The organism is Nocardioides sp. Leaf307 (genome assembly GCF_001423135.1).
In the GTDB taxonomy this organism is placed as follows: domain Bacteria; phylum Actinomycetota; class Actinomycetes; order Propionibacteriales; family Nocardioidaceae; genus Nocardioides; species Nocardioides kribbensis.
Genome location: NZ_LMNY01000003.1, coordinates 512,367 through 568,018, shown reverse-complemented (window position 1 = coordinate 568,018; position 55,652 = coordinate 512,367). Strand labels below are relative to the sequence as shown.

Annotated in this window: 59 protein-coding genes (2 of these 59 cut by a window edge); 20 read left to right on the top strand and 39 right to left on the bottom strand. The window is 74.8% G+C overall.

Features of this window, described 5'->3' with window-relative positions; genetic code table 11:
• The 5 genes from ASF50_RS17485 to ASF50_RS17465 form a co-directional block, all read right to left on the bottom strand.
• Positions 1 to 296, bottom strand: the beginning of a protein-coding gene (locus ASF50_RS17485; RefSeq protein ID WP_056905328.1) for an NADH-quinone oxidoreductase subunit D. The gene continues 1,045 nt to the left of window position 1, outside the view; the window shows 296 of its 1,341 coding nt (coding positions 1–296); the start codon lies at positions 294 to 296; its stop codon lies off the left edge, out of view.
• A gap of 67 nt (positions 297 to 363) precedes the next feature.
• Positions 364 to 1,137, bottom strand: a complete 774-nt coding sequence (locus tag ASF50_RS17480) for an NADH-quinone oxidoreductase subunit C (RefSeq protein ID WP_056905327.1) — start codon at positions 1,135 to 1,137, stop codon at positions 364 to 366.
• On the bottom strand, positions 1,134 to 1,688 hold the full coding sequence (locus tag ASF50_RS17475) for a NuoB/complex I 20 kDa subunit family protein (protein WP_056864825.1): 555 nt from the start codon (positions 1,686 to 1,688) through the stop codon (positions 1,134 to 1,136). Before ASF50_RS17475 ends, ASF50_RS17480 begins: the two co-directional genes overlap by 4 nt.
• 28 nt (positions 1,689 to 1,716) lie before the next feature.
• Positions 1,717 to 2,076 (bottom strand): NADH-quinone oxidoreductase subunit A, encoded by a 360-nt coding sequence (locus tag ASF50_RS17470; RefSeq protein ID WP_056864826.1) that lies wholly within the window; start codon positions 2,074 to 2,076, stop codon positions 1,717 to 1,719.
• A gap of 302 nt (positions 2,077 to 2,378) precedes the next feature.
• The gene (locus ASF50_RS17465; protein ID WP_056905326.1) at positions 2,379 to 3,068 is read right to left on the bottom strand and encodes a demethylmenaquinone methyltransferase; all 690 of its coding nucleotides are present in this window, start codon (positions 3,066 to 3,068) and stop codon (positions 2,379 to 2,381) included.
• A gap of 210 nt (positions 3,069 to 3,278) precedes the next feature.
• Between ASF50_RS17465 and ASF50_RS17460 the strand changes: the two genes are divergently transcribed.
• From ASF50_RS17460 to ASF50_RS17450, 4 genes are all read left to right on the top strand, one after another.
• Positions 3,279 to 4,208, top strand: coding sequence for a L,D-transpeptidase family protein (locus ASF50_RS17460; protein ID WP_056905325.1), 930 nt, complete (start codon positions 3,279 to 3,281; stop codon positions 4,206 to 4,208).
• Between the two features lie 191 nt (positions 4,209 to 4,399).
• The gene (locus ASF50_RS19180; RefSeq protein WP_156697935.1) at positions 4,400 to 4,543 is read left to right on the top strand and encodes a hypothetical protein; all 144 of its coding nucleotides are present in this window, start codon (positions 4,400 to 4,402) and stop codon (positions 4,541 to 4,543) included.
• 114 nt (positions 4,544 to 4,657) lie between these two features.
• Positions 4,658 to 6,445 carry an ABC transporter ATP-binding protein gene (locus ASF50_RS17455; RefSeq protein ID WP_056905324.1) on the top strand — a complete coding sequence of 596 codons (1,788 nt, stop codon included), beginning with the start codon at positions 4,658 to 4,660 and terminating at the stop codon, positions 6,443 to 6,445.
• Positions 6,442 to 7,296 carry a serine/threonine-protein kinase gene (locus tag ASF50_RS17450; RefSeq protein WP_082503333.1) on the top strand — a complete coding sequence of 285 codons (855 nt, stop codon included), beginning with the start codon at positions 6,442 to 6,444 and terminating at the stop codon, positions 7,294 to 7,296. Before ASF50_RS17455 ends, ASF50_RS17450 begins: the two co-directional genes overlap by 4 nt.
• 19 nt (positions 7,297 to 7,315) lie before the next feature.
• On the opposite strand, the gene ASF50_RS17445 is transcribed toward ASF50_RS17450, so the two are convergent.
• Entirely contained in the window at positions 7,316 to 7,963 is a 648-nt protein-coding gene (locus ASF50_RS17445; protein WP_056905322.1) for a hypothetical protein, read from the bottom strand.
• 59 nt (positions 7,964 to 8,022) lie between these two features.
• Here ASF50_RS17445 and ASF50_RS17440 point away from each other — a divergent pair, with 59 nt between their 5' ends.
• Complete coding sequence (locus tag ASF50_RS17440) at positions 8,023 to 9,333, top strand: isochorismate synthase MenF (protein WP_235557729.1); 1,311 nt, start codon at positions 8,023 to 8,025, stop codon at positions 9,331 to 9,333.
• On the opposite strand, the gene ASF50_RS17435 is transcribed toward ASF50_RS17440, so the two are convergent.
• Both ASF50_RS17435 and ASF50_RS17430 read right to left on the bottom strand, forming a co-directional pair.
• Complete coding sequence (locus ASF50_RS17435; protein ID WP_056905321.1) at positions 9,296 to 9,802, bottom strand: GNAT family N-acetyltransferase; 507 nt, start codon at positions 9,800 to 9,802, stop codon at positions 9,296 to 9,298. The two genes, ASF50_RS17440 and ASF50_RS17435, sit on opposite strands and share 38 nt — an antisense overlap.
• Positions 9,803 to 9,813: 11 nt before the next feature.
• Entirely contained in the window at positions 9,814 to 10,455 is a 642-nt protein-coding gene (locus tag ASF50_RS17430) for an MBL fold metallo-hydrolase (protein WP_056905320.1), read from the bottom strand.
• A 50-nt stretch (positions 10,456 to 10,505) separates the two neighbouring features.
• On the opposite strand from ASF50_RS17430, the gene ASF50_RS17425 reads away from it, so the two are divergent.
• The 3 genes from ASF50_RS17425 to ASF50_RS17415 are packed head-to-tail and all read left to right on the top strand — an operon-like array spanning position 10,506 to position 13,167.
• Complete coding sequence (locus ASF50_RS17425; protein ID WP_082503332.1) at positions 10,506 to 11,036, top strand: GNAT family N-acetyltransferase; 531 nt, start codon at positions 10,506 to 10,508, stop codon at positions 11,034 to 11,036.
• Positions 11,033 to 12,310 carry a cytochrome P450 gene (locus ASF50_RS17420; RefSeq protein ID WP_056905318.1) on the top strand — a complete coding sequence of 426 codons (1,278 nt, stop codon included), beginning with the start codon at positions 11,033 to 11,035 and terminating at the stop codon, positions 12,308 to 12,310. The genes ASF50_RS17425 and ASF50_RS17420 overlap by 4 nt, the downstream gene beginning before the upstream one ends.
• Positions 12,307 to 13,167, top strand: coding sequence for an NmrA family NAD(P)-binding protein (locus ASF50_RS17415; RefSeq protein ID WP_056864835.1), 861 nt, complete (start codon positions 12,307 to 12,309; stop codon positions 13,165 to 13,167). Before ASF50_RS17420 ends, ASF50_RS17415 begins: the two co-directional genes overlap by 4 nt.
• Before the next feature lie 72 nt (positions 13,168 to 13,239).
• Here ASF50_RS17415 and ASF50_RS17410 read toward each other — a convergent pair whose 3' ends face one another.
• The 4 genes from ASF50_RS17410 to ASF50_RS17395 are packed head-to-tail and all read right to left on the bottom strand — an operon-like array spanning position 13,240 to position 18,871.
• Positions 13,240 to 15,105: a Na+/H+ antiporter gene (locus ASF50_RS17410; RefSeq protein WP_056864836.1), complete on the bottom strand. Its 1,866-nt coding sequence runs from the start codon at positions 15,103 to 15,105 to the stop codon at positions 13,240 to 13,242.
• A gap of 33 nt (positions 15,106 to 15,138) precedes the next feature.
• The gene (gene menD, locus ASF50_RS17405; RefSeq protein WP_056905317.1) at positions 15,139 to 16,812 is read right to left on the bottom strand and encodes a 2-succinyl-5-enolpyruvyl-6-hydroxy-3-cyclohexene-1-carboxylic-acid synthase; all 1,674 of its coding nucleotides are present in this window, start codon (positions 16,810 to 16,812) and stop codon (positions 15,139 to 15,141) included.
• Positions 16,809 to 17,801, bottom strand: a complete 993-nt coding sequence (locus ASF50_RS17400; protein WP_268778362.1) for an o-succinylbenzoate synthase — start codon at positions 17,799 to 17,801, stop codon at positions 16,809 to 16,811. Before ASF50_RS17400 ends, menD begins: the two co-directional genes overlap by 4 nt.
• Positions 17,798 to 18,871, bottom strand: coding sequence for an AMP-binding protein (locus ASF50_RS17395; RefSeq protein WP_056905316.1), 1,074 nt, complete (start codon positions 18,869 to 18,871; stop codon positions 17,798 to 17,800). The genes ASF50_RS17400 and ASF50_RS17395 overlap by 4 nt, the downstream gene beginning before the upstream one ends.
• Before the next feature lie 37 nt (positions 18,872 to 18,908).
• Between ASF50_RS17395 and ASF50_RS17390 the strand changes: the two genes are divergently transcribed.
• From ASF50_RS17390 to ASF50_RS19970, 3 genes are read left to right on the top strand one after another with little or no spacing between them, the layout of a single operon-like run.
• A complete protein-coding gene (locus tag ASF50_RS17390; protein WP_235557728.1) occupies positions 18,909 to 20,246 on the top strand; it encodes an MFS transporter in 1,338 nt (445 codons plus the stop codon).
• A 35-nt stretch (positions 20,247 to 20,281) separates the two neighbouring features.
• Positions 20,282 to 21,169 carry a 1,4-dihydroxy-2-naphthoate polyprenyltransferase gene (locus ASF50_RS17385; RefSeq protein WP_056905315.1) on the top strand — a complete coding sequence of 296 codons (888 nt, stop codon included), beginning with the start codon at positions 20,282 to 20,284 and terminating at the stop codon, positions 21,167 to 21,169.
• A gap of 44 nt (positions 21,170 to 21,213) precedes the next feature.
• Positions 21,214 to 21,348: a hypothetical protein gene (locus ASF50_RS19970; protein WP_264674774.1), complete on the top strand. Its 135-nt coding sequence runs from the start codon at positions 21,214 to 21,216 to the stop codon at positions 21,346 to 21,348.
• A 61-nt stretch (positions 21,349 to 21,409) separates the two neighbouring features.
• Here ASF50_RS19970 and ASF50_RS17380 read toward each other — a convergent pair whose 3' ends face one another.
• A complete protein-coding gene (locus ASF50_RS17380; RefSeq protein WP_056864840.1) occupies positions 21,410 to 21,721 on the bottom strand; it encodes a DUF4229 domain-containing protein in 312 nt (103 codons plus the stop codon).
• A gap of 90 nt (positions 21,722 to 21,811) precedes the next feature.
• Between ASF50_RS17380 and ASF50_RS17375 the strand changes: the two genes are divergently transcribed.
• Entirely contained in the window at positions 21,812 to 22,063 is a 252-nt protein-coding gene (locus ASF50_RS17375) for a hypothetical protein (RefSeq protein ID WP_056905314.1), read from the top strand.
• 69 nt (positions 22,064 to 22,132) lie between these two features.
• Here the strand turns inward: ASF50_RS17375 and ccsB are convergent, their stop codons facing one another.
• The 6 genes from ccsB to hemL are packed head-to-tail and all read right to left on the bottom strand — an operon-like array spanning position 22,133 to position 28,170.
• Positions 22,133 to 23,176: a c-type cytochrome biogenesis protein CcsB gene (gene ccsB / locus ASF50_RS17370; protein ID WP_056864842.1), complete on the bottom strand. Its 1,044-nt coding sequence runs from the start codon at positions 23,174 to 23,176 to the stop codon at positions 22,133 to 22,135.
• The gene (locus ASF50_RS17365; protein WP_228942714.1) at positions 23,173 to 24,816 is read right to left on the bottom strand and encodes a cytochrome c biogenesis protein ResB; all 1,644 of its coding nucleotides are present in this window, start codon (positions 24,814 to 24,816) and stop codon (positions 23,173 to 23,175) included. Before ASF50_RS17365 ends, ccsB begins: the two co-directional genes overlap by 4 nt.
• A complete protein-coding gene (locus tag ASF50_RS17360; RefSeq protein WP_056864843.1) occupies positions 24,813 to 25,568 on the bottom strand; it encodes a cytochrome c biogenesis CcdA family protein in 756 nt (251 codons plus the stop codon). Before ASF50_RS17360 ends, ASF50_RS17365 begins: the two co-directional genes overlap by 4 nt.
• Positions 25,569 to 25,571: 3 nt before the next feature.
• Positions 25,572 to 26,153: a TlpA disulfide reductase family protein gene (locus ASF50_RS17355; RefSeq protein WP_056905313.1), complete on the bottom strand. Its 582-nt coding sequence runs from the start codon at positions 26,151 to 26,153 to the stop codon at positions 25,572 to 25,574.
• Positions 26,150 to 26,830 (bottom strand): histidine phosphatase family protein, encoded by a 681-nt coding sequence (locus ASF50_RS17350; RefSeq protein WP_056864845.1) that lies wholly within the window; start codon positions 26,828 to 26,830, stop codon positions 26,150 to 26,152. Before ASF50_RS17350 ends, ASF50_RS17355 begins: the two co-directional genes overlap by 4 nt.
• The gene (gene hemL, locus ASF50_RS17345; RefSeq protein ID WP_056905312.1) at positions 26,827 to 28,170 is read right to left on the bottom strand and encodes a glutamate-1-semialdehyde 2,1-aminomutase; all 1,344 of its coding nucleotides are present in this window, start codon (positions 28,168 to 28,170) and stop codon (positions 26,827 to 26,829) included. Before hemL ends, ASF50_RS17350 begins: the two co-directional genes overlap by 4 nt.
• Positions 28,171 to 28,463: 293 nt before the next feature.
• Here hemL and ASF50_RS17340 point away from each other — a divergent pair, with 293 nt between their 5' ends.
• Positions 28,464 to 29,684 (top strand): lytic murein transglycosylase, encoded by a 1,221-nt coding sequence (locus ASF50_RS17340; RefSeq protein ID WP_056905311.1) that lies wholly within the window; start codon positions 28,464 to 28,466, stop codon positions 29,682 to 29,684.
• A gap of 70 nt (positions 29,685 to 29,754) precedes the next feature.
• On the opposite strand, the gene hemB is transcribed toward ASF50_RS17340, so the two are convergent.
• From hemB to ASF50_RS17305, 7 genes are all read right to left on the bottom strand, one after another.
• Positions 29,755 to 30,732, bottom strand: a complete 978-nt coding sequence (gene hemB, locus ASF50_RS17335; RefSeq protein WP_082503371.1) for a porphobilinogen synthase — start codon at positions 30,730 to 30,732, stop codon at positions 29,755 to 29,757.
• A 47-nt stretch (positions 30,733 to 30,779) separates the two neighbouring features.
• Positions 30,780 to 32,459 (bottom strand): uroporphyrinogen-III synthase, encoded by a 1,680-nt coding sequence (locus ASF50_RS17330; protein ID WP_056864848.1) that lies wholly within the window; start codon positions 32,457 to 32,459, stop codon positions 30,780 to 30,782.
• Positions 32,460 to 32,461: 2 nt separating this feature from the next.
• A complete protein-coding gene (hemC, locus tag ASF50_RS17325; RefSeq protein ID WP_056905310.1) occupies positions 32,462 to 33,424 on the bottom strand; it encodes a hydroxymethylbilane synthase in 963 nt (320 codons plus the stop codon).
• Entirely contained in the window at positions 33,421 to 34,734 is a 1,314-nt protein-coding gene (locus ASF50_RS17320) for a glutamyl-tRNA reductase (RefSeq protein ID WP_056905309.1), read from the bottom strand. The genes hemC and ASF50_RS17320 overlap by 4 nt, the downstream gene beginning before the upstream one ends.
• The gene (locus ASF50_RS17315) at positions 34,731 to 35,456 is read right to left on the bottom strand and encodes a redox-sensing transcriptional repressor Rex (RefSeq protein WP_056864851.1); all 726 of its coding nucleotides are present in this window, start codon (positions 35,454 to 35,456) and stop codon (positions 34,731 to 34,733) included. The genes ASF50_RS17320 and ASF50_RS17315 overlap by 4 nt, the downstream gene beginning before the upstream one ends.
• Before the next feature lie 252 nt (positions 35,457 to 35,708).
• Positions 35,709 to 35,969 (bottom strand): glutaredoxin family protein, encoded by a 261-nt coding sequence (locus tag ASF50_RS17310; RefSeq protein ID WP_056905308.1) that lies wholly within the window; start codon positions 35,967 to 35,969, stop codon positions 35,709 to 35,711.
• Complete coding sequence (locus tag ASF50_RS17305; RefSeq protein ID WP_056905307.1) at positions 35,966 to 37,705, bottom strand: AMP-binding protein; 1,740 nt, start codon at positions 37,703 to 37,705, stop codon at positions 35,966 to 35,968. The genes ASF50_RS17310 and ASF50_RS17305 overlap by 4 nt, the downstream gene beginning before the upstream one ends.
• Positions 37,706 to 37,769: 64 nt before the next feature.
• Here ASF50_RS17305 and ASF50_RS17300 point away from each other — a divergent pair, with 64 nt between their 5' ends.
• The 3 genes from ASF50_RS17300 (at position 37,770) to ASF50_RS17290 (ending at position 41,037) form a co-directional block, all read left to right on the top strand.
• On the top strand, positions 37,770 to 38,654 hold the full coding sequence (locus ASF50_RS17300; protein ID WP_200919146.1) for an HAD family hydrolase: 885 nt from the start codon (positions 37,770 to 37,772) through the stop codon (positions 38,652 to 38,654).
• 180 nt (positions 38,655 to 38,834) lie between these two features.
• Positions 38,835 to 39,611: a sigma-70 family RNA polymerase sigma factor gene (locus ASF50_RS17295; protein ID WP_056905306.1), complete on the top strand. Its 777-nt coding sequence runs from the start codon at positions 38,835 to 38,837 to the stop codon at positions 39,609 to 39,611.
• A 205-nt stretch (positions 39,612 to 39,816) separates the two neighbouring features.
• Positions 39,817 to 41,037, top strand: coding sequence for a DUF5667 domain-containing protein (locus tag ASF50_RS17290; RefSeq protein WP_056905305.1), 1,221 nt, complete (start codon positions 39,817 to 39,819; stop codon positions 41,035 to 41,037).
• 61 nt (positions 41,038 to 41,098) lie between these two features.
• Here ASF50_RS17290 and ASF50_RS17285 read toward each other — a convergent pair whose 3' ends face one another.
• The 12 genes from ASF50_RS17285 to ASF50_RS17235 form a co-directional block, all read right to left on the bottom strand.
• Positions 41,099 to 42,337: a lysophospholipid acyltransferase family protein gene (locus tag ASF50_RS17285; RefSeq protein WP_056905304.1), complete on the bottom strand. Its 1,239-nt coding sequence runs from the start codon at positions 42,335 to 42,337 to the stop codon at positions 41,099 to 41,101.
• Entirely contained in the window at positions 42,330 to 43,391 is a 1,062-nt protein-coding gene (locus ASF50_RS17280; protein ID WP_056905303.1) for an NAD-dependent epimerase/dehydratase family protein, read from the bottom strand. The genes ASF50_RS17285 and ASF50_RS17280 overlap by 8 nt, the downstream gene beginning before the upstream one ends.
• A gap of 24 nt (positions 43,392 to 43,415) precedes the next feature.
• Positions 43,416 to 43,517 carry a 30S ribosomal protein bS22 gene (locus tag ASF50_RS18640; RefSeq protein WP_008356322.1) on the bottom strand — a complete coding sequence of 34 codons (102 nt, stop codon included), beginning with the start codon at positions 43,515 to 43,517 and terminating at the stop codon, positions 43,416 to 43,418.
• Positions 43,518 to 43,639: 122 nt separating this feature from the next.
• Positions 43,640 to 43,846 carry a helix-turn-helix domain-containing protein gene (locus ASF50_RS17275; RefSeq protein ID WP_056864857.1) on the bottom strand — a complete coding sequence of 69 codons (207 nt, stop codon included), beginning with the start codon at positions 43,844 to 43,846 and terminating at the stop codon, positions 43,640 to 43,642.
• A gap of 184 nt (positions 43,847 to 44,030) precedes the next feature.
• A complete protein-coding gene (locus ASF50_RS17270) occupies positions 44,031 to 45,218 on the bottom strand; it encodes an acetoin utilization protein AcuC (protein ID WP_056905302.1) in 1,188 nt (395 codons plus the stop codon).
• 49 nt (positions 45,219 to 45,267) lie between these two features.
• Positions 45,268 to 46,185: a haloalkane dehalogenase gene (locus ASF50_RS17265; protein WP_056905301.1), complete on the bottom strand. Its 918-nt coding sequence runs from the start codon at positions 46,183 to 46,185 to the stop codon at positions 45,268 to 45,270.
• Complete coding sequence (locus tag ASF50_RS17260; RefSeq protein ID WP_056905300.1) at positions 46,182 to 46,910, bottom strand: hypothetical protein; 729 nt, start codon at positions 46,908 to 46,910, stop codon at positions 46,182 to 46,184. The genes ASF50_RS17265 and ASF50_RS17260 overlap by 4 nt, the downstream gene beginning before the upstream one ends.
• Before the next feature lie 51 nt (positions 46,911 to 46,961).
• On the bottom strand, positions 46,962 to 47,519 hold the full coding sequence (locus ASF50_RS17255) for a hypothetical protein (protein ID WP_056905299.1): 558 nt from the start codon (positions 47,517 to 47,519) through the stop codon (positions 46,962 to 46,964).
• Between the two features lie 38 nt (positions 47,520 to 47,557).
• Positions 47,558 to 48,379: a pyrroline-5-carboxylate reductase gene (proC, locus tag ASF50_RS17250; protein WP_056864862.1), complete on the bottom strand. Its 822-nt coding sequence runs from the start codon at positions 48,377 to 48,379 to the stop codon at positions 47,558 to 47,560.
• A gap of 20 nt (positions 48,380 to 48,399) precedes the next feature.
• The gene (locus ASF50_RS17245; protein WP_056905457.1) at positions 48,400 to 49,344 is read right to left on the bottom strand and encodes a proline dehydrogenase family protein; all 945 of its coding nucleotides are present in this window, start codon (positions 49,342 to 49,344) and stop codon (positions 48,400 to 48,402) included.
• 87 nt (positions 49,345 to 49,431) lie between these two features.
• Complete coding sequence (locus ASF50_RS17240; protein WP_056905298.1) at positions 49,432 to 50,244, bottom strand: sugar phosphate isomerase/epimerase family protein; 813 nt, start codon at positions 50,242 to 50,244, stop codon at positions 49,432 to 49,434.
• A 5-nt stretch (positions 50,245 to 50,249) separates the two neighbouring features.
• Complete coding sequence (locus ASF50_RS17235; protein WP_056864864.1) at positions 50,250 to 51,185, bottom strand: Ppx/GppA phosphatase family protein; 936 nt, start codon at positions 51,183 to 51,185, stop codon at positions 50,250 to 50,252.
• A 31-nt stretch (positions 51,186 to 51,216) separates the two neighbouring features.
• Between ASF50_RS17235 and ASF50_RS17230 the strand changes: the two genes are divergently transcribed.
• The 3 genes from ASF50_RS17230 to ASF50_RS17220 all read left to right on the top strand — a co-directional run bounded on the left by ASF50_RS17230 (position 51,217) and on the right by ASF50_RS17220 (position 53,505).
• Positions 51,217 to 51,999, top strand: coding sequence for a hypothetical protein (locus tag ASF50_RS17230; RefSeq protein WP_056905297.1), 783 nt, complete (start codon positions 51,217 to 51,219; stop codon positions 51,997 to 51,999).
• A gap of 146 nt (positions 52,000 to 52,145) precedes the next feature.
• Entirely contained in the window at positions 52,146 to 52,784 is a 639-nt protein-coding gene (locus ASF50_RS17225; RefSeq protein ID WP_056864866.1) for a VOC family protein, read from the top strand.
• Positions 52,785 to 52,803: 19 nt separating this feature from the next.
• A complete protein-coding gene (locus ASF50_RS17220) occupies positions 52,804 to 53,505 on the top strand; it encodes a class I SAM-dependent methyltransferase (RefSeq protein ID WP_056905296.1) in 702 nt (233 codons plus the stop codon).
• A 9-nt stretch (positions 53,506 to 53,514) separates the two neighbouring features.
• On the opposite strand, the gene ASF50_RS17215 is transcribed toward ASF50_RS17220, so the two are convergent.
• The gene (locus ASF50_RS17215) at positions 53,515 to 54,495 is read right to left on the bottom strand and encodes a LacI family DNA-binding transcriptional regulator (protein WP_228942702.1); all 981 of its coding nucleotides are present in this window, start codon (positions 54,493 to 54,495) and stop codon (positions 53,515 to 53,517) included.
• Between the two features lie 271 nt (positions 54,496 to 54,766).
• Between ASF50_RS17215 and radA the strand changes: the two genes are divergently transcribed.
• Positions 54,767 to 55,652, top strand: partial view of a DNA repair protein RadA gene (radA, locus tag ASF50_RS17210; protein ID WP_056864868.1) — the 5' portion only. 542 nt of this gene lie beyond the right edge of the window; only the first 886 of its 1,428 coding nucleotides appear in the window; its start codon is at positions 54,767 to 54,769; its stop codon lies beyond the right edge, outside the window.

Genomic DNA, 55,652 nt, shown 5'->3' with positions numbered 1-55,652 from the left:
GTGCAGAAGGTCACGCCCTGCACCCAGGAGCGGTACTCCATGTTCTTCTCGATGCCGGTGTGGAGGTAGCCGATGCCGCAGCGGGCCTCGGTGACCGTCTCGCCCTCGAGCTCGAGGATCAGCCGCAGCACGCCGTGGGTCGAGGGGTGCTGGGGGCCCATGTTGACGACGACGCGCTCCTCGGCGTCCTCGGCCAGGCCCTCGGCGATCTGGTCCCAGTCCTGCCCGGTGACCGTGAAGACACGGCCCTCGGTGGTCTCGCTGGTGCCGGCGTACAGGTCTTCCTGGGTCGTCATGCTGACCTCCGGGGACGGTGGGCGAGGGAGTGGCTGAGGGCGCGGGCGTGCCGGTGCGGGGAGCGCATCAGCTGTAGGAGCGGCGCTGGTCGGGCGGGGGGACGGTGCCGCCCTTGTACTCGACCGGGATGCCGCCGAGGGGGTAGTCCTTGCGCTGCGGGTGGCCGGGCCAGTCGTCGGGCATGAGGATCCGGGTCAGCGAGGGGTGGCCCTCGAAGAGCACGCCGAACATGTCCCACGTCTCCCGCTCGTGCCAGTCGGCCGTGGGGTAGACCGGCACCAGCGACGGCAGCCGCGGGTCGGTGTCGGGCACCGCGACCTCGAGGCGGATGCGGCGGTTGTGGGTCATCGACAGCAGGTGGTGCACGACGTGGAGCTCGTGGCCGGTGTCGGCGGGGTAGTGCACGCCGCTCACGCTCGAGAGCAGCTCGAAGCGCAGCCGGGGCTCGTCGCGCAGCAGCCGCGCCAGCACCAGGAGGTCGTCGGGACGCACGTGGAAGGTGATCTCGCCCCGGTGCACCACGACGCTCTCGACGGCCCGCTCGACGCCGGCGTCGCGCGCCGCGACCTCGAGGGCGTCGGCGACCTCGTCGAACCAGCCGCCGAAGGGGCGCGCGGTGGCGGCGGGGTGGCGGACGGCCGCGCGCAGGCCGCCGTAGCCGCTGGTGTCGCCGGAGCCCTTGACACCGAACATGCCGCGCCGCTCGCCGACCTGGCGCACCGTCTGCGAGCCCGGCTGGCCCTCGGGCGGTGCCGGGAGATTCTCCGGGGACTGGTCGGTGGCGGCCTGGTCGACCGTGCCGCGGGCGCCGCCCTGCGTGGGCTCGTCGGCGGGGCTCATCGCAGCAGGCCCGTGCGGTCGGAGGTCGGCAGCGCGGTGAGCGCCTCGGCCTCGAGCTCGGCGATCTGCGCGGCGCGGTTGGCGCCGAGCTTGGTGGCCTGGACCTGGTCGTGGAGCTTGAGGATGGCGTCGATGAGCATCTCGGGGCGCGGCGGGCAGCCCGGGAGGTACATGTCCACGGGCACGACGTGGTCGACGCCCTGCACGATCGCGTAGTTGTTGAACATGCCGCCGGAGCTGGCGCACACGCCCATGGCGAGCACCCACTTGGGCTCGGCCATCTGGTCGTAGATCTGGCGCAGGACGGGCGCCATCTTCTGGCTGACCCGGCCGGCCACGATCATGAGGTCGGCCTGGCGGGGGCTGGCCCGGAAGACCTCCATGCCGAAGCGGGCCAGGTCGTACTTCGGACCGCCGCTGGTCATCATCTCGATGGCGCAGCAGGCCAGGCCGAAGGTGGCGGGCCAGAAGGAGGCCTTGCGCATGTAGCCCGCGACGCCCTCGACGGTCGTCAGCAGGACGCCGCTGGGGAGCTTCTCCTCGATACCCATCAGTGCTGTCCTCTCGGTCCCACGCGGATCAGTCCCACTCGAGGCCGCCGCGACGCCAGACGTAGGCGTAGGCGACGAACACGGTGGCGATGAAGATGACCATCTCGACTAGACCGAAGAGGGCCATCGCGTCGAAGTGCACGGCCCACGGGTAGAGGAAGATGATCTCGATGTCGAAGACGATGAAGAGCATCGCGGTGATGTAGTACTTCACCGGGAAGCGGCCACCGCCGACGGGCTGCGGAGTGGGCTCGATGCCGCACTCGTAGGAGTCGAGCTTGGCGCGGTTGTAGCGCTTGGGCCCGGTCAGCGTGCTGACGGCCACCGAGAAGACGGCGAAGCCGGCGGCCAGGGCCGCCAGCACCAGCACCGGTGTGTAGAGCTCCATCGTCCGACCTCCCGTGGCACACGTCCGTGTCGACGCGCCCCGAGCGATGCCCGACGAAAGCCCCTTGTGGCCTTGTGAAGAGAATCACTAAGTGGCGCGGGACACATACTGCCACTCGCTCGCGGGCGTGGCGACCCGGGGGTGGTCTCGGTCACATTCCGTGTCGGCGGGGAGTCGTGCGCGGCGCTGACCTGCGGATTTAACGCACTCCGGGCTTGCGTTAATGGCCGACGACGCGACCCGGCCGGCCCGGCCGGTCGCCGCCGGTCCCGGGTCGGTCCCGGGGTCGGGCCCGGGTGGGCTCAGGCGGTGGCGCGGTGGAGGGCGACGACGCCCCCGGTGAGGTTGCGCCACTCGACGCCGGTCCAGCCCGCCTCGGCGACGAGGTCGGAGAGGCCCTGCTGGTCGGGCCAGGCCCGGATCGACTCGGCGAGGTAGACGTAGGCGTCGGGGGCCGAGGAGACGGCCCGGGCGATCGGCGGCAGGGCCTTCATCAGGTACTCGAGGTAGACGGTGCGGAAGGGCGCCCAGGTCGGGTGGCTGAACTCGCAGACCACCAGCCGGCCACCGGGCCGGGTCACGCGGCGCATCTCGCGCAGGCCTGCCAGCGGGTCGACGATGTTGCGCAGGCCGAAGGAGATGGTCACGGCGTCGAAGGTGGCGTCGGCGAAGGGCAGCCGCGTGCCGTCACCCGCGGTGAAGGGCAGGTGGGGCCGGGCCCGCTTGCCCACCCGGAGCATCCCGAGGGAGAAGTCGCACGGCACGACGGTGGCACCGCGGTCGTGGAAGGGCTCGCTCGAGGTGCCGGTGCCGGCGGCGAGGTCGAGGGCGCGCTCGCCCGCGACCGGCGCGACGGCCTCGATGACGTCGTGGCGCCAGCGGCGGTCCTGGCCCAGCGAGAGCACGTCGTTGGTGACGTCGTAGCGACGCGCCACGGTGTCGAACATGCGACGGACGTCGATGGGTTGCTTGTCGAGCTGCGCACGGGCCACGCCCCCGAGGTTAGCCCGCGTCCACGCACCGCACCCCACCGCACGCCGCCATCCGCACCGCACCACCGCACCGCACCGCGCCACCGGGCGAGCGCCGGGAGGGCGCCGGGCGACCGCCGCCGGGACCCGGGCAACCGGAGGTCCTCCTCGTGCGTCTCCCTGGTGACCGGCTCGACCCTGTCGGCCACCCCCACACCACGAGGACCTCCCATGCCCCTGCTGCGCCGCCTCTCCCTCGCCCTCGGCCTGGCCGTGGCCCTCGTCCTGGTCGCCGTGCTCGGCGCGACCGCCCTCGGCGGGTCCGGTGGGCACGAGCGCTCCGACCGCGCAGGGGTCGCCGACCCGCGACCCGGCGCTGCGGCCGAGCGCCGGCCCGCCCCGCCCGCGACCGCGCCCACCCCCCGGTCGACGCCGACGACCACGACCGCGCCCACGCCGCCGCCGCCGCCGCCGACAGCCACAGCCACAGCCACAGCCACGCCGTCCCCCACACCCGAGCCGGTGCCCGGTCCGGCACTCCTCTCGCCCGGCGACGACGGCGCGGAGGTGCGCGAGCTCCAGGCCCGGCTGGCCCAGATCGACTGGTTCGACGCCGGGCTCACCGACCACTACGGCGAGATCACGGAGGCGGCGGTGCGCGGCTTCCAGGCCAAGCGCGCGATCCCGGTCACCGGCGAGGTCGACCAGCGCACCATGGACCGGCTGCTGGCCATGACCACCGAGCCCACCGACGCCGAGCTCGAGGGCCGCACGCAGCAGGCCGGTGCCCTCGACCCGCGCTGCCTCCAGGGCCGGGTGATCTGCGTCGACAAGAGCACCAGCACGCTGCGCTGGGTCGTCGACGGCGAGGTGCTGCGTACCCTCGACGCCCGCTTCGGCGCCGCCGGGACCCCCACCCGCGAGGGGGTCTTCGAGGTCTACCGGATGAGCCGCGACCACGTCTCGAGCCTCTACGACACCGCGATGCCCTACGCCATGTTCTTCTCCGGCGGACAGGCCGTGCACTACTCCCCCGACTTCGCCGCCACCGGCTACGCCGGCGCCTCGCACGGCTGCGTCAACACCCGGGACCTCGCCGGGGTAGCCGCACTCTTCGACGAGGTCCGGCTGGGCGACGACGTGGTCGTGTACTGGTCCTGAGTCCGCGCCGGCCGGCGGTCGTGGCCGGCGCGTGACCGGCACGTGAGGCGTCGATGAGACGGGTGAGAGCCCTCTCATCGGCGCCTCACGCGTGCCTCACCGGGCCGCCGCAGAGTTCTTCTCGTCGCCCCACCGGGGTGGCCGCCCCGGCCTCAGGGCCGGGCGGACCGCACGAGAGAGAAGAGACCGTCATGGCACGCTCCAGCATCTTCACCGCCGTCAAGCCGGCCACCATGGCCCGCCGCGCCGACACCGACAGCCGCGACGGCGGCCGTCGCCGGCGCCGCCGCCGCAACCGTCGCAACCGCAGCCGCTCGCGCTCGCGCACCAACTGAGGCCTCGGCTCACCGGTCCGCCGACACCCGTCGGCGGGCCCGGACGACGGGGGTGGCTCCCACGCAGCGAGCCACCCCCGTCGCGGCCGTTCCCACCACCGGAGGAGACCCCCGATGCGCCGAGCCTGGCGGAGGCTGATCGCCTCGCTGCGCCCCGCGGCCGACGCCGCGCCCGTCGTCGACGCGGCCCGGCAGCTGACCGTGCTCGCCGTCGTACGCCGCTTCTGGCCACGACTGCGTCCGCTGCGCGGCTGGCTGGCCCTTGGGCTGGTGCTGCTGGCGGCCGCCCCGGCCATCGAGGTCGTCGAGATCGTGCTCTTCCAGCGCCTCGTCGACGACGTGCTGGTGCCGGCCGACTTCTCCCCGCTCCTCACCCTCGCCGCGGCCTACCTCGCGCTCAACCTCGCCAGCGGCCTGGTCTCGAGCGCCGACGACTACCTGTCCACCTGGGTCTCCCAGCGCTTCCTCGTCGACCTGCGGCGCGACGCCTTCGAGCACGTCCTGCACCAGCCCGCCACCGTGCAGGACCGGCGCCGCCTCGGCGACACCATGGCCCGCCTGACCTCCGACGTGAGCGCGGTGGAGAGCTTCATGGTCGGCCAGCTCGCCACCGGTCTGGGCGCCCTGCTGCGGCTGGTGCTCTTCGTGGGCGCGCTGCTGTGGCTGCAGTGGGAGCTCGCGCTCGCCTCGCTCGTGGTCGTGCCCGTCTTCTGGTGGGTCTCCAGCCACTTCGCCCGATTCACCCGCGACGTCTCGCGCGAGCGCCGCCGCCGCGGCGGCTCCCTGTCGAGCATCACCGAGGAGAGCCTGGCCAACGCCACGCTCGTGCAGACCTACGGCCGCGAGCGCGAGGCCGTCGCCGACTACGACCGGCAGAACCGCGCGATCGCCGCGGCCGAGCTGGCCGGCAGCCGTGTGCGGGGCCTCTTCCTGCCGCTCGTCGACCTGGCCGAGCTGGTCGGGGTGCTGCTCGTGGTGACCCTCGGGGTCTGGGCGCTCTCCACCGACCGCCTCACCCTCGGCGGGCTGCTGGCCTTCCTCACCCTGCTCATGCAGTGCTACCGCCCGGTGCGCGACCTCAGCGACCTGGTGCCGTCGCTCTTCTCGGCCACCGCCGGCGTCGAGCGCCTCGTGGAGCTGCTCGACGAGCCCCGCGCGGGAGACCGGGCGGGGGCCACCGCGCTGCCCGGCGGCCGGGGCGCCGTGGACCTGAGCGCCGTGACCGTGCGCTACCCCGGCGCAGCACGCGACGCCGTCAGCGGGCTCGACCTGCACGTCGCGCCGGGCGAGCGGGTCGCGGTCGTGGGCGCCAGCGGCTCGGGCAAGTCGACCCTCGCGCGGCTGCTGACCCGTCAGGTCACCGCCGACGCCGGCGTGGTCGCCGTCGACGGCCACGACGTCGCCGACCACACCGCGACCTCCGTGCGCGCCGCGGTCACCCTGCTGCTGCAGGAGCAGCTTCTGCTCGACGCCAGCGTCCACGACAACATCGCCTACGCCCGGCCCGGTGCCACCCGCGCCGAGGTGCGCGCCGCCGCCCGGGCCGCCGACGCCCATGCCTTCGTGGAGCGGCTCCCCCAGGGCTACGACACCCGGATCGGGCAGCGCGGACGCACGCTCTCGGGTGGCCAGCGCCAGCGCCTCTCGCTGGCCCGTGCGCTGCTGCGCGAGAGCCGGGTGCTGGTGCTCGACGAGCCCACCACCGGGCTCGACCCCGACGCCACCCGACGGCTGCTGGAGGCCGTCACCGATCCTGCGCTGGGGCGCACGGTGCTGCTGCTCACCCACGACCCGCTCGTCCTGGAGTACGTCGACCGCGTCGTGCGGCTCGAGGACCTCGCCGACCACCCACCGGCCGACCCGGCCGACACGGTGCCCGTCGCCGCGGCGGTGTCCCGGTGAGCGGGCCGCGCCCGGGGAGGCTCCTCGCGGGCGGTCGCGACGCCGTGCCGGGACCCGCGCCGGAGGTCGCCCCCGGCGAGCCGCTGCTGCCCGGCTACCGCGCGGTGCACCGCCTGGCCCACGGACGCCGCCTCGACACCTGGGACGCCTACGACGAGGAGCGCGGCTGCCGCTGCGTGGTCAAGGTCGTGCGCGCCGACCGTCGCCACGAGCGCGAGGTCGTCGACGGGGTCCTGCGCGAGGGCCGCATCGTGACGACGCTGACCCACCCGCACCTGGTGCGCGGCTACGCCGTGCTCACCGACCCGCGTGCGGCGGTCGTGCTCGAGACCCTGCGCGGCGCCACCCTGGCCGCGGTCGTCGAGGAGGGCGCCCTGGGCGTCGAGGACACCGCCCTGCTCGGCCTGCAGCTGGTCTCGGTGCTGGGCTACCTGCACCGCCACGACTGGCTGCACCTCGACCTCAAGCCGGGCAACGTCGTGGTCGAGCACGGCAAGGCGGTGCTGCTCGACCTGAGCCTGGCCGCGCGACCCGGTGCGGGCCGCCCGGGCGCCGGCACCCCCGGCTACCTCGCCCCGGAGCAGGTCACCGGCGAGGGCCTCGCGCCCGCGACCGACGTGTGGGGGCTCGGCGTGCTGCTGCGCGAGGCGCTCAGCGGCGAGGAGCCGACACCCCCCGCGCGCTGGCGGGCGCGGCGTACGGCCCCGGTGCGGGTGGCGTCCCACGCACCGGCGGAGCTGGCGAGGCTGCTGGCGGCGTGCGGCGACCCCGACCCCGCGGGCCGCCCGCGGCTCGTCGACGTGCGCGCCGTGCTGGCGGCGTACGCCGACGACGGCACGCGCCTGCCCTGAGCGGGCCGGTCGGGCCGGGTCAGTCCTCGGAGCCGGCGAGGTCGTCGAGCACGGCCACGGCCTCCTCGGCGGTGATCCCGCCGCCCTGGATCCAGTACGTCGTGCCCTCGGCCCCCAGCTGGCAGGTCACGCCGGCGGGGTCGTCCTCGGGCACGGGCTGGCCGGCCGGCACGTTCTGCCCGTAGGTGAGCTGGCACACCGCGTCGCCGACCCGCTCGAGCTCGGTGGAGCTGCGGGCGAGGTCGAGCAGCGCCGGGTCGACCGGCAGGGCGCCGGGGATGAACAGCCCGGCGGGCACGCCGACCACGGCCACGGCCGCCTGGCGCTGCAGCGCCTCGTCGGCGTAGATGCGGACCTCGGCGGGGGCGTCGAAGACCTCACTCAGCCGCTCGCCGGCCGACTCCTGGAGCTCGGTCTGGCGCTGCGTCAGCTCCTCGGCCTGGGCCGGGTCCTGGCCCTCGGGGGCCTCGACGCCGAGGTCGAGGGCCCGCAGGCCGCCCGGCAGCTCGTCGGGCAGGGCCGCGACGCCGTCGGCGCCGGAGAGCTCCTCGGCGCCGCTGTCGATCCTCGGCAGGACGACGGCGAAGACGACCATGAGGGCCAGCAGGACGGCGCCGAGGACGACGCCGGCGACGCGGGTACGAGCGATGGTGGGAGTGGTGGTCACGGCGGTGACGTTACCCACGCCTCGGTCGGGATCGCCCATCGGCTGAGTACCCTCGAGACGTGAGCACCAGCGAGACCTCCGGCGCGACCGCGGACCGTCTGGCTGCCGGTCCCCTGGTCGCTCGCACCGTCGTGGTCGAGCCGGGCCACGTCGACTCGCTGCTGTCCCTGCTGCCCGCGGACCGTCCGGTGACGTGGCTGCGTCGCGGCGAGGGTCTCGTCGGCTGGGGTGTCGCCGCCGAGCTGCGCACCGACGGGCCGACCCGCTTCGCCGACGCCGCGAAGTGGTGGTCCGAGCTGGTCGCGCGCTCGGTGGAGCACGACGAGGTCGACGAGCCGGGCACGGGCCTGGTCTGCTTCGGGTCCTTCGCCTTCGCCCACGAGCCGGGCGACTCCGTGCTGGTCGTGCCGTCGGTGGTCGTGGGTCGCCGCGGCGACCTGACCTGGGTGACGACCATCGGCCCGGCCGAGCAGGAGGGCGGGTCGCCCGACCTGGCCCCCGCCGACGACCCGGCGGTGCCGGTCGGGATCAGCTTCGTCGACGGCGCCCTCGACGGCGAGCGGTGGATGAGCGTGGTGGCCGACGCGGTGGCCCGCATCGAGGCCGGCGACCTGGAGAAGGTCGTGCTGGCCCGCGACCTGCTCGCCACCGCCCACGCGCCGGTCGACGTGCGCTGGCCGCTGCGCCGCCTGGCCGAGAGCTACCCCATGTGCTGGACCTTCCACGTCGACGGCATGTTCGGCGCGACCCCCGAGATGCTGGTGCGCCGCGAGCGTGGGCTGGTGACCTCGCGGGTGCTGGCCGGCACCATCCGCCGCAGCGGCGACGACCAGCGCGACCTGGCGCTGGCCGCCGCGCTGGCCCGCTCCTCCAAGGACCTCGAGGAGCACGAGTACGCCGTGCGCTCGGTCGCCGACGCCCTTGAGCCGCACTGCTCGTCGATGAACGTGCCCGAGGCGCCCTTCGTGCTGCACCTGCCCAACGTCATGCACCTGGCCAGCGACGTCGCCGGCGTGGTGCACGACGCGGCGACGGTCTCGTCGCTGCAGCTGGCCGAGGCGCTGCACCCCTCGGCGGCGGTCGGCGGCACGCCCACGGCGGCGGCCACCGCGCTGATCCACGAGATCGAGGGCATGGACCGCGGTCGCTACGCCGCGCCCGTCGGCTGGATGGACGCCTCCGGCGACGGCGAGTGGGGCATCGCGCTGCGCTCGGCGTCGGTGGACGGCTCGACCGTGCGCCTCTTCGCCGGCTGCGGGATCGTCGGCGACTCCGACCCCGAGTCGGAGCTGGCCGAGGCCCAGGCGAAGTTCGTGCCCGTGCGCGACGCCATCACGGCGACGGAGCCGTCGCCCCCAGCCGCAGGTTGAGCCCGATCGCCGCGGCGTTGTCGGGGTGGTGGAAGGTGCGCAGCCGGGTGTGGCCGCGCGAGCGCGCCCAGCGCACCGCCTCCAGCTTCATCGCCACCGCGAGCCCGCGGCCCCGACGCTCGGGCACCACGCCGGTCATCTCGCCGAAGGCGTAGCCCTCGAGCGGGCGCAGCGAGGTGACGCTGAGCCCCACCCAGTGCTCGCCCTCGACCGCGACGACCGCGCCGTGCGGGTCGTAGGAGGCCGCCGCGCACCGCTCGGGCACCCCCGCGGACAGGTCGGTGCCGGGGTCGTCGGCGGCGCAGCGCGCCCAGAGCGCCTCCAGGCGCCGACGCTGCGGGGCGTCGTCGCCGAGCCGGGCCATCGTGGTGAGGGCGACGCCGGCGGCGGTCGCGGCGTCGAGGCAGGGCAGGAACGGCGTCTCGTCGAAGGCCGCGAGGTCGAGCTCGAGTCGCACCCAGGCGGTCACGGCCGCCCCGCTCAGAGGTCGGCGCCGTCGGGCAGCCGGGTGTAGGCGCTCCCGGCCGGCTCGAGGAAGCGGCGCAGGTGGCCGTCGACGATGTCGAGGCCGGCCTCGGAGTAGACGCGGTCGTGGATCGCCAGCACCCGGGGGGCGCCGACCTCGCGGGCGAAGTCGATGGCCTCGGCGGCCTTGAGCCACGGCGCGCTGACCGGGCAGAGCAGCACGTCGACGGGCTCGCCGGGCGGCGTGAGGGCGTCCCCGGGGTGGTAGACGCGCCGGTCGCCGCAGGTCACGACGTAGCCGCTGTTGTCGATGCGGGGCAGCTCCGGGTGGATCACCGCGTGGCGCTCGCCGACGGCGCGCACCGGGAGGCCCGCGGCGGTGAAGCGCTCGCCCGGGGCCACCACGACGAGCCGCTCGGCGACGTCGGGGGCCTCCGCGCGGATGCGGGCCGCCACCGCCTCGATCGTGACGACGGGCGCGTCGCTGAGGCGCAGGTGCTCGGCGAGGTAGTGGTCGGGGTGCTCGTGGGTCAGCAGCACCGCGCCGGCCCCGTCGAGGGCCTCGGCCGCGTCGGTGAACACCCCCGGGTCGACCACCAGCACCCCGCCGTCGTGCTCGACCCTCACGCAGGCGTGGCCCAGCTTGGTGATGCGCATGGCTCCCACCGTAGCCATCCCGCGACCCGGGTGGTCCCTACGATGCAGGGGTGAGCACGAGCAGCCCCCGACCCGCTCCCGCCGTGCGGCTGCGCCAGGCGACGCCCGCCGACGCCGAGGCCCTGACCCACCTGCACCTCGACGTCTGGGACGACGCCTACACCGGGCTGGTGGAGCAGCGCGTGCTCGACGAGCGCCGCACCGACGTGCCGGCCCGGGTGGAGCGCTGGCGCGGCATCCTCGCCGGCCCGCGCGAGGAGCCGCTGTGGCTGGCGGTCGAGGTGGGCCCGGGCGGCGGCGAGGAGCTGGTGGGCTTCGCCAGCGCCGGCCCGGCGCGCGACGGCGACGTCGACACCGCGACCGAGCTGTGGTCGCTCTACGTGCGGGCCCGGCTGTGGGGCACCGGGGTCGGCTACGCGCTGCTGCAGGCGGCGATCGGCGACCGCGCGGCGTACCTGTGGGTGCTGGCCGGCAACGACCGCGCCATCGGCTTCTACGAGCGGCAGGGCTTCCGCCTCGACGGCACCGTCGACGAGCTCGACGACGGGCGCCACCTGCGCATGCTGCGGGCCGGCACGTGAGCGTGCTCGACCTGGGCGACCCGTCCTTCGACGTCACCTCCGCCGCGGTGCTCGAGGCCCGCGAGCGCGACTGGTACGTCGAGACCACGTGGGGCTGGGCCGTGCTGCGCCACGCCGAGGGCACCGCGGTGCTGCGCGACCGCCGCTTCGCGCAGGGCAACGCCCGCTGGCCGGCGCAGAACGGCATCCACTCCGGGCTCTTCTCCGACTGGTGGGCCGAGACGCTGCTGAGCCTCGAGGGCGACGACCACGCCCGCGTGCGCCGGCTGCTCGCCCCGGCCTTCCGCAGCCGCGCGATCGCGGCGATGCGCCCGCGCTTCGAGGCGCTGGCCCACGAGCTCGTCGACGCCTTCGCCGCCACCGGGCGCGTCGAGCTCGTCCACGACTTCGCCGAGCCCTACGCCGCCCGGATCATCTGCGTGCTGCTCGGCCTCGACGAGGCGCACTGGCCGCAGGTGGCCCGCTGGGCCGACGACCTGGGGGCGTCGTTCTCGGTCGACGTGGCCGCCCGGCTGCCGCGCATCGAGGCCGCGCTGGAGGGGCTGACCGGCTACGTCGACGAGGTGGTCGCCGACCGGCGGGCCCGGATCGCCGCCGGCTCGGCCCACGGGCCCGGCGACGGGCCGGACGACGGGCCCGGCGACGGGCCGGAGGACTGGCCCGGCGACGGGCCGGAGGACCTCGTGACCACGCTCGTGCGCGCCGCCGACGACGGCGAGCGGCTCACCGGGCGCGAGCTCAGCGTGGCGCTGGTCTTCCTGGCCTTCGCGGGCATGGAGACCACCCGCAACCAGATCGGCCTGGCCGTGCAGACGCTGCTGGCCCACCCCGACCAGTGGCGGCTGCTGGGCGAGCGCCCCGACCTCGGCGCCGCCGCCGTCGAGGAGGTGATGCGGGTCAACCCCACCGTCACCTGGGTGACCCGCGAGGCCCTCGAGGACGTCGACCTCGGCGGCCTGCGCGTGCCGGCCGGCGGCATCGTGCAGGTGCTCTCCCACGCCGCCGGCACCGATCCGGCCGCGATGGCCGACCCCTCCTTCGACATCGAGGCCCAGGCCCGGCGCGAGCGGCCGCCCCACGCCGGCTTCGGCGCCGGGGTCCACCACTGCCTGGGCCACTTCGTGGCGCGCACCGACATGGCCGTCGCCCTGCCCCTGCTGGCCCGCCGGCTGCCCGGGGCCCGCCCCGACGGCCCCGGCACCTGGCTGCCCGTGTCGGGCAACACCGGCGCGCTCCGCTTCCCGATCCGCTTCGACGTCCAGGAGGACGCATGACCGACCTGACCCGCACCGTGGGCGTCACCGGCTCGACGGGGGCGCTCGGCGGCCTCGTCACCGCGCAGCTCGCCGGCGCCGACTTCCGCCTCGACCTGCGCCTGCTCGTGCGCGACGCCTCGCGCGCCCCCGACGTCGACTGCGACGTGCGCGAGTGCACCTACGCCGACCACGCCGCGTCGCTGGAGGCCCTGCGCGGGGTCGAGACCCTCCTCATGGTCTCCGCGGCCGAGGCCGTCGACCGGCGCGAGCAGCACCGCACCTTCGTCCGCGCCGCCGCCGACGCCGGCGTGCGCCACCTCGTCTACACCTCGTTCGCCGGCGCCGACCCACAGGCCACCTTCACCCTCGGCCGCGACCACCACGACGCCGAGACCGCGATCCGCGAGGCGGCCGCGGAGACCGGCATGGGCTTCACGTTCCTGCGCGACAACTTCTACGTCGACGTGCTCCCGCTCTTCGCCGACGAGGCCGGCGTCATCCGCGGGCCCGCGGGCGAGGGCCGGGTCGCCGCCGTGGCCCGCGCCGACGTGGCCGACGTCGCCGCCACGGTGCTGCGCGACCCGGCCGCCCACGCGGGGGCGACGTACGTGCTGACCGGGCCGGAGGCGCTCACCATGACCGAGGTGGCCGCCCGCGCCGGCGCCGTCCTGGGCCGCGAGCTGCGCTTCGAGGACGAGGGTGTGGAGCAGGCCTACGCCTCGCGGCGCGCCGCCTACGACGCCGAGGACTGGCAGCTCGACGCCTGGGTCAGCACCTACACCGCCATCGCCGACGGGTCGTGCGCCCGGGTCACCGACGACGTGCGGCGCGTCACCGGCCACGACGCCCGCACCCTCGAGCAGGCGCTCGCCTGAGCCACCGCCGGCCCGGCTGTCACGGGACCGGCTGTCACGGGACCGGCTCTGGCAGGCCCGGGTACCGCACGGTCAGCCGGTGAGGTGGTGCACGTAGCACCAGCGCCAGCTCTCGTCCTCCTCCGCCGACTGCATCACCGCGTGGGCGGTCTCGTGGAAGTGCACGGTGGCGTGCTGCTGCGGGGAGGAGTCGCAGCAGCCGACGTGGCCGCACTCCAGGCACTGGCGCAGCGCGACCCAGGTCGTGCCGTCCTCCAGGCAGCGCGCGCACACCGGGTCCTGGGCCGTGACGACCGCGGGGAAGCGCTCCAGGTCGGCGCAGACCTCGCCCAGACGCCGGCCGACGGCGGTGGCGCGCAGCTCCTCGCGCTCCTCGCTGGCCACGTCGAGCATCGACTCCTCCACGTCGAGCATGGCCAGCACGTCGGCCACGACCTCGGCGGGCACCGTGCCGCCGCTGCGGATCTCCAGCACCCGGCGGCGCTCCGCGCCGATCATGGCGCGGCGCGCGCGGGAGTAGAGGTCGCTGGGCGACTCCTGGTCCCCGACGGTGGCCAGGCGCTCCCAGGCGGCGAAGTTGCGCTGGTCGAGGCGCTGGCGGATGAGGTCGACGGCGCCGTGCTGGTCGTCGTACTCCAGCCGGTCGAGCTCCTCCAGCGCCGCCTTGGAGGCCTGCTGGAGCAGGGTCGCGCGGGCCAGCGCGTCCTCGGCGGGGTCGGGCGAGGGCACCCGCAGCCGACGGGCCACCATCGGCAGCGTCAGTCCCTGCACGAACAGGGTGCCGGCCACCACGGTGAAGGCGATGAGCAGGAGCACCTCGCGGTAGGGCGTGCCCTCCGGGATGACGAAGGCGGCCGCGAGCGTCACGACCCCGCGCATGCCGGCCCAGCCGAGCACGAAGGTGTAGGTCCACGGCGCGTCCTGGCCGAGGTCGGGGTCGGGACCGGGGCGCACCAGCAGGTAGCGCGCCGGGAAGACCCACAGCAGCCGCAGCACGATCACCGCGGCCAGCGTCGCCCCGCAGACCGCCGCGATGCGCCCCAGCCCGATGTCGGAGTCGACCGCACCCTCGACGATCCACCACGCCTGGAGCCCGATGAGCAGGAAGACGGCGTTCTCCAGGACGAAGGCGATGGTGCGCCAGTTGAGCCGCTCCGCGATGCGCGACTGCGCGGTCTGCAGCACCGGCGCCTTGTGGCCCAGCAGCAGCCCGGCCACCACGACGGAGATCACGCCCGAGGCGTGGATCTCCTCGGCCAGCACGTACGCCGCGAAGGGCACGACCAGCGACATCGCCGAGTCGATGACCGGGTCGGTGATGCGCCGGCGCACCTTGCCGACCACGACGAAGAAGGCCAGGCCGACCAGGGCCCCGCCGCCCGCGGCGAGCACGAAGTCGAGCGCGACCCCGCCGGCGTCGAGGCCGCTTCCCGCCGCGACGGCCAGGGCCGTGCGCAGGAAGACCAGTGCGGTGGCGTCGTTGAAGAGCGACTCGCCCTCGAGGATCGTGACCACCCGTCGGGGCAGACCGATCCGGCGCCCGATGGCGGTGGCGGCGACCGCGTCGGGCGGGGCCACGACGGCTCCGATGGCCAGGGCCAGGGCCCACGGCAGGTCGGGCAGGAAGAGCCGTACGACGCAGGCCACGCCGGCGGCGGTGAAGACGACGAGCCCGACCGAGAGCAGCAGGATCGGTCGGCGGTTGGCGTTGAAGTCGACCAGCGAGGTCTGCTGGGCCGCGGCGTAGAGCAGCGGCGGGAGCAGGCCGAGGAGCACGACGTCGTGGTCGAGGTAGACCTGGGGCACCTGCGGCACGTAGGAGGCCGCCACCCCCACCGCGATCAGCAGGAAGGGCGCCGGCACCTCGAGCCGGTCGGCCAGCGCCGTGCACACCAGCACGCCGACGGCGAGTCCACACAGCAGCAGGGCGATCTCCACCGCCCCATCATCCCCCGGTGGCGGCCCGTGCCGTCAGTCCGCGGCCAGGCCGCGGATCCGGGCGTCGACCTCACGGCGGTCCTGGCGGGGCACGCGCACCTCGACCACCTCGATCCCGCCGGCGGGCGAGGCGAGCGCCTGCTCGAGCTCGGGCAGGCTCTCCACCCGCCAGTGGGGGGTGCGGGTCGCCGCGCAGAGGGCGGCGAGGTCGACGCCGTGCGGGGTGCCGAAGAGCCGCTCGAAGCGGTCGGAGTGCTCGGGGGCGCCCTGCTCGAGCGTGGCGAAGATCGACCCGCCGTCGTCGTTGACCACCACCAGGGTCAGGTCGGGCCGGGGCTCGTCGGGCCCCAGCACCAGGCCGTTGCTGTCGTGGAGGAAGGTGACGTCGCCCAGCAGGGCGATCGCCCGGGTGCTGTGCGGACGACCCAGCGCGGCGCCGATCGCGGTCGAGACCATGCCGTCGATGCCGGCCAGGCCGCGGTTGGCGACCACGAAGCGGCGGGCGCCGACCCCGAAGCCGGTCTGCATGAGGTCGAGGTCGCGCACCGGGTTGGAGGGGCCGACGACGAGCAGCCCGCCGGGCGGCGTGGCCCGCACGACGGCCCCCGCCACGGCGTGGGCCGTGAGCCCCGGCTCCGCGGCCACGAGCGCGTCGAGGCGCCGGGCGACCGCGCGGTCGGCCTCGAGCCACGCCTCGAGCCACGGCGTCCGCACCGGTCCGGCGGGGGCGTCGGCGGTGGGGGCTCCCGGGTCGGCGGCGGGGTCGACCAGCTCGAAGCGGCCGCCGCCCAGCGGGCGGTCGACGCGGTAGGGACGCGCGGGCCAGGCGCCGCGGCCGGGGGCGGCCCACACCTCGACGTCGTCGCGACCGAGCAGGCGCATCACCGGACGCGACAGCGTGGGGTGACCGACCACGACGACGCGCTCGACGCTGCGGGCGAGGTCGGTGTCGAGCAGCAGGCGGTAGCAGCGCAGCGCGTGGGTGCCGGTGCGCGAGCCGCTGGAGGGCTCGGCCAGCAGCGGCCAGCCGGCGCGCTCGGCGAGCTGGCGGGCGGGCGGGCCGGCGTCGTCGCCGGCGACGACCAGGGTGCGCGGGCCGAGCGGGATGCGGTCGACTGCCTCGGGGCGCGCCCGCGCGGGGCGCTCCCCCGGCACGACGGCCGGGCGCCACGGCGCGGCCGGCAGCAGCGGGTCGTCGAGCTGGACGTCGAGGTGGACCGGGCCCCACGGGTCGTCGAGCACCGGGACGTCGCCGGGACCGGCCAGGTCGTGGGTCGCGACCAGGGCGCCGAAGATCCCCACCTGGTCGGTGGTCTGGTTGGCGTCGGTGCCGCGCAGCCGCGCCGGGCGGTCGGCGGTCACGACGACGAGGGGCTGGCCGGAGTGGGCCGCCTCCAGCACCGCGGGGTGCAGGTTGGCCACGGCCGTGCCCGACGTGCACACCACCGCCGCCCGGGCCCCGGCCCGGGTCAGTCCCAGCGCGAGGAAGGCCGCCGACCGCTCGTCGACGCGGGTGTGGAGACGCAGCAGCCCCGCGGTCGCCGCGTCGTGGACGGCGAAGGACAGCGGGGCGTTGCGCGACCCGGGGGCGACCACCACGTCGCGCACGCCGTGCGCCAGGAGCGCGGTCACCACCGCGCGCGCCAGCAGGGCCGAGGGCGGCTCGGCGGGCTCGGCGGGGTGGGCGGGGTCGGCGTGGGTGCTCACGGACGTCGATCCTGCCGCAGCGCCCTGACCTCGGCCAGGCGCGCCTCCCAGTGCGCCACCCGCTCCGGCGCCGCCGCCCACCGCGCGAGCGCGTCCTCGTCGACCACGGTGCCGGGCACCCCGGGCGAGCCCGGCACCCGCAGCACCCCGTCGACGGGCACCAGGGGGTCGGCGACCAGGTCGCCGGTGAGCAGCTGCACCGTGGACAGGCCGCAGGCGTGCGGCAGCTCCGGCAGCGCCGCGGCCAGCGCGAGACCGGCGGCGATGCCCACCGAGGTCTCCAGCGCCGAGGACACCACGACGGGCAGGCCGATGTCCTCGGCGATGCGCAGGCACGCCCGCACCCCGCCGAGGGGCTGCACCTTGAGCACCGCCACGTCGGCGGCCTCGAGGTCGCGCACGCGGTAGGGGTCGGCCGCCCGGCGGATGGACTCGTCGGCCGCGACCGGCACGTCGACCCCGCGGCGCACGCGGGCCAGGTCCTCGACCGTGGCGCAGGGCTGCTCGACGTACTCCAGGCCGCCGGCGGCGCGGTCGAGCACCGGGATCGCGGCGAGGGCCTCCTCGAGACTCCACAGGCCGTTGACGTCGATGCGCACGTGACCGCCCGGCCCCAGGGCGTCGCGCACGGCCTCGAGCCGGGCCTGGTCCTCGGCCAGGCTCGAGCCGGGGTCGGCGACCTTCACCTTGGCGGTGCGGCAGCCCCCGCGCAGCACCAGGGCGTGCGCCCGCTCGGGGTCGACCACGGGCACCGTCACGTTGACCGGCACCTCGGTGCGCACCGGCTCCGGCCAGTCGCCGGCGGCCGCCTCCTCGGCGCAGCGCAGCCAGGGCTCGGCGACGGCCGCGTCGTACTCCAGGAACGGGCTCCACTCCCCCCAGCCCGTCCGCCCCGGGTCGCCGTCGCCGGCCCCGCGCAGCAGCACGCCCTCGCGCACGGTGATGCCGCGGAAGCGGGTGGTCATCGGCACCGACCAGACGTGGGTCACGGCCGCTGCCCCTGCTCCTCGGGCGCGGCCAGCGCGCGCAGCCGCAGCCGGTCGGGCTTGCCGTTGGCCAGCATCGGCACCTCGGTGAGGCCCACCAGTTGGCGCGGCGCCCACGTGCGCGGGTGGGCGCCCGCCACCCAGTCACGGGCGGCGTCGAGGTCGAGCGGTCCGACGACGAAGGCGACCAGCCGGTGGCCCCACTCCTCGTCGGGCACGCCCAGCACCTCGGCCGCCACGACGTCGGGGTGCTGGCGCAGCCGGGCCGCCACCGCGGGCGCCGGCACGTTGACCCCGCCGCTCACGACCACGTCGTCGAGGCGCCCGAGCACCTCGAGCCGACCGTCGTCGTCGAGCCGGCCGGCGTCGGAGGTGAGGAACCACCCGTCGACCAGCACCTCGCGGGTCAGGTCGGGGTCGCCGTCGTAGCCCTCGAAGAGCGTCGGCCCGCCGAGGCGGACCCGCCCGTCGCGCCCCAGCGCCAGCGCGACACCGTCGAGGGGCACCCCGTCGTAGACGCAGCCGCCCGCGGTCTCCGCCGAGCCGTACGTCGCCACCACGCGCACCCCGGCGGTCTCGGCGCGGGCGCGCAGGGCCGGGTCGAGCGGGCCGCCCCCGAGCAGCACGGTGTGGTAGCTGCGCAGGGCCCAGACGTCGTCGGGGTCGTCGAGCAGGCGGTGCAGCTGGGTGGGCACCAGGGAGACGAAGCGGTCGCCGCGCTCGGCGGCGCCGAGGGCGAAGGGTCCGCGGCGCACGAGCTCGGCGGTGGCCGCGGCGAACCCGTCGTGCTCCTCGAGCAGCACGGGGTCGTGGCCCGCGACCAGCGAGCGGCACACGACCTGCACGCCCGCGACGTAGGAGGCCGGCAGCGCCAGCAGCCAGGCGCCCGAGGAACCGAGTCGTCGCTCGGTGGCGTGCACGGAGGCGAGCACCGCGCGGCGCGAGAGGGCCACGCGCTTGGGCCGCCCCGTCGACCCCGACGTCGTGACGACCAGCGGCTCGGGCTCGGCCGCGCCGGCCAGCCAGCCGCGCAGGGAGTCGACCACCTCGCGGGTCGTGCCGCCGATATCCACGCGACCGACCCTAGCCAGGCGTGATCCACTGCGGGGCGTGAGCACCCTGGTCGACGTCGCCCGGGCGGGAGCCCGGAAGGCGGCCCCGCCCACCCCGCTGGCCGGACGACTCTCGGTGCAGTCGGTGCTCTACGCCATCGGCGACGGCACCTTCCTCACCGCGAGCGCCGTCTTCTTCACCCAGGTCGTGGGGCTCTCCGCCGCCCAGGTGGGCCTGGGCATCACCGTGGCCGGCGTGGTCTCGATGCTCGTCGCCGTGCCGGCCGGGCGCCTGGCCGACCGGCTGGGCCCCCAGCGCACCTGGGCGCTGGGCGCGCTCGGCACCGCCCTCATGTACGCCGTGTGGCCTTTCATCGACGGCTTCGCCGCCTTCCTGGCGATGAGCATCGTGCTGGAGATCGTCAACGGGGCCGGCAACGCCGGGCGCGGCGCCTACGTGCTCGACCTGCTGCCGCGCGCGGAGCGGGTGCGCTCGCAGGCCTACATGTACTCCGCGCTCAACCTGGGCTTCACCCTCGGCGCCGCGCTGGGCGGGATCGCCCTGGCCTTCGAGGACGACTCGGTCATCCGCGCCCTGCCCTGGCTGACCGCGGTGCTGGTGGCGGCCAACGCCTGGTGGATCACCCGGCTGCCGGCCACCGCGCACCAGCACCGCCCCGACCCGCTCGTGGCGGCGGTCGAGGCCGCCCTCGACGACCCGGAGCCGTCGGCTCCCGCCACCTCCGACGCGCGGGCGGCCGGGCCCGGCGGGACGGTGCCCGGCGCGCTGCGCAACCGCGGCTTCCTGGCCACGTCGTTCTTCGGCGGGGTGCTCGACACCAACCAGGTGCTGCTGCACCTGGTGATCCCCCTCTGGCTGGTGGAGGAGACCGACGCGCCGCGCGTGCTGCTGGCGCTGCTCTTCGGCACCAACACGGTGATGTGCATCTTCCTGCCCATGCGGGCCGCGCGGGGCGTGCGCGACGTGACCACCGCCCTGCGGGCCGCGCGCCTCAGCAGCGTGTTCTTCGTCGTGTCGTGCGTGATCACCCTGGCCACCCACGAGACCGTCGGCTGGGTCACCATCGCCCTGATCTGGCTGGGCCACGTCACCGTGACCGGCGCCGAGCTGTACCTCTCGGCCGCGAGCTGGTCCTTCGACTCCGAGCTCTCCGACCCCGACCGGCGCGGGGAGTACCAGGGCGCCCGCAACCTGGGCCGCCAGCTGGGCTACATCGGCGCCCCCGCCCTCTACACCTTCCTCGCCCTGGAGGTCGGCACCCTGGGCTGGCTGGCCATCGCCGCCATCGCCGTGGTCGCCGCGACCGCCCTGCACCCCTCGGCCCGGGCCGCGCAGCGCTTCCTGGTGCGCCACGACCTCGATCCCGCCCGCTGAGCGGTCGCGCGGGCCGCGACTGGTTGAATCCTCCGGTGGCCACCCCCTCCGATTGGATCGCCGGCGCGCGCCCGCGCACCCTGCCCGCCGCCGTCTCCCCGGTGCTCGCCGGCACGGGCGTCGCCGCCCACGTCGACGAGGCGGTGTGGTGGAAGGCCGTGCTCGCCCTCGTGGTGAGCCTGGCGCTGCAGGTCGCGGTCAACTACGCCAACGACTACTCCGACGGCATCCGCGGCACCGACGACGACCGGGTCGGGCCGATGCGGCTGGTCGGGTCGGGCGCGGCGCCCGCCGCCGCCGTCAAGCGGGCCGCCTTCCTCGCCTTCGGCGTGGCCGGGGTCGCCGGACTGGTGCTCGCGGCCACCACCGCCTGGTGGCTCGTCGCGGTCGGCCTGGTCAGCATCGTGGCCGCCTGGTACTACACCGGCGGCTCGAACCCCTACGGCTACCTCGGCCTGGGCGAGGTCATGGTCTTCGTCTTCTTCGGCCTCGTCGCCGTCGTCGGCACGACCTACGTGCAGACCGCGTCGCTGGCGGCCGGCGACCTCGCCGCGGCGCTCGCCGCCGCCGTCGGCATCGGTGCCCTGGCCTGCGCCATCCTCGTGGTCAACAACCTGCGCGACATCCCCTCCGACACCCTCGCCGGCAAGCGCACCCTCGCGGTCAAGCTCGGCGAGCGCCGCACCCGCCGGCTCTACGTCGGGCTCGTGGGGCTCGCGGCCCTGGCCGTCGTGGCCCTCGCCGCGCTCACCACCTGGTGGGCGCTGCTCGGTCTCGGCTTCCTCGTCGTGGCCGCCCGCGGGGTGCGCACCGTGCTCGGCGGGGCCGTCGGCCCGGGCCTGATCCCCGTGCTGGCCTCGACCGGGGCCGGCGAGCTGGCCTGGGCCGTGCTCACCGCCGTGCCGCTGCTCGTCCTCGCCTGACCCGGCGCGACCGGGCACGACCTGGCCCGACCTACGCTGGCAGCATGGGTTTCCTGATCTTCGTCCTCGTCGTGGTCGCCGCCGTCGCCGCCTGGAAGTTCCGGGTGCCGCTGATGGCGAAGGTGCTCGGGCAGTCCGAGAGCCGCGTGCAGCGCTCGATCGACCGCCGCAAGCGCTGACCCACGGCCTCGCGGGCGCCGGCCGGGTCGGCCGCGCGAGGGGTGGGACGCGGGCGCCGGGTCAGGCGCGGGGCGCCTCGCCGGCGTCGCTGCGCCGCTGCTCGTCCTCGGCGTCCTCGGCGTCCTCGCGCGCCTTGATCTCCTCGAAGCGGCTGGCCGCGCGGCGGGCCCGCTCGTCGACGCGCCGGGCGAAGGCCTCGCGCGGGCCGTTGAGCAGGAAGTAGGAGCCGATGCCGCTGATGACGAAGGCGAGCACGAAGGACCACAGCAGGTTGGCCTGACCGGCGACGCTGAGCCACACGCCCATGACGACGGCCAGCGAGGCCGCGAAGAGGACCAGGCGCAGGGCGGTGTAGACGACGAACTCCTTCACGCCCCCAGGGTAGCCCGCACCCGGCACCGGCCCCGAGGCGACCGGTCGCGGTCGCGGGTCCGGTGACCACCGGGCACCTACGCTGGAGGGGTGCTCAAGTTCCTGCTGGTGATCGCCGTCTTCGCCCTCGCGACGTACCTCACAATCCGCGTCATCCAGCGCCGCGGCCTGCTCGAGCAGGGCCCGCAGCGCCCGGCGGCGCGGCCGTCGCGGCCCGCACCCAAGGGCCCCAAGCCCAAGCCCCGGATCGTCGCTCCCGACGACGACGAGGACTTCCTGCGCGACCTCGACCGCAAGCGGCTGCACCCCGACGACCCGGACAACCCGCCCGCGACCACCTGAGCCGCGACCACCTCAGCCGCGCGAGCCGCGCTCGCGCGGGCACCGCCCCTCAGGGCGGACCGCAGGGGGTCAGGCCCCGCCGGCCAGGACCGGCGCCTCGGCGACCACGGGGGCCGGCTCCGGGGCGGCGTAGCTGTGCTGGGAGGTCGTGGAGAAGAAGTTGATCCCGATGAAGTTGAACCACAGCGTGGCGGTGCCGAGCAGCGCGAGGTAGGCGGCGTTGCGACCCTTCCAGCCGGCCGTGGAGCGGGCGTGGAGGTAGGCGGCGTAGACGACCCAGGTGATGAACGCCCACACCTCCTTGGGGTCCCAGTTCCAGTAGTTCGACCAGGCCTGGTGGGCCCAGATCGGGCCGGTGATGAGCACAGCGAAGGTCCACACCGGGAACGCGAAGGCGTGCAGGCGGTAGGACACGCGGTCGAGCACGGCCAGCGACGGCACCCGCGAGAGGTAGCCGGTCGAGGACTCGCGGCCCTTCGTGATCGAGCGCTCCTTGAGCAGGTAGAGCACCGAGCAGATGCCGCCGAGGCTGAAGGCACCGGTCGCGATGACCGCGGAGACCACGTGGATGACCAGCCAGGGCGAGTTGAGCGCCTCCGTGAGCGGGGAGACCGGGGCGTAGAGCCAGATGACGTCGACCATGAGCAGCACGAGCACGAAGCCCACGACCAGCGGGGCCATCCAGCTCAGCCCGAGGCGACGGCGCATCACGACGTAGAGCAGGGTCACCACGAAGGTGCCCGAGAGCGTGAACTCGTACATGTTGCCCCACGGCACCCGGTTGGGGTCGGCGGCCATCCCGCGCGCGAGCAGCGAGACGGCGTGCACCAGGCCCGCGACCACGGTCAGCGAGAAGCCGATGCGCCCGAAGAGGTCGATGCGGTGCTCGTGGTCGGGGCCCTCGGACCCCGCGGCCGGCTCGGCGCTCGCGCCGTACGCCGGGGCGGCCGGGCCGCCCGCGCCGACCGTCGCGGTCTCCCGCGCGCCGGCCTCCACGGGCACCTTGCGCAGCGCGCTCCACTCGACCAGGTGGGCCAGCAGGGCCAGGAAGTAGACCAGCCCTGCGGCGGCCACGGCCTGGTTGCTCAGGGCCTCCCATGCACTGTCGCTCACGACGTCTTCTCCTCGGTGGTTGCGGGTCCGGCGCCGTCGGCACCGGGGGTGTGGCCGGGGGTGGCCCCGGGACGGAGGTCGGCGACCAGCTGCTGGAGCACGACGCCCACGTCGCCGCCGCCGGAGCGGTCGAGCGCGGCCACCTCGACCAGTGTGCTCCCCCCCTCGCGACGCGCCCGCAGCCAGACGCGACGCGGACGGATGAAGAGGGAGCCGAGCAGGCCGAGCAGGGCCAGGCAGACGCCGATGAGGGCGACCTCCTTGCCGGGGGTCTGGCTGATCTGGATGCGGTTCCACCGCTCGAGGCCCTCGAAGGTCACCGTGCCCAGCCCGTCGGGCAGGGTCTCGGTCTGGCCCTCCTGCAGGTCGAGGCGGAAGGGCGAGCCGTCGGCCTTGGTGACCAGCTCGGCGTCGGCCTTGTCGAGCACGTAGACCGACTGCGACTGGCCCTGGTCGAGGCCGAGGTCACCGGTGTAGACCTGCATCGACAGGGTGGGGTTGTTGGCCTCGCCCATGACGTTGACCGGGTCGCCCTCCACGTTGATGAAGGTGGGGTAGAACAACCCCTCCAGGCCGATCTGCCCCGGCTGGGCGTCGGCGGCCTTGACCACGCCGAAGGACAGGAAGTCGGGGCTCTGCGGCAGGAAGATCGTCGGCCCGCTGTAGACCTCGTTGCCCTCGCCGTCGCGCACCGTGATGACGGGGGCGTAGCCGTGGCCGATGAGGAAGATCTCGGTGTCGTCGATCTGCAGCGGGTGGTTGACGCGCAGGTCGTACTCGGTGGGGGCGTCGTCGAGGCCCTCGACGTAGGAGACGTGGCTGACGAAGCCGCGGGCCTGGCCCTGGGCCGGGCCGCTGTCGAGCCAGTCCACGTCGAAGGAGTCGACGTCGAAGGCGAAGTCGTCGAGCTGGTCGGCCCCGAAGAGGGTGCCGGGCACGAAGTCGTCGTACTGCGTGAGCCGGTTGGTGAAGCCGGCGTCGTCGCCGACGAGCAGGATCACGCCGCCCTTGTAGCCCAGCAGGCTGCCCACGGCGAAGCCGACCAGCACCACCACCACCGAGAGGTGGAAGACCAGGTTGCCGGCCTCGCGCAGGTAGCCGCGCTCGGCGCTCACGGCGTCCTCGCCGTCGCGGGCCGGGCGCACGCGGTAGCCCCGCTTGGCCAGCAGGCGCCGGGCGCGCTCCTCGACCTCGGCGACGTCCTCGTCGGTGGTGTAGCTGGTGCTGTCGGGCAGCCGGGTCAGGTTGCGCGGGGCCGCCGGCGGCACGGCGCGCAGGCCGCGCCAGTAGTGGAACGTGCGCGGGATGATGCAGCCGATGAGCGAGATCATCAGCAGGATGTAGATCGCCGCGAACCACGGCGAGCCGTAGACGTCGAAGAGGCTCAGACGCTCGTAGATCGGCGTGAGCGTGGGGTGGGCGTCCTTCCAGTTCGACGTCTTGAGCGCGTCGACGCCCTCCTGCGGCACGATCGAGCCCGGCACGGCGGCCAGGGCCAGCACCAGCAGGAGGATGAGCGCGGTGCGCATCGAGGTGAGCTGGCGCCAGCCGAAGCGCAGCAGCTCGCCCAGGGTCAGCTCGCCGGCACGCCGCGGCGGCGGCGTGGCGCCGGAGGCGCGCTCCTTCGTCGCGGTGCTCACACGCTCACCTGGTAGCCCGAGACGAGGTGGATCTGGAGCCAGGCGACCATCTCGCCCCAGGCACCGGTGAGCAGGAGCACGCCCACCAGCAGCAGCATGCCGCCGCCGATGCGGGTGACGACCTGCTGGTGGCGGCGCACGAAGGCCAGCGCGCCGAGCGCGCGGCGCCACACGAGCGCGGCGACGATGAAGGGCAGGCCCAGGCCGAGGGAGTAGAGCCCCATCAGCAGGCCCCCGCGGGCGGCCGTGCCCTCGTTGAAGGCGAGGGTGAAGATGACACCCAGGGTCGGGCCCATGCAGGGCGCCCAGCCGACGCCGAAGAGGAAACCCAGCACCGGTGCGGCGGCCAGGCCGACCGCGGGCACCTTGTGCACCCGCAGGTCGCGGGCCAGGAAGGGCACCAGCCCGAGGAAGGCCAGGCCCAGCACGATGGTGACCACGCCCAGCACGACCTCGAGCAGCCGCTGGTTGACGATCAGCCAGCCCCCGACCGAGCCGCTGGCCATGCCGATGAGCACGAAGACCACCGAGAAGCCGAGCACGAAGAGCACCGCGCCCGCGAGCATGCGCCCGCGGCGCACGTCGCCGCTGGCGATGTCGGCGCCCGAGAGCCCCGTGGCGTAGGAGAGGTAGCCGGGCAGCAGCGGCAGCACGCAGGGCGAGAAGAAGGAGACCAGCCCCGCGATCACCGCCACCGGGACGGCGAGCAGCAGCGAGCCGGAGAAGGCCGTCTGGCCGAACCAGTCACCCACGCCTCAGCCCTCCTCGACGACCGTCTCGACCACGTCGAGGAGGGTCTGCTTGCTCGGGATCTCGCCGCTGATCACCGCGGCCACCCGGCCCTCGGTGTCGAGCACCGCGGTGGAGGGCATCGTCTGGGGCGCGACCGAGCCCGAGAAGGCCAGCAGCGCCCGCCCGTCGGGGGCGTAGATCGAGGGGTAGTCGACGCCCCGCGCCCGCTCGAAGGTCGCGGCCTGGGTGGCGCTGGTGTCGCGGATGTTGATGCCCACGAAGTCGACGCTGTCGCCGAGCTCGCGGTCGGCCTCGGTGAGCAGCGGCATCTCGGTGCGGCAGGGCCCGCAGCCGCTCCACCACACGTTGACCACCGTCACGGTGCCCGGCTCGATGCTGACCGTGCCGCCCGTGGTCGTGGGCTGGTCGCGCAGCACCACGGGCTCCTCGCGCTCGTCGGGGGCGTACTCGGTGACCGCGCCCCCGCCCTGGATGTAGGTGACCCCGTCGTCGGTGCCGCGCAGCGACGAGCAGCCCGCGGTGCCGAGCACCACCGAGCAGGCCAGGGCCAGGCCGGCCGTGAGCCGGCGCGCGCGAGGGGTCATGACGGCTTCGACTCCTCCGTGGTGCCGCCGGCGGAGAAAGGCGCCGACCGGTCGCCGACCGGGATCAGGTCGCCGGCGGGCTCGGAGTAGGAGACCTGGGTCAGCCGGTCGCCGACGAAGTGCAGCGAGGTCAGCGAGCACAGCGTGCAGGTGCGGCTCTTGGGGTGGTGGAGGAAGGAGCGCTTCTCCGCGGCCAGCCGGGTGGTCCAGATGGGCAGCTGGTGGGAGACCACGACCGCCTCGTGACCGGCCGCGGCGATCCGCGCGTCGTGGACCGCCGACATCATCCGCGCGACGATGTCGGTGTAGGGCTCGCCCCAGGAGGGCTTCCAGGGGTTCCACAGGTGGCGCCACGTCGCGGGGTTGCGCAGGGCGTTCCTGCCGGCCCCGAACTGCTCGCCCTCGAACTTGTTGGTCGACTCGATGACCCGCGGGTCGGTGACGACGTCGAGGCCACGGGCCTGCGCCAGCGGCTGCGCCGTCTCCTGGGCCCGCTCCAGCGGCGAGACCCGCAGGTGGACGATGTCGCGGTCCTTGATCGTGTCGGCGACCTTCTCGGCCATCCGCACCCCGAGCGCGGAGAGGTGGAAGCCGTCGCGGCGTCCGTAGAGCACTCCCTCGGGGTTGTGCACCTCGCCGTGGCGCATCAGGTGGACGATCGTGTCGGGGCTGCTCATGCGACGCTCCTCGCGGCGGCGGCCGCACGGGCGGCGTGGGGCAGGGCGTCGAGCACGGTCTGCACGGCGCGGTCGTCGTGGGCGGCGGAGAGGAACCACGCCTCGTAGGCCGACGGCGGGAGGTAGACGCCGCGCTCGAGCATCGCGTGGAAGAAGGCGGCGTAGGCGGGGGCGTCGGTGCGCGAGGCGTCCTCGAAGTCGCGGACCGGGCCCTCGGTGAGGAACACCGAGAACATCGTGCCGGTGGCCTGCACGACGTGCGGCAGGCCGACCGTCGTCAGCGCCTCGGCGGCCGCGACCTTGATCGTTTCGGCGGCGGCGCCGATGTGGGCGTAGACCTCGTCGGTGGCCAGGCGCAACGTGGCCAGCCCGGCCGTGGTCGCGACCGGGTTACCCGACAGGGTGCCGGCCTGGTAGACCGGCCCCTCGGGCGAGAGCTGCGACATCACGTCGGCTCGACCCCCGAAGGCCGCCGCCGGGAAGCCCCCGCCCATCACCTTGCCGAAGGTGATCAGGTCGGGGCGCCAGCCCTCGACCTTGCCGTCGAGGCCCCACTGGCCCTCGCGGGTCACCCGGAAGCCGGTCATCACCTCGTCGCTCACGAAGAGCGCGCCGTGGCGGGTGCAGGTCTCGGCCAGGAAGCGGTTGAAGCCCGGCTCAGGGGGCACGACGCCCATGTTGCCCGGCGAGGCCTCGGTGACCAGGCAGGCGATGCGGTCGCCGTGCTCGGCGAAGACCTTCTCCACCGCCGCCCGGTCGTTGTAGGGCAGCACCAGCGTCAGCTCGGTCGAGGAGGCCGGCACGCCGGGGGTGCCCGGCACGGCGAAGGTGGCGAGACCCGAGCCGGCCGAGGCCAGCAGGGCGTCGACGTGGCCGTGGTAGCACCCGGCGAACTTCACGACGACGTCGCGACCGGTGAAGCCGCGGGCCAGCCGGATGGCCGACATGGTGGCCTCGGTGCCGGAGGAGACGAAGCGGACCTTGTCGACCGGCGTGCGCGCGACGATCTCCTCGGCCAGCAGGACCTCGGGCTCGGTCGGGGTGCCGTACGACGTGCCGCGCGCCACCGCGGCCTGCACCTGCGACATCACCTCGGGGTGGGCGTGGCCGAGCAGCATCGGGCCCCAGGAGCAGATGAGGTCGACGTAGTCGTTGCCGTCGACGTCGGTGAGCCAGGCCCCGCTGGCCGAGCGGATGAAGCGGGGGGTGCCTCCGACGGCGTTGAAGGCGCGCACCGGGGAGTTCACACCACCGGGGGTCACCGCGTGGGCCCGGGCGAAGAGCTCTCCGGAGGCCGTGGGCGGTGCGGGCGGGTGGGCGTCGGTGGGTGCGGGACTCACGTCCTCATCATCCCTCGCGGCGCCAACGACACGAAGTCGCGGCGGGCCCCGGAGCGACCAAGCCGTGACCGGGAGCACACCGAACCACCTGCCGGACACCTCCTCGGCGCGCCGGAGGGGGCGTTTGCGGGCCGACCGGGCCGGGGAGGATGCCCGGGCGGACGGAGAATGTGACCCACGCGACGGATCCTGGGATTCCTACCGGTCCGTAACCTGGACGTGACATCCTCCGTTAGGTCCGTCACAGGTGCTTGAGGGAGCACGACGAGCGACACCACCGGGAGACGAGAAGCATGGCAGCGAAGAAGACCGCACGCGTCAAGAGCGTGACCGCCCTGGTCCCGCTCGCGCTCGTGTCGGCGGCCTGGACCGCCTCGCTGGTCGGCCCCGCGGCCACCACCGTCCCCGTGTCGGCCGAGCTCGCCGACCCCACCTCCCTGCCCGACGGCTCGACCGTGCCGGCGCAGGCCATCGAGGCGCCGGCCTCGGTCTCCGGCGGCGGCTCCCTCGCCGGGCTCGCCGACGGCCTCGACGGCCGCCGCGCCCAGCAGGCCGTCTCCACCGCCTCCAGCTCCGGCATCCCGTCGGCCGCGCTGGCCGCCTACCAGCGCGCCGAGACCGTCATCAACGCCGCCGACAAGTCCTGCAACCTGCCCTGGCAGCTGGTCGCGGCCATCGGTCGCGTCGAGTCCAACCACGGCCAGTACGCCGGCAACACCCTCGACGCCGACGGCGTCGCCCAGCCCGGGATCTACGGCATCGCCCTCAACGGGCGCAACAACACCCAGGCCATCTCCGACACCGACGCCGGGGAGCTGGACAACGACACGCAGTGGGACCGCGCCGTCGGCCCGATGCAGTTCATCCCGTCCACCTGGCGCTCGGTCGGCGTCGACGCCGACGGCGACGGTCGGCGCGACCCGCAGGACGTCGACGACGCCGCGCTCGGCACGGCGGTCTACCTCTGCTCCGGCAGCGACGACCTGTCGACCACCGCGGGCCAGGAGGCCTCGGTCTTCCGCTACAACCGCTCCGACGACTACGTGCAGCTCGTGCTGTCGATCATGGACGCCTACACCGACGGCGACTACACCTCGGTGCCGAGCTCGACCACCGCGGCCGGCGTGATCATGCCCGACCCCGACTACACCCCGCCGAAGCCGCCGCCGGCCCGCGGACCCAGCCAGGGCGGCGGCCAGCCGCAGGCGCAGCCGCAGCAGCCCCAGGTCGACTCGACCCCGCAGGCCGAGGACCCGGCTCCCACCACCCCGCCGAAGGGCGACGGCGGGCCCACCGGCCCGACCAACCCCACCAACCCCGGTGGGGGCGGCAACGGCCCGCAGCTGCCGGTGCCCGACCTCCCCGACCTGCCCGAGACCGGCGTCGAGCCCGTCGACGACGTGCTCACCGTGGCCCAGGCGATCGTGCAGTGCACCCTCGAGGGCCTGCTCGACAACCCGCTGAGCAGCACCGACAAGTTCGACCAGTGCGTCGAGGACTACACGACGCCCTGATCGTGACCGGGGGCCCGCCCGGCCCCCGGTCCGGCCCCCGCCCCACCGGCGGGGCCGGCCGGGCACGAGGTCAGCGGCGCAGCAGCCGGGCCGCCTCGGCGGCCCAGTAGGTGAGCACCACGTCGGCGCCGGCGCGCCGGATCGAGGTCAGCGTCTCCAGGATCGCGGGCTCGCGGTCGATCCAGCCGCGCGCGGCGGCCGCCTCGACCATGGAGTACTCCCCCGAGATGTTGTAGGCCGCCACCGGCACCCGCACGGCGTCGCGCACCTGGCGCAGCACGTCGAGGTAGGCCAGCGCCGGCTTCACCATCACCATGTCGGCGCCCTCCTCGACGTCGAGGAGCGCCTCCCGCACGCCCTCGCGGGCGTTGGCGCCGTCCTGCTGGTAGGTGCGCCGGTCGCCCTGGAGCGAGGAGTCCACGGCCTCGCGGAAGGGGCCGTAGAAGGCGGAGGCGTACTTCGTGGAGTAGGCCAGGATCGACACGTCGGTGTGCTCGGCGGCGTCGAGCGCCTCGCGGATGACCCGCACCTGGCCGTCCATCATGCCGCTGGGGCCGACCATGTCGACGCCGGCGTGGGCCTGGGCGCGCGCCATCTCGGCGTAGATCGCCAGGGTGCGGTCGTTGTCGACGCGCCCGTCGGGGGTGAGCACCCCGCAGTGGCCGTGGTCGGTGAACTCGTCGAGGCACAGGTCGCTCATGACGGTCAGGGCGTCGCCCACCTCGCCCACCACGTCGGTGATGGCCAGGTTGAGGATCCCCGCGGGATCGAGCGCACCCGAGCCGGTGGCGTCCTTGTGCTCGGGCACGCCGAAGAGCATGACCCCGCCCAGGCCGAGCTCGGCGGCCTCGGCGACCGCGCCGAGCAGGCTCGAGCGCGAGTGCTGCAAGACGCCGGGCATCGAGGTGATCGGCACGGGCTCGGAGAGCCCCTCGCGCACGAAGAGCGGCAGCACGAGCTGGCGCGGCTCCAGGGAGGTCTCCGCGACCATGCGGCGCAGGGCCGGCGTCGTGCGCAGCCGCCGGGGCCGGATGGTCGGTCCGGCCACCGGCGGGTGGACGACGGGGTCCGTCGGGCCCCCGGGCGCGGCCGGGCTCACTCCGCGCGGACCTTGCGCGAGCGCGCCGACGGCTTGCGGTCGGAGGGCCGCGTGACGGCCTGGCCCTGCTCCACCATGGCGGCCCGGCGCGCGGCGCCGAAGTCGGCCAGCGCGTCGACCAGCTCCTCGACGTCGGGCTTGGGCGACATGACGTCGACGCGCAGCCCGTGCTCCTCGGCGGTCTTGGCCGTGGCGGGGCCGATGACGCCGATCACCGTGGAGGGGTGCGGCTTGCCGGCGATGCCGACCAGGTTGCGCACCGTGGAGGAGGAGGTGAAGACCACGGCGTCGAACTTGCCGGTCTTGATGGCGTCGCGGGTCGGCGCCGGCGGCGGGGTGGCGCGCACCGTGCGGTAGGCCGTGACGTCGTCGCACTCCCAGCCCAGGTCGATCAGGCCGGCCACGAGGTTCTCGGTGGCGATGTCGGCGCGCGGCAGGAAGACCCGGTTGATCGGGTCGAGGACGTCGTCGTACTCGGGCCAGTCGGCCAGCAGGCCGGCGGCCGACTGCTCGCCGGAGGGCACCAGGTCGGCCCTCAGGCCCCAGGCCGCGATCGCGGCCGCGGTCTTGTCGCCGACCGCGGCGATCTTCAGCCCGGAGAAGGCGCGGGCGTCGAGGCCGTACTCCTCGAACTTCTCGCGCACGGCCTTGACGGCGTTGACCGAGGTGAAGGCGATCCACTCGTAGCGGCCCTCGACCAGGCCGCGCACGGCCTTGTCCATCTGCAGCGGGTTGCGCGGCGGCTCCACCGAGATCGTCGGGACCTCCTCGGGCACCGCGCCGTAGCCGCGCAGCCGGGTGGAGAGGACGCCGGCCTGGTCCTTGGTGCGCGGCACGAGCACGCGCCAGCCGAAGAGCGGCTTGGTCTCGAACCACGACAGCGTCTCGCGCAGGTCGACGACCTTGCCGATGACCGTGACGGCCGGCGGGCTCATCCGGGCGGCGCGCGCGTCGGCGGCGATGTGCTCCAGCGTCGAGCAGACCGTCGACTGGGTCGTGGTCGTGCCGACGCGGGTCATGGCGACCGGCGTCGAGGCCGGGCGACCGGCGGCCATCAGGGCCTTGCTGATCTCGCCGATCATGCCGACGCCGGAGAGCAGCACGAGGGTGCGGTCGTCGGCGTACTGGCTCCAGTCGACGCTGGCGTCGCACGTGACCACGGCGACCTCGCGGTGGTCCTTGGTGGTCAGCGGGATGCCGGCGTAGGCGGGCACGGCGCTGACCGAGGAGACGCCCGGCACGATCTCGAAGCCGAGGCCGGCCTTGGCGCAGGCCTGCGCCTCCTCGGGGCCGGAGGCGTAGAGGAAGGGGTCGCCGGTCATGAGGCGCACCACGCGGCGTCCGCGCTTGGCCTGCTTGACGACGACCTTGGCGCGCGCGGCGTGGGTCAGCGGCTGGCCGTCCTCGCCGAAGCCGCCGTCGACCATCTCGGGCCCGACCGGCTCGGGGGCGGGCTCGCCGTCGGCCGGCTCCACGGGCTCGGGCAGGCCGAGCAGCGTGCGCACGAGCGCGACGTGCTCGGGGGACTCGGTGACGACCACGTCGGCCTGGCGCACGAGGTCGACGGCGCGCACGGTCAGCAGGTCGGGGTCACCCGGGCCGCTGCCGACGAACGACACCCAGCCCCGGCTCGGGCTGGTCGTGGCGCTGGTCTGGCTGGACTTGGCTCGCGTCATGCTCATGAGTCCCTGTCTGGATCGGTATCGATGGCTGGGCCTGGCTGGTCCAGCTGTCCTGCCCCGTCGGCGAGCATCTCCTGCGCCAACCGGGTGCCGACGCCGACGGCGTCGGAGGTGCTCCCGGATGCGGACTTCCGCACCGAGAGGGTTCCGTCGAGCGAGAGCGCCACGGCCCTCACCCACAGCTCGTCGCCGTCCTCGCCCTCGACGACGTCCGCGAGGGCGCCGATGGGGGCCGAGCAGCCGCCCTCGAGGGTGGCCAGGACGGCGCGCTCCGCCTCGACCGCGGCCCGGGTGGGGGCGTGGTCGAGCGCGGCCAGGTCGGTGGCGAGGGGGTCCTCGGCGCGGCACTCCACGGCCAGCGCGCCCTGCCCGGGGGCGGGCAGCACCTGCAGCGGGTCGAGCACCTCGCTGACCTCCTCGAGCCGGTAGATCCGGGCCAGCCCGGCCCGCGCCAGGACGACGGCGTCGACGTCGCCCGCGCGCACCTTGGCGATGCGCGAGTCGACGTTGCCACGGACGCCGACGACGTCCAAACCGAGACCGAGCGCGTGCAGCTGGGCGGCGCGGCGCGGCGAGCCCGTGCCGACCCGGCTGCCGACCGGCAGCTCGCCGAGGGTCAGCCCGTCACGGCCCACGACGACGTCGCGCGGGTCCTCGCGCTCGGGTACGGCGACCAGCGCGATGCCGGCGGCGGGGTAGGTGGGGAGGTCCTTGAGCGAGTGGACGGCCACGTCGACGTCGCCGCGCAGCAGGGCGTCGCGCAGGGCGCCGACGAAGACCCCGGTGGAGCTCGACTGCACCAGCGGGGTGCCGGCGGCCTGGCTGCGGTCGCCCTCGGTGGTGACCTCGACGAGCACCACCTCGCGGCCCAGCAGGTCGCGCACCAGGTCGGCCACGGTGCCGGCCTGGGTGGTGGCCAGCAGCGAGCGGCGCGTGCCCACGCGCACGGGGGCGCTCACGCGGAGCCCCGGCGGGCGTCGTCGGGCACGGCGGGGCGGGTCACGGCCGAGACCGCCTCGGGGTCGAGGGCGAAGAGCTCGGCGAGCGCCGCGGCGTAGGAGACCGCGCCGGCCTCGTTGGCCAGCTCGCGCACGCGCACGGTCGGCTCGTGGAGCAGCTTGTCGGCCACCCGGCGCACCGTGTGGAGGATCTCGGCGCGCGCCGCCTCGTCGAGGTCGGGCAGGCGGTTGCCCAGCCGGGTCATCTCCGCGTCGACGACCGAGGTGGCCATCGAGCGCAGCGCGACCACGGTCGGGGTGACGCTGGCCTGGCGACGCGCGGTGAGGAAGGCCGCGACCTCCTGCGTGACGATGCTGCGCACGGCGGCGACCTCCAGGCCCGCGTCGGAGTCCTGCACCTCGGAGGCCAGCTCGGCGAGGTTGACCAGGGTGACGCCCGGCAGGTCGGCCACCGCGGGGTCGACGTCGTGGGGCAGCGCGAGGTCGAGCAGCACCAGCGGGCGGCCGTCGGGCCGCGCGGCCGCGACCATGTCGCGGGTGACGAGCACCCCGGTGGCGCCGGTGCACGTGACGACCACGTCGGCGTGGGCGAGCTCGGCGCCGAGCTCCGGGAGCGAGGCGGGGCGCGCGTCGTACTCGCGGGCCAGGCGGCGGGCGCGCTCGGGGGTGCGGTTGAGCACGACGACCTCGCCGGCCTCCAGCCGGCTCACCGTGGCCACCGAGAGCCCGGCCATGGCCCCGGCGCCGAGCACCAGCACGCGGCGGCCGGCGACCTCGCCGATCTCGTCGCGGGCGCGCGCGAGTGCGGCGGTCACCAGCGAGGGGGCGGCCTGGTCGATGTCGGTCTCGGCGCGCGAGCGCTTGCCGACGCGCAGGGCCTGCTGGAAGAGCACGTTGAGGGAGGTGCCCACCGTGCCGAGCTCCTGGCCCAGGCGCAGCGCCTCGCGGGTCTGGCCGAGGATCTGGCCCTCGCCGACGGCCATCGAGTCGAGGCCGGCCGCGACCTGGAAGAGGTGGGAGACGGCGCCGTCGTCGTAGTGCACGTAGAGGTGCGGCAGCATCGTCTCGGTCGCCTCGCCGGCGCGGTCGACCAGCAGCGTCGACAGCTCCTCGACCGAGCCGTGGAAGCGGTCGACGTCGGCGTAGACCTCGAGCCGGTTGCAGGTGGAGATGACGGTGGCCTCGGTGACGTGGTCGCACGAGGCGACGTCGTGGACGAGCTTGGCCACCCCGTCGCGGTCGAGCGCCACCTGCTCCAGCAGCGAGACCGGGGCGGAGTTGTGGGAGATCCCCACGACCAGGACGCTCATGCCGTCTCCTCTCGGACCAGCTCGTCGTGAGCCGGGTCGCCGGGGCCCGTCGTCGCGGGCGTCGCCTCGCCCTGGGCCTTGCGCTGCTCGTGGTAGGCGAGGATCTGCAGCTCGATGGACAGGTCGACCTTGCGCACGTCGACCCCCGTGGGCACCGACAGCACGGTCGGTGCGAAGTTCAGGATGCTGGTGATGCCGCAGCCGACCATGCGGTCGGCGACGTCCTGGGCGGCCACGGCCGGTGTCGCGATGACGCCGATCGCCACGCCGTGCTCGCGCACGATCGCCTCCAGGTCGACGAAGGGGCGCACGTCGATGCCGGCGACGACCTCGTCGTGGCGGCTCGGGTCGGCGTCGAGCAGGGCCACCACCCGGAAGCCGCGGCTGCGGAAGCCGGAGAAGTTCGCCAGCGCGTGGCCCAGGTTGCCGATGCCGACGATGACGACGGGCCAGTCCTGCTCCACGCCGATCTCGCGGGCGATCTGGTAGCGCAGGTAGTCGACGTCGTAGCCGACGCCGCGCGTGCCGTAGGAGCCGAGGTAGGACAGGTCCTTGCGCAGCTTGGCGCTGTTGACGCCGGCCGCACCGGCCAGCTCCTCGCTGGAGCAGGTGCGGGTGCCGGCCTCGACGAGGCTCGTGAGCGCGCGCAGGTACACGGGGAGTCGCGCCACGGTGGCCTCGGGGATGTCCCGGGACGCCTCGGGGGAAGTCCGTGCGGTCACTGCTCTGTCTCCATGCCCAGCCGCGGACGGCGGGGGCCTGACAGCCCGGATTCGCTTCGCGGCGAATTCACTGTAGGAGTTTGTGAACGGGAGAACAAACCGGCCGTACGCCGCTCCCGCGGCCCGCCCGCCGCCTCTCCCGCGCCGTGCCGCGGGGCCTCGCGCCGCACGGGCGCGACCCGGGCTAGCACATGTGAGATGACCCACGCGCACGGGGTCGGTCCTGGGCGGGGCCCGGCGGCCCCGGGCGGGTCAGCCCCGGGTGAGCGCGGCCCGCAGCCGGGTCGGGTCGACGCGCCAGAAGTCGTGGCGGCGACCGTCGACCATCGTGACCGGCACCTCGTCGCCGTACGCCTCGACGAGGGCGGGGTCGTCGTCGATCCACACCTCCTCGAACTGCTCGCCGAGCTCGGCGCACACCTGCGCCACGACCTCGCGCGCCTGCTCGCACAGGTGGCAGCCCGGCCGCGAGTAGATCCGCACCCGCGGCGCCGCAGGACTCACGGGGCTCACGGGGCCGACCCCTCGGCCCGGCGGCGCTCGGCGGCGCGCAGCACGCCCTTCTGCACCTTGCCGGTCACCGTCAGCGGGAGCGCGTCGACGACCTCGATGCGGGTCGGGCGCTTGAAGCGGGCCAGGCGCAGGTCGCAGCGGAAGCGGATCGCGGCCACGACCTCCTCGGGCACCTGCCCGGGCGCGCGCACGTAGGCGACGACCGTCTCGCCCGTGGCGGGGTCGGGGCTGGCCACGACAGCCACCTCCCGCACGCCGACGACCTCGCGCACGACGTCCTCGACCTCGGCGGGGTAGACGTTGAAGCCCGACACGATGACGACCTCCTTGACCCGGTCGACGAGGAAGAGGTCGCCGCTCGCGTCGAGGAAGCCGACGTCGCCCGTGGCCCACCAGCCCTCGGCGTCGGGCCCGTCGCTGCCGTCGGGCCAGTAGCCGCTGAAGAGGTTGGCGCCGCGCAGGTGGATCTCGCCGGGGTCCTCGCCCTCCGGCGTGCCACCGGCCTCGTCGACCAGGCGCAGCTCGATGCCGGGCAGGGCGGCGCCGACCGAGCCCGCCTGGAGGCGCCGGCTGCACAGCGTGCTGGTGACGATCGGCGCGGCCTCGGTCAGCCCGTAGCCCTGGTGCACGACCACCCGGGTGCGGCCGAAGACCTCCTCCACCAGCTCCGGCGCGAGGGGGGCCGCCCCGGAGAGCAGCAGGCGGACGGGTCCGAGCCGCTCCTCGAGGTGCTCGTCGTGGCGCCAGGCCGCGAAGACCGGCGGTGCCACGGGCACGACGCTGCACGCCTGGTCCTCGATCAGGTCGAGCGCGTCGAGCGGGTCGAAGCGGTCGACCAGCACCAGCTTGGCGCGGTGGCGCAGCACCCCGCCGAGCACGGCGTTGAGGCCGTAGACGTGGAAGAGCGGGAGGGCGCCGAGCACGACGTCGTCGCCGTGGATCATCGGCGGGTCCACCGCCGCGACCTGCTCGAGGTTGGCCCGCAGGGCGCGGTGGCTGAGCATCGCGGCGCGCGGGCGGCCGGAGGTGCCGCTGGTGTAGAGCAGCACGGCGAGGGCCTCGGGGTCGCGCAGGGGTGGGTGGGGCCTCGAGGGCGCGGAGGCCCGCAGGTGGTCGTAGGACCGCTCGCCCGGTCGCAGCGTGGCCCCCACGACGACCAGCCGCGGACGCCGGGCCCGCGCCAGCACCTCGGGGGGCACGGGCGGCGAGGTGTCGCCGGCGGGGTCGGCGGGGTCGGCGGGGTCGGCGGGGTCGGCGGGGTCGGCGGGGTCGGCGGGGTCGGCGGGGTCGGCGGGGTCGGCGGGGTCGGCGGGGTCCTGCGCGTCGAGCAGCGCGGTCAGCCGGGCCACGGCCTCGCGGACCCGGGTGACCGAGCCGGCGTCGGCGAGCACCAGGCGCGAGCCGCTGTCGGCGAGCGTGCGCACCAGCTCGTCGCGACTGCCCCGGGGGTTGACCGGCACGACCACGGCCTGCACCCGCAGGGCCGCGAGGTAGGCGACCACGAACTCGATGCGGTTGCCGAGGGCCAGCATGATCCGGTGTCCGGCCACGACACCGGCGGCCCCGAGGCCGGTGGCGACCCGCCCGACCTCGTCGTCGAGCTCGGCCCAGGTGACGCCGCGGGCCTGCGGGCCCTCGGCCTCGACGACGGCCAGCTTGTCGGGGCTGCGGCTGGCGGCCAGGCCGAGCAGGCCGCTGAGACCCGCCTCGGAGGCGGCGTCGGACGGCGTCGGCATGCGGGCGATCTTCCCACACGGCGCACGGGTGGGAGACCGACGCCACATCTCCTAGTCTGGTCCCGTGACACCCCCGGCCGAGCGGCGCACGCTCCCCAACCTGCAGCAGCGCTCGACGCTGGCCGGCGAGGCCGCGGCCGCGGCCGCCGAGGTGGAGACCGCCCTGCACATGCCGGCCGACCCGCTGCGTGCGGCCTTCTTCGACGTCGACAACACCGTCATGCAGGGCGCGAGCATCTTCCACCTCGCCCGCGGGCTGCACCGGCGCAAGTTCTTCACCACCCGCGAGATCGTCGGGGCCGCCTGGAAGCAGGCCTACTTCCGGGTGGTGGGCGTGGAGGACCCCGACCACGTCGCCGAGGCCCGCAACTCCGCGCTCGGCTTCATCGCCGGTCACACCGTGACCGAGCTGGAGGAGCTCAGCGAGGAGATCTTCGACGAGGCCATGGCCCACCGCATCTGGCCCGGGACCCGGGCCCTTGCCCAGCTCCACCTCGACCAGGGGCAGCGGGTCTGGCTGGTCACGGCCGCACCGGTCGAGATCGCCCGCATCATCGCGCGACGGCTCGGGCTGACCGGCGCGATGGGCACGGTGGCCGAGACCGAGGACGGCGTCTACACCGGCCGCCTGGTGGGCGACATGCTGCACGGCCCGGCCAAGGCCGAGGCGGTGCGCGCCCTGGCGACCCGGGAGGGCCTCGACCTCTCCCTGTGCTCGGCCTACTCCGACTCCTTCAACGACCTGCCGATGCTCTCGATGGTCGGCGACGCCTGCGCCATCAACCCCGACTCCCGGCTGGCCCACCACGCCCGCGAGCAGGGCTGGCGCGTCCGCGACTACCGCACCGGGCGCAAGGCCGCCCGCGCCGGGCTGCTCGTCGGTGCCGCCGCCGGGGCCGTCAGCGGCACCGTCGCCGCCGGCGTCGCGGTGCGCGGCCGCCGCGGCTGAACCTCCGGAGTCGTCGGCACACTGCCGGCGCCACTGCCGGCGCCTCCACCGGCGCCACCGCACGACCCGGGGATGTAACTCCGTGTCACATTTCATTTGCCCGATTCCATTCCCACCGGCTCCGCGGCGTCCTACCATCGAGTGGCTCTGTGGGGGAGCACGTGGGGAGGACGCAGCGACATGCCGTGGGACGCCGATGACGTCGCGCGCGGGCTCGACGCCCTGCGCGCCGCGGTCGCGACCCTGCTGGCCCCCACGCCCCTCCTGGCCCCCGACGGCCCCGCCTGGTCCGCCCTGCGCACCGAGGCCGCCGGCGCCGACGACCGTCCCGGGGTCCCCGGGACCGGGGGACCCGGAGGCTTCGGCGACGGCGACCTGGCCACGTCGTCGGAGGAGTCGGAGGCCGACCGCACCCGCCTCATCGCGCTGGTCGAGCTGGCCCGCGGTGGCGACAGCGAGGCCTTCGGCCTGCTCTACGACCACTACCACGTCGCGGTCTACCGCTTCCTCTACTACCGCACCCGGTCCTCCTCGCTGGCCGAGGACCTCACCTCCGAGACCTTCTTCCGGGCGCTGCGGAGCATGCAGAACTTCCGCTGGCAGGGCAAGGACTTCGGCGCCTGGCTGATGACCATCGCGCGCAACCTGGCCACCGACCACTTCAAGGCCGGTCGCACCCGCCTCGAGCTGACCACCGAGGACATGGGTCAGCACGACGACGCGACCGAGAGCCCGGAGGCCACCGTGCTCGCGGGCCTGACCAACGAGATGCTGGTGAGCGCGCTCGGCGAGCTCCCCGACGAGCAGCGCGACTGCCTGGTGATGCGCTTCCTGCAGGGCATGAGCATCGCCGAGACCGCAGCCGTGCTCGGCCGCAGCGACGGCGCGATCAAGCAGCTCCAGCTGCGCGGCGTGCGCAACCTGGCCAAGCTGATGCCCGAGGGGATCCGCGACTGATGACCGCCTCCGCCGCCTCCCTCCCCCGCTTGCGCAGCGTGCCTGCCCGAGTGCCTGCACCCTGCTGCGATCCCGTGGCGATCGCCTCGTCACGAGGCGTAACCTTCGCGCCCGGCGCGTCGTTCTCCCTGGTGTCGGCCCACCGCGCGTCCGGCGCCCCGACCCATCTGCCGAGCCCCTCGGCGACGACGACAGGACAGCAGGGATGAGCACCGGTCACCGCGACGCCTTCCGCCCGGCACGACGCCGCGCGGAGGAGTTCGCCCGTCTCGTCGAGGACTCCTCGACCGGCCGGGCCGACGCGGCGCGCCACGCCGAGCTGCTCGCCCTCGTCGAGGCCCTGCGCGCCGAGCCCGCCCCCGAGCCGCGGCCCGACTTCGTGCTCGACCTGCGCGAGCGGCTGATGACCGCGGCGGCCTCGGAGCTGGTCGCCACTCGCACGTCCCCCGCGGTCGTCGACCGCCTCACCGTCGCTCCCCGCCACGGCCGTCGCGAGCGGCGCCTCGCCGCCGCCATTGGTGGTCTCGCGGTCGTCGGCGCCACCTCCACGATGGCCGTGGCCGCCCAGAGCGCGCTGCCCGGTGACGTGCTCTACCCGCTCAAGCGCGCGATCGAGAACGCCCACACCGGCGTCAGCGTCGGCGACGACGACAAGGGCGCGACGCTCCTGGCCAACGCCTCGGGCCGTCTGGCCGAGGTCGACCAGCTGAGCCGCTCCGGCGAGGTCGAGGACGCCGCGGTGATCACCCGCACCCTCGACGACTTCGCGGTCCAGGCCGCCGAGGCCGGCGACCTGCTCATCGGCGACTACGCCGAGACCGGTCGGGAGGGCTCGATCACCGAGCTCAAGGACTTCACCGCGACCAGCCTGGCCGACCTCGACGCCCTCTCGGGCCTGCTGCCCGAGGAGACCCGGGGCTCCCTCGTGCGCGCCGGCGACGTGCTCGCCACCATCGACGCGCAGGTCGACCAGCTGTGCCCGGCCTGCGCCGGCGAGGGGATCACCCGGATCCCGTCGTGGCTGCTGCAGGCCGTCGGCCGGCTCAGCGACGACGTGCTCACCGCCGGCACCGGCGCGCGCGCCGACTCCGAGACCACCCGTCCCCGCCAGCGCCAGCAGCCGCTGGGTCCCGGCAGTGTCACGGTGCCGCCGCAGGGCGGCCAGACCGGCCCCACCGAGGTGCTCCCCAGCCCCTCCCCCGGTGGCGGTGGCGGCGGCGACGACGGCTCCCCCTCCACCGGCGGCGGCAAGGACCCCCTCACCGACCTCCTCGACGGCGACGAGCCCGTCTCGGGTCCCGGCGGCGGCGACGTGGGTGAGGACCTCGGCGAGGTCGTCGACGACCTCGAGGACACCGTGGGCGGCGTCGTCGGTGGTGTGGGTGGCGTCGTGGGCGGTCTGACCGACCCGCTCACCGGCGGCTGATCGACTGCGACGACCCGGGCCGGGCCTGCCGGGCCTGCCGGTGCCGGACGGGCGACGAGGATCAGCGGAAGACGGACTCGCGCTCCATCAGCAGCGTGTAGAGCGTCTGCTGGATGGTCTCGCGCACCTGGTCGGTGACGTCGAAGACGAGCATGGGGTCGTCGGCGGCACCGGCGTCGAACTCGTCGGTGCGGATCGGCTCGCCGAACTCCAGCAGCCACTTCGAGGGCAGCGGCACGAGGCCTAGCGGCCCGAGCAGCGGGAAGAGCGGCGTGATGGGGAGGTACGGCACACCCAGCAGGCGGGCCAGCGACGGGATGTTGCCGATCAGGGGGTAGATCTCCTCGGCGCCGACCACCGACAGCGGCACGATCGGCACGCCGGTGCGCAGGGCGGCGGAGACGAACCCGCCGCGACCGAAGCGCTGCAGCTTGTAACGCTGCGAGTAGGGCTTGCCGATCCCCTTGAACCCCTCGGGCCACACCCCGACCAGCTCGCCGCCGCGCAGCATCCGCTCGGCGTCCTCGGAGCAGGCCAGGGTGGCGCCGCTCTTGCGGGCCAGGGAGCTGACCAACGGCATCCGGAAGACCAGGTCGGCGCCGAGCGGGCGCAGGAAGCGCTCGGCCCGGTCGTGGATCGACACCATCGTCATCAGCCCGTCGATCGGCAGCGTGCCCGAGTGGTTGGAGACCACCAGGGCACCGCCCTCGGCCGGGATGTTCTCGATGCCGCGCACCTCGATGCGGAACCACTTCTCGGCGATCGGACGCAGGGCCGCCATGAAGAAGCGCTGCGTGACCTCCTGGTCGAAGCCGTACTCGTCGACGGCGTAGTCGCCGGTGACGCGACGGCGCAGGAAGGCCAGGAAGTGGGCCAGCTGCGCCTCCCACTGCTCGCCGAACAGCTCCCGGCTGGCGTGCTGGAAGGCCGCGAGCAGGTCGGCGGCCGGGATGCCGGCGTGGGGGTGCCGCTCGCGCGCGGTCACCGCGGGCCGCGGCGACTCCCCCTCGGGCAGGGTCGCGGGGGTCTCCGTGCCGGACGGCTCGACGAGGGACTCGTCGGCGGGCTCGGCGGCGGGCTGCACGACGGGCTCGGTGGCGGGGTCCGCGGCGCCGGGGGCCTCGTCCACCGGCCCGGTCGCCGCGTCGGCGCGGCGGGCGGCGTCGGCCTTGCGTCGCACCGGACGCGGCTCGCCGCCGGCTCCGCCGGCGAGACCGCGGGCGGCCGACGACGGCGCCGTGCCCGTGCCTCGTCCGGGCCGTCCGCGGGTGCCGATGGGGATGATCTCGGCGTCACCCACGGTCGCTCCCGAGGGCCGGCACGGCGCGGGGGCCGACCGGGTCGGGCTCGGGCACGGGGAAGACCCGGCCGAGCCCGGCGAGCACGCGCTCGCTGCGCCGGGGGCCGCTGGGCATGAGGGCGGCGAAGTCGGCGAAGGCCTCCGCGGTGCTGAACTCGGGGGTGAAGCCGAGACCCTCGCGCATGCGCGTGGTGTCGACACCGCGGCCGTAGGTCAGCATGCCGAGCAGCTCGGGCGACAGGTCGGCGATCCCGGTCGAGCGCAGCGTCGAGGAGAGTCGTCCCAGGGCCAGGCCCGGCAGCGGCACGGTGGGGCGCTGGAGGCGGCGTACGGCCTGCGAGAGCATGAGGATGCCGTCGCCGGCGACGTTGTAGGTGCCGGCGACGTCCTCGGTCACGGCGTGGCTGAGCGCGGAGAACAGGTCGCGCTCGTGCAGGAACTGCAGCCGGGCGTCGTAGCCGAGCACGGTGGGCACGACGGGGCTGCGGAAGTAGGACGTCATCGGGCTGGAGACGTGAGGCCCGATCACGTTGGCGCAGCGCAGCATGGTGACGCCCACGTCGGGTCGGCGCCGCGCGAAGCCGCGGACGTAGCCCTCGATCTCGGCGACGTCCTTGGCGTAGCCCGCCCGGGCGGGACGCCGGGGCTCCATGTCCTCGGTGAACATCGCCGGGTCACGGTTGCTGGCGCCGTAGACCGTCGTCGTCGACTTCACGACGAGACGGCTCACGCTCTCGGCGCGCTGGCACGCCGCGAGGAGCTGCATCGTCCCGATGACGTTGAGCTCCTTCATCGAGTTCCTGCCCCCGGCGCCGCTGGGGGTGGAGATCACGCTCATGTGGACGACGGTGTCGACGTCCTCCTTGGCGATCACCTTGGCGATCACCGGGTTGCGGATGTCGGCCCGCACGAACGACACGTCGCCGAAGTCGCCCCGGGGCGGGGTGACGTCGACGCCGATGACACGGCTGACGGTCGGGTCGAGGGCCAGCGTGCGCGCGAAGCGACGACCGAGGTCTCGGGAGACCCCGGTCACGAGCACGACGCGGCTCACGACACCTCGACCGACCGGCCGGTCTTACTTGCCGAGCTTGCGACGCTGGACGCGCGTCTTCTTGAGCAGCTTGCGGTGCTTCTTCTTGGCCATGCGCTTGCGCCGCTTCTTGATGACAGAACCCACGGGTGAACCTTTCGAGACTGGTAGGCCCTGCGTGTCGACGCAGGGCCCGGTCAGCCTATCCGCCCGGAGGTGAGCCGCAGAATCAGGGTCGCCCGAGCAGACCGTCCCCGCCGGCAGGGCGGTCAGCCGGCGTCGTAGAAGCTGCGCCGGATGTACTCGTTGGCGTCCTCCTCACGGACGCGGAAGGAACGACCCACGCGCACCGCGGCGAGGTCGCCGTTGTGCACCAGGCGGTAGACCGTCATCTTCGAGACGCGCATCATGGCCGCCACCTCGGCGACGGTCAGGAAATTGGCGTCGGAGATGTCTCCGGGCGTGTTGGCAATCATCGAGCACCGACTTTCTGTTGCGGCACGCCACCAGCTTCCCCGCCAGTGCTCCCACGGCCACGTAGCCGTGAGAATAGGGCCAGAAGTGACTCGTGGGGAAGAGGGGACGCGAGTTGGACTGATCGGCTCGGCGTGTCGGCTTGCACGGGCCGGATCGGACCGCCCCGGCAGGGCGGTGGTCCAGTCAGGGCATGGGGTCGAGACCGTGCAGCGGGAAGACCGCCATCCGGGTCTGGTGCACCGCCCGGTCGAGCCAGGTGTCGGGGTCGTAGCCGTCGGCCCAGTCGCGGTACGCCGGGTCCTGCCCGTCGGTCATCCGCAGCGGCGCGTTGACGCCCAGGGTGTGCTCGACGTGCTCGCGCCAGCCGCCCGGCGTGGCCGAGTGCGCGTCGAGCGGGCGACCGCCCACCACCGCGAGCAGGTGGGTCCAGGCCCGCGGCACGACCTGCACCAGCTCGTAGCCCCCGCCGCCCAGCGCCACCCAACGCCCCTGCGACACCTCGTGGGCCAGGTCGTGCAGGGCGAGGTAGGCGGCGCGCTGGCCGTCGACGGAGAGCATCAGGTGCGCCAGCGGGTCGTCGGCGTGGGAGTCGCAGCCCTGCTGGGTGACGAGCACCTGCGGGGCGAACTCGCGCAGCAGCGGGGGCACGACGGCGTGGAAGGCGCGCAGCCAGCCGGCGTCGCCGGTGCCCGGGGGCAGCGCGACGTTGACCGCGGAGCCCTCGGCCCCCTCGCCGCCGGTGTCGGTGGCGAAGCCCGTGCCGGGGAAGAGCAGCTGCCCGGTCTCGTGCAGCGACACGGTGAGCACGCGGGGGTCGTCCCAGAAGGCGCGCTCGACGCCGTCGCCGTGGTGGACGTCGAGGTCGACGTAGGCCACCCGCTCCACGCCCTGGTCGAGCAGCCAGCGGATGCCGACGGCGACGTCGTTGTAGATGCAGAAGCCGCTGGCCCGGTCGCGCATCGCGTGGTGCAGGCCGCCGGAGATGTTCGCGGAGTGCAGCGAGTCCCCCGACCAGACCTGGCGGAAGGCCTCGACGCTCGCGCCGACCACGTGGGCGGAGGCCTCGTGCATGCCGCGGAAGACGGGGTCGTCCTCGGTGCCGAGCCCGAAGTCGGGCTCCGCGCGCCCCGAGCTGCCGGCGCGCACCACGGCCTCGATGAAGGCAGGGTCGTGCACCGTGACCAGACGCTCCTCGTCGGCCATGGGGGCCGGCACCATGCGCAGCCCGCCCTCGCCGACGACACCGAGCTCCTCGGCCAGCCGCATGGTCAGGTCGACCCGCAGCGGCGACATGGGGTGGCCGGGGCCGAAGTCGTAGGCCGTCAGGCTGGGGTCGAAGACGACCGTGGAAGGTCCGGGGCAGACGGGCACGCCCTCGACGCTACCCCGGTGCGGCGTGGGGCCGCGCCGGGCCCGCGGCTCAGAGGTCGAGCACGGTGGCGACGGCCGCGGCCAGCGCAGGCCCGTCGTCCTCCTGCAGGAAGTGGCCCGCGCCCGTGACCACCGGGTGCTCCAGGCCGGCCGCTCCCGGCACCGTGCGGCGCAGCACCGGGGCCATCGCCCCGGTGATGGGGTCGAGGTCGCTGAAGGCGGTGAGGAACGGCCGCTCCCAGCGGGCCAGCCGCTCCCAGGCCGCACGGTTGGCCGCGGTCGCGGGGTCGTCGGGCCGGGTCGGCACCAGCAGGGGCATGGCGCGGGGCCCGGCCTTGAAGGCCTCGTCGGGGAAGGGGGCGTCGTAGGCCTCGCGTGCGCCGGGGCGCAAGGGGCGGGCGCAGCCGGAGGCGACCAGGCGGCCGACGTCGAGCACCTCGGCGCGCTCGACCGCGCGGCGGAAGTCCCACCACACCTCGGGCATGTCGCGCTCGCCTGTGGGCAGCCCGGTGTTGGCGGCGACCACCGCCGCGAAGCGCTCGGGGTGCTCGGCGACCAGCCGCAGCCCGATCAGGCCGCCCCAGTCCTGGCCCACGAGCACCACGTCGTGCAGGTCGAGCACGTCGACGACCAGCTCGCGCACCCACTCGACGTGACGGGCGTAGGAGTGGTCGGCCACGCGCACGGGCTTGTCGGAGCGACCGAAGCCCACCAGGTCGGGCACGACGCAGCGCACGCCGCGGGCGACGAGGTCGGCGACCACGTCGCGGTAGAGGAACGACCACGTCGGCTCGCCGTGCAGCAGCAGGGCGACCGGCGCCTCCACCGAGCGCGGGCCGAGGTCGACGTAGGCCATCCGCAGGGCGGCCTCGGGCGGGTCGTCGGGGTCGCTGACCTCGGCGTAGGAGGCGGGCCAGTCCTCCTCGAGCGCGGCGAAGCGGTCCTCGGGCGTGCGCAGCACCTTCACGACCCGCTCCCCTCCTTCTTCTGCCGCCGGCTGCCGGCGTGCCAGTCCTCCTGGCCGCCCACGTCACCCGGCTCGACGCCGAAGGAGCGCAGCTGCGGCTTCTCGCGCAGGCTGCGCTTGAGCTCGGCGAAGCCCGGGAAGCGGGCCAGGCCGACCACGTGGTCCCACAGCTCGCCGGCCTCCTCCTCGCTCGGCATTCGGCTGATCACCGGGCCGAAGAAGGCCGCGCCCTCGGGCGGTGCGACGTGGAGGATCGGGGTGCCGACGTCCTTGCCGGTGAGGGCGAGGGCCTCGTCGGTCTCGGCCTGGAGCTGGGCGTCGCGGTCGGTGTCGTCGAGGTGCGCGGCCAGCCCGGCGGGCAGACCCGCCTCCTCGAGGGCGGCGGCCACGAGGCCGTCGAGGTCGGTCGGGTCGTAGGCGTCGGGCGCGACGTCGAAGACGCGGGTCGACAGCGCGGGGTAGAGCCGGGCCACCGCGTCGGGCCCGTGGTCGTCGCGCGCCTGCGCGCACAGCCGCAGCATGCGCAGGCCGGCGGTGTGGCCGGCCTCGTACTCCGGCGGGAAGTGGGCGTCGTAGTCGACGTGGGCGTTGAGCAGCCGCAGCGAGATGAAGCGCCACTCCACGTCGTAGTCGCGCTGCGACTGCACGAGCCGCACCCAGCGGCTGGTCATCCACGCGAAGGGGCACACCGGGTCGAACCAGAACCGCACGTCAGGATCGCTCATGGCCCCAGCCTGCCAGGGCGCGCCACGGGCGGGGTCGCGACGCCGCGCTGCTCAGCGGCGGGCGTCGCGCTCGGCCAGGGCGGCCAGCGTGAGCAGCTGCTTGCGCATCATCACCAGGTCGCCCCAGGCCAGGGCGGCCGCGCGCAGCCGCTGCGGGCGGGTCGCCCCGCGGGCGGTCATCCGGCAGACCAGCCGGCACGGCCCGCCGCCCGCGTCGTCGTCGGGCACGACGGCGTACGTCACGCCGATCGGGCCGAGCGGGCGGCTGGCCGAGGCCGTGGTGACCCCGGTCCAGGAGCGGCCCTCGTCGACGGCGAGCAGCTCGTAGACCCCCAGCATCCGCTGGCCGACCTCGAGCCGCTCGGCCCCCGGCGTCAGCTCCCGCGGGCTGCGCCGGCCCAGGTTGTCGACGAGGTCGTAGGAGTACGGCGCCACCGCGGTCTGGCACAGCCAGCGCCACGTCAGGCCCGCCGGGGCCGCGACCGGCACGGCGCGGTCCATCGTGACCGCTGCGCCCTCCCCGCGCTCGGGCAGCACCGCGTCGACCGGGAGCGGCCGCGCGAGGTCGGCAGGCGTCGTGCCCCACGCCCACGGCAGGCCCGACCTCACCGGTCCGACCTCACTGGTCCGACCTCACTGGCCCGACCTCACTGGCCCTGGGCCAGCTGGCGCGAGCGGTCGCGCGCGGCCTCCATCGCGGCCAGGAAGGCCGCGCGCACGCCGTGCTGCTCCAGCTCGCGCAGCGCCGAGGCCGTGGTGCCGCCGGGCGAGGTGACCTGCTCGCGCAGGACGGTGGGGTGGGTGCCGGTCTCGCGCAGCATCTTGGCCGAGCCCACCAGGGTCTGGATGACCAGGTCGGTGGAGGTGCTGCGCGGCAGCCCGAGGTGCACACCGGCCTCGATCATCGACTCCACGACGAAGAAGATGTAGGCCGGGCCCGAGCCCGAGATGGCGGTGACGGCGTCCTGCTGGCGCTCGGGGATGCGCAGCACGCGGCCCACCGACCCCATGAGCGCCTCGGCCTCGGCGAGGTCGGCCTCGCTGCAGTGCGAGCCGGCCGAGATGCCGGCCATGCCCTCGTCGACCAGGGCCGGGGTGTTGGGCATGACCCGCACGACGGCGACGCCCTCGGGCACCCGCTCCTCGATGAAGCCGGTGGTGATGCCCGCGGCCAGCGAGACCAGCAGCTGCCCGGGGCGCAGCCCCGGGGCGATCTCGGCGAGCACGTCGCCCATGTCCTGGGGCTTGACCACGAGGGCGACGGTGTCGGCGCGGGTGGCGGCCTCGAGGTTGCCCACCACCGAGACGCCGTAGCGCTCCTCGAGCTCGCGGGCCCGCTCGGCGCGCTTCTCCCCCACCAGCAGGCGGTCGACGCGGCGACCGGCGCGCACGAGACCCGAGAGCAGCGTCTCGCCCATCACCCCCGCCCCGATGATCGCGGTCTGGGCGGCGGGTGCGGTCTGCGCCATGCGCGGCGCCTCCTTCGGAGCTACTTCTTGGAGATGAGGGACGTCAGGAAGAATGACAGGTTCTGCGGACGCTCGGCGAGGCGTCGCATCAGGTAGCCGTACCACTCCTGGCCGTAGGGCACGTAGACCCGGACGGTCTCGCCCTCGCCGGCCAGCCGCTTCTGCTCCTCGGGCCGGATGCCGTAGAGCATCTGGAACTCGTAGCTGCCCGGCTGGCGCCCGAAGCGGCTGGCCAGCGAGGAGGCGATCTCGACCATGCGGGGGTCGTGGGTGGCGATCATGGGATAGCCCTGACCGGCCAGGAGCACCTTGAGGCAGCGCACGTAGGACCGGTCGACCTCGAGGCGGTCCTGGTAGGCCACCGACTCGGGCTCGTTGTAGGCGCCCTTGCACAGCCGCACCCGCGAGCCCTCGTAGGCCAGCTGGCGGCAGTCGTCCTCGGTGCGGTGGAGGTAGGCCTGGAGCACGGCCCCGGTCTCGGGGAAGTCCTTGCGCAGGTCGCGCAGGATCGCCAGCGTCGAGTCGGTGGTGGTGTGGTCCTCCATGTCGAGGGTCACCGACGTGCCGGCGTTGCGGGCGGCCCGGCAGATGGTGCGGGCGTTCTCCAGCGCGAGGCGGTGGCCGCCCTCGGGGGCGACGTCGTCGGGCAGGAACTGCCCGATCGCGCTCAGCTTGACCGAGACCTCGGCGTGGCGGGTCAGCCCGCGCGCTGCGAGCGCCTTGAGCACCTCGACGTAGGCCGCGACGGTGGCCTCGGCCTGGGCGCGGTCGGTGGTGTCCTCGCCCAGGTGGTCGAGGGTGACGGTCAGGCCGTCGTCGACCAGCGCCGCCGTGGCCGCGACCACGGCGTCGGTGCTCTCCCCCGGCACGTAGCCGCGGACGATGCCCGCGGAGACCGGCATGGTGCTGACGAGCCTCTTGACCTGGGAGCTCCGCGCGAGGAGCAGGAGCGGCTGGCGGAGCAGGGACATGACGTCAATCTACGACGGGCCCCTGCGGCTCCCGTGGCGAGGGCGGGCTGCATCGGGGCGGCCGCTGCCGCGCCGGCGGGCTCAGCCGGCGAGGTGCTCGCGGGCGAAGGCCAGCGACTCGGCCAGGTCGGCCTCGCGGGCCTCCTCGCTGCCGCTGCGGCGGGTGTTGATCTCGACCACGACGTCGCCGGCGAAGCCGCTGGCGCCGAGGTGGCGCAGGAACAGGTCGGCGCCGGTGGAGCCGCGCCCCGGCACGAGGTGCTCGTCCTTGGCCGAGCCGCTGCCGTCGGTGAGGTGCACGTGGCGCAGCCGCGGGCCGAGCCGCTCGGCCATCGCGACGACGTCGGAGCCGGCGATGGAGGCGTGGGACAGGTCGATCGTGGTGTTGGCGTAGGGCTCGGCCGAGGGGTCCCAGCCGGGCTGGTAGACCTCGACGCCGCGCTTGGAGGTGGCCTTCCAGGGGTACATGTTCTCCACCGCGAAGCGGATGCCGGTCGACTCCTCCAGCGCGGCGATGCCGTCGACGAAGCCGCGGGCGTAGTCCTTCTGCCAGCGGAACGGCGGGTGCACCACCACGACCTCCGCGCCGAGCTCGTGGGCCATGTCGGCCGAGCGCTGGAGCTTGGCCCACGGCTCGGCGCCCCACACGGCCTGGGTCAGCAGCAGGCAGGGGGCGTGCACGGAGCACACCGGCACGCCGTGGTGCTCGGAGAGCTGGCGCAGCGCGGTGGGGTCCTGGGTGATCCGGTCGAGGGCGACCATGACCTCGACGGCGTCGTAGCCGAGGGCAGCGGCGCGCTCGAAGCCGCGGGCGGCCGACTCGGGGTAGACCGACGAGGTGGACAGGCCGACGCGGGTCGGCCCGCCCGCCGGGGCGGGGACGGGGTCGCTCACCCGGGTCAGCCCAGCACGCTGATCTGGTCGAGCCGCTCGAGGATGACGCCCTCGCGCAGCGCCCACGGGCAGATCTCGAGGGCCTGGAGGTCGAAGATGTCCATGCACGCCTCGGCCACCAGCGCGCCGGGCAGGATCTGGTGCGAGCGGCTCGGGGAGACGCCGGGCAGGGCCGCGAGCTCCTCGGGCGTCATGGTGACCAACCGCGGGATCCACTCGCGCAGCTCGGCCAGCGGCAGCACCCGCGGCACCAGCGGGCCGTCGCCCGAGGGCGCGGCCCCGCAGATGCGGGCCAGGGAGCGGAAGGTCTTCGAGGTGGCCGCGGCCCGGTCGGGGGCTCCGGCGCGCAGCAGGTTGCCGGCGTCGCGCGCGATGTCGGCGCGGATCTGCTTGCGCAGCTTCTTGATGGCGTCGTCGTCGGGCGGACCACCGCCGAACCACTGCCGCGCCAGCCGGGCGGCCCCCAGCGGCATCGACCACGCCACGTCGGGCGCCTCGTCGCCCCCGCCGGCGATCTCCAGCGACCCCCCGCCGATGTCGAAGACCACCAGGCGGCCCGCCGACCAGCCGAACCAGCGGCGTACGGCCAGGAAGGTGAGCCGGGCCTCGTCCTCGCCCGAGAGCACGCCGATCCGCACACCGGTGCGGGCCTCGACGTGGTCGAGCACGGCCTCGGAGTTGACCGCGTCGCGCACCGCGGAGGTGGCGAAGCCGATCATGTCCTCGCAGCCCTTGTCCTCGGCCACCACGACGGCCTGGGCGGTGAAGGCCGTGAGCGCGTCGATGCCGGCCTGCGAGACCGCGCCGTGCTCGTCGAGCACCTCGGCCAGGCGCAGCGGCTCCTTGTAGGAGTACGCCGGCAGCGGCGCCGCCCCGCCGTGGGCGTCGACGACGAGGAGGTGGCCCGTGTTGGAGCCGATGTCGAGCACGCCCAGACGCATGACCTCAACGTACTCCCCGTAGGCTCGCCGGGTGCCCGAGGTCGACCTGGTGTTCCCCCGCGCGTGGGTGGAGTTCGAGAACCCCGCCGACGCCTCCGAGGTGATGCGCTGCGACCTGACCTGGCTGACCTCGTCCTACACCTGCATCTTCGGCCGGGGCTGCGCCGGCATCTACGCCGACGCCCCCGACGTCGGCTGCTGCACCCTCGGGGCGCACTTCGCCGACGAGGGCGACGAGGAGCGCGTGGCCGGCCACGTCGCCCGCCTCGACGGCCGGCTGTGGCAGCAGCACCCGGGCGGGCCCGACGCCGCCCCCGGCGCCGTCGACGCCTCGGTGTGGGTCGAGACCGACGACGAGGGGGCGCGCAAGACGCTGGTCACCGAGGTCGACGGCCAGCGCGCCTGCATCTTCCAGAACCGGCCCGGCTCCGCCCTCGGCGCCGGCTGCGCGCTGCACGCCCTGGCGCTGGAGGAGGGCCGCGAGCCGCTGGAGACCAAGCCCGACGTGTGCTGGCAGCTGCCGATCCGGCGCACCTTCCGCGAGGTCGAGCGCCAGGACGGCACCGAGGTCACCGAGGTCTCGATCGGCGAGTACGACCGCCGCGGCTGGGGCCCCGGCGGCCACGACCTCGACTGGTACTGCTCGGGCAACACCGAGGCCCACGTCGCCCCCGAGCCGGTCTACCTCACCCACGCCCCCGAGCTCACCGCCCTCATGGGCCCCGAGGCCTACGCCGAGCTCGCGCGCCACTGCGAGGCCCACGTGCGCTCGCGCAGCGCCCTCGCGCTGCACCCGGCCGACCCCCGGCCCTGACCCGCGCCTCGCCCTCGCCCCCGCCCCCGCCCTGGCCCGTCGCCCCGCCCCTCGCAGCGTCGGACCCGCGAGTAAAGAACTCTCGATGTCGAGAGAACCCGACCCCGGTGTCAAGCGCTGCGGGCGTGTTGTCCACAATTCCTGACATGCGCCTGGACCACCTCTCCTACGCCGCCGGACCCGACGGACTCGCGGGCACCGCCCAGCGCATCGGGCGCCTGCTCGGTCGCGAGTTCAGCGACGGCGGTGTGCACCCCCGCTTCGGCACCCGCAACATGACCCTGGCCCTGGCGGGGGGCACCTACCTCGAGATCGTCGAGGTGCTCGACCACCCCGCCTCCGACAAGGCCCCCTTCGGCCAGGCCGTCCGCGCCCGCTCCGCCCTCGGCGGCGGCTGGCTGGGCTGGGCCGTGGCCGTCGACGACATCAGCGTCGCCGAGCAGCGCCTGGGCCGCGAGGCCGCGCAGGGCAGCCGGCACCGCCCCGACGGCACCGAGCTGCGCTGGAAGCAGATCGGCCTCAACGGCCTCATCGCCGACCCGCAGCTGCCGTTCTTCCTGCAGTGGGAGGTGCCCGCCGAGCTGCACCCCAGCCAGGGCGCCGACGAGGGCTACGCGCTGGCCTGCCTGGAGATCGCCGGCGACCCGCAGCGCGTCAGCGAGTGGCTCGGCGAGACCGTCGAGGCGCCGCTCGAGGACGTCAAGGTGGAGTGGGTCGCCCCGCACGGCACCCCCGGCATCATCGCGGTGCAGCTGCAGACCCCGTCGGGTCTCGTCCGGCTCTGACGCCGGTCGGCGACGGCTCGTGAGCCGCCCCTCGCCCGGTGCGGTGCCGAGCCCCAACATCTGGCACCACACCGCCACCTACGAGCTCGAGAACACCGCGGTCGACCCCGAGCGGCGCATCGAGGCCGCGATGGCGTCCCTGCACGACTGGGCGGGGCAGCGCTTCCTCGACCTGGGCTGCGGCACCGGCTTCCACCTGCCCCGGTGGGCCGAGCGGGCCGGCAGCGTCGTGGGCGTCGAGCCCCACCCCGACCTGGTGGCGCTGGCGCGCCGGCGTACGTCGCGCCTGGCCGGCGTCGGCGTGCTCCAGGGCACCGCGCAGGACGTGCCGCTGCCCGACGCCTCGGTCGACGTCGTGCAGGCGCGGTGGGCCTACTTCTTCGGACCCGGCTGCGAGCCGGGACTGGCCGAGCTCGACCGCGTGGTGGCCCGCGGCGGCACGGCCTTCGTGGTCGACAACGACCCCACGCGCTCCACCTTCGGCGACTGGTTCCGCCGGGGCTACCCGCACCTCGACCCGCCCGCGGTCGTCGAGCGCTTCTGGTCGACCCGCGGCTGGACGCGGGTGCCGCTCGACGTGTGCTGGCGCTTCACCTCCCGCGCCGACCTCGAGGCGGTCACCCGTGTCGAGCTGCCGGGCCCGGTGGCCGACGCCGTGCTCGGCGAGCACGAGGGCCTCGAGGTCGACTACGCCGTCAACCTGTGGTGGAAGCGCTTCTAGCCGCAGCGGTCAGCTGGAGCCGCGCACGGCGAGGGTCGGGGTGAGCAGGACGCCGTCGCCGACGCGGGGCGGGTGACCGAGCAAGCCCTCCAGGGCGGAGACGATCTCGATCGCCACCTGCTCCAGCGGCTGGCGCACCGAGGTGAGACCGGGGGTGACGACCTGGGCGACCTGGGAGTCGTCGAAGCCGACGACGGCGACGTCGCGGCCGGGGGTCAGCCCGCGCGCGGCCAGGGTCTGGAGCACGCCCATCGCCAGGGTGTCGGAGGCGCACACGAAACCCGTGGGCGCGGCGTCGTCGAGCAGGGCCGCGCTGGCCTGCGCGCCGCTGGTCACGGTGTCGTCGACCCGGGCGGCCAGGCCGGCCGAGGACAGCCCCTGCGCGTGCAGGGCGCGACGCCAGCCCTCGCGCCGGTCCTCCCCGATCGGGGAGTCCTTGCGCCACCCGATCCACGCGACGCGCTGGTGGCCGCGCTCGAGCAGGTGGCGGGTGGCCAGCTCGCAGCCCGCGGCCCCGTCGACGTCGACCCAGGGGTGGTGGGCCTCCGGGGCGTCCCACGGCCGGCCGAAGGCCACGAAGGGCGCCCGCCGCGACCCGAGCCAGCCCGCCTGGGGGTTGCCCAGGTAGGTGTCGGTGACGACGAAGGCGTCGACCGCGGTGGAGCGCAGCAGGTCGTCGTAGCCCGACAGCGGGTCGTCGGCCTCCCCCGCGAAGAGCAGCACGTGGTAGCCCGCGTCGCGGGAGGTCTCGACCAGGGAGTGGACGAAGCGGTCCATGGTGGCGTTGGCCGTGCCCTCCTGGGCGGCGCTGATGCGCAGGCCGATCAGGTGGGAGGAGCGGGTGCGCAGGTTGCGGGCGGCCCGGTTGGGCAGGTAGCCCAGCTCGGCGATGGCCTGCTGCACGCGCAGCAGGGTGTCGGCGCGCAGCAGGTCGGGGTTGTTGACCGCGTTGGAGACCGTCTGGCGCGAGACGCCGGCCCGCTCGGCCACGTCGGCCAGCGTGGGCGGCGCGCCCGTGGGGACGGCAGGGCGACCGGGCCCGCGCGACGCGTTCCGCACCCCCACCGGCGTCTCCTGACAGCTCGCTCCGGCCGTCGGCGGCCGGTGCTCTTGATCGATCCAAGCAGAAGCATAACTTTGCCGCCGCGGCGCCGTCCCCCGTTCTCCGGGGTGAGGTCGCCGGCCCCGCCGCGCCGGGCGCGCGGGGCGGCGGGGCCCCGGGCCGCGGGCGCTGTCGGTGGGGTCGCCTAGCGTGCGCCCCATGGCCAAGACCTCCACCCGCGCAGCCCGTCCCGGCTACCGCTGCACCGAGTGCGGCTGGGAGACCGGCAAGTGGGTCGGCCGCTGCGGTGAGTGCCAGGCGTGGGGCTCGGTGGCCGAGGCCTCGGCGCCGGTCCACCGCGCCGCCGCGGCGCCCGTCACGACCCCGGCCGTGCCGATCGGCGAGGTGTCGGTGGAGGAGTCCTCCTTCCGCACCAGCGGCGTGCCCGAGCTCGACCGGGTCCTCGGCGGGGGCCTCGTGCCCGGCGCCGCCATCCTGCTGGCCGGCGAGCCCGGCGTCGGCAAGTCCACGCTGCTGCTCGAGGTCGCCGCCCAGACCGCGCGCCTGCGCCACCGCACGCTCTACGTCACCGGCGAGGAGTCGGCCTCGCAGGTGCGGCTGCGCGCCGACCGCACCGGCGGGGTGCAGCCCGAGCTCTACCTCGCCGCCGAGACCGACCTGGGCGCGGTGCTGACCCACATCGAGGAGACCCGCCCGACGCTGCTGGTCGTCGACTCCGTGCAGACGATCGGCGCCTCCGGCGTCGACGGCGTGCCCGGCGGGGTCACCCAGGTCAAGGAGGTCGCTGCCGCGCTCATCCGGGTGGCGAAGACCCGCAACATCACCACCGTGCTGGTCGGCCACGTCACCAAGGACGGCTCCATCGCCGGCCCGCGGGTGCTCGAGCACCTCGTCGACGTGGTGCTGCACTTCGAGGGCGACCGCAACTCACGCTTCCGCATGGTGCGGGCCATGAAGAACCGCTTCGGCCCGGTCGACGAGGTCGGCTGCTTCGACCTCTCCGCCGACGGCATCACCGCGGTCACCGACCCCACCGGCCTCTTCGTCGAGCAGCACCACGGCCAGGTCGCCGGCACCTGCGTGG

Bases quoted from the DNA above. Each gene is read 5' to 3' on its own strand.
- ASF50_RS17480 (WP_056905327.1), bottom strand. From the start codon at position 1,137: ATGAGCCCCGCCGACGAGCCCACGCAGGGCGGCGCCCGCGGCACGGTC.
- ASF50_RS17475 (WP_056864825.1), bottom strand. From the start codon at position 1,688: ATGGGTATCGAGGAGAAGCTCCCCAGCGGCGTCCTGCTGACGACCGTC.
- ASF50_RS17470 (WP_056864826.1), bottom strand. From the start codon at position 2,076: ATGGAGCTCTACACACCGGTGCTGGTGCTGGCGGCCCTGGCCGCCGGC.
- ASF50_RS17460 (WP_056905325.1), top strand. From the start codon at position 3,279: ATGCCCCTGCTGCGCCGCCTCTCCCTCGCCCTCGGCCTGGCCGTGGCC.
- ASF50_RS19180 (WP_156697935.1), top strand. From the start codon at position 4,400: ATGGCACGCTCCAGCATCTTCACCGCCGTCAAGCCGGCCACCATGGCC.
- ASF50_RS17455 (WP_056905324.1), top strand. From the start codon at position 4,658: ATGCGCCGAGCCTGGCGGAGGCTGATCGCCTCGCTGCGCCCCGCGGCC.
- ASF50_RS17430 (WP_056905320.1), bottom strand. From the start codon at position 10,455: ATGCGCATCACCAAGCTGGGCCACGCCTGCGTGAGGGTCGAGCACGAC.
- ASF50_RS17415 (WP_056864835.1), top strand. From the start codon at position 12,307: ATGACCGACCTGACCCGCACCGTGGGCGTCACCGGCTCGACGGGGGCG.
- ASF50_RS19970 (WP_264674774.1), top strand. From the start codon at position 21,214: ATGGGTTTCCTGATCTTCGTCCTCGTCGTGGTCGCCGCCGTCGCCGCC.
- ASF50_RS17355 (WP_056905313.1), bottom strand. From the start codon at position 26,153: ATGACCCCTCGCGCGCGCCGGCTCACGGCCGGCCTGGCCCTGGCCTGC.
- ASF50_RS17350 (WP_056864845.1), bottom strand. From the start codon at position 26,830: ATGAGCAGCCCCGACACGATCGTCCACCTGATGCGCCACGGCGAGGTG.
- ASF50_RS17340 (WP_056905311.1), top strand. From the start codon at position 28,464: ATGGCAGCGAAGAAGACCGCACGCGTCAAGAGCGTGACCGCCCTGGTC.
- ASF50_RS17330 (WP_056864848.1), bottom strand. From the start codon at position 32,459: ATGACGCGAGCCAAGTCCAGCCAGACCAGCGCCACGACCAGCCCGAGC.
- ASF50_RS17320 (WP_056905309.1), bottom strand. From the start codon at position 34,734: ATGAGCGTCCTGGTCGTGGGGATCTCCCACAACTCCGCCCCGGTCTCG.
- ASF50_RS17305 (WP_056905307.1), bottom strand. From the start codon at position 37,705: ATGCCGACGCCGTCCGACGCCGCCTCCGAGGCGGGTCTCAGCGGCCTG.
- ASF50_RS17295 (WP_056905306.1), top strand. From the start codon at position 38,835: ATGCCGTGGGACGCCGATGACGTCGCGCGCGGGCTCGACGCCCTGCGC.
- ASF50_RS17290 (WP_056905305.1), top strand. From the start codon at position 39,817: ATGAGCACCGGTCACCGCGACGCCTTCCGCCCGGCACGACGCCGCGCG.
- ASF50_RS17275 (WP_056864857.1), bottom strand. From the start codon at position 43,846: ATGATTGCCAACACGCCCGGAGACATCTCCGACGCCAATTTCCTGACC.
- ASF50_RS17260 (WP_056905300.1), bottom strand. From the start codon at position 46,910: ATGAGCGATCCTGACGTGCGGTTCTGGTTCGACCCGGTGTGCCCCTTC.
- proC (WP_056864862.1), bottom strand. From the start codon at position 48,379: ATGGCGCAGACCGCACCCGCCGCCCAGACCGCGATCATCGGGGCGGGG.
- ASF50_RS17235 (WP_056864864.1), bottom strand. From the start codon at position 51,185: ATGCGTCTGGGCGTGCTCGACATCGGCTCCAACACGGGCCACCTCCTC.
- ASF50_RS17225 (WP_056864866.1), top strand. From the start codon at position 52,146: ATGCGCCTGGACCACCTCTCCTACGCCGCCGGACCCGACGGACTCGCG.